55 protein-coding genes (1 of these 55 running past the window's edge) are annotated in these 56,900 nt (G+C 57.2%); 39 read left to right on the forward strand and 16 right to left on the reverse strand.

Annotation, left to right across the window (positions count from 1 at the left end):
- Positions 1–249 precede the first annotated feature (249 nt).
- Positions 250–1,545, forward strand: coding sequence for an MFS transporter (locus tag DBY73_RS05315; RefSeq protein ID WP_112010170.1), 1,296 nt, complete (start codon positions 250–252; stop codon positions 1,543–1,545).
- Here DBY73_RS05315 and DBY73_RS05320 read toward each other — a convergent pair.
- The 5 genes from DBY73_RS05320 to trxC all read right to left on the reverse strand — a co-directional run bounded on the left by DBY73_RS05320 (position 1,542) and on the right by trxC (position 7,262).
- Positions 1,542–1,865 carry a YfiM family lipoprotein gene (locus DBY73_RS05320; protein WP_112010171.1) on the reverse strand — a complete coding sequence of 108 codons (324 nt, stop codon included), beginning with the start codon at positions 1,863–1,865 and terminating at the stop codon, positions 1,542–1,544. The genes DBY73_RS05315 and DBY73_RS05320 overlap by 4 nt on opposite strands.
- Before the next feature lie 44 nt (positions 1,866–1,909).
- The gene (gene pssA, locus DBY73_RS05325) at positions 1,910–3,265 is read right to left on the reverse strand and encodes a CDP-diacylglycerol--serine O-phosphatidyltransferase (RefSeq protein WP_112010172.1); all 1,356 of its coding nucleotides are present in this window, start codon (positions 3,263–3,265) and stop codon (positions 1,910–1,912) included.
- Between the two features lie 110 nt (positions 3,266–3,375).
- A complete protein-coding gene (gene pat, locus DBY73_RS05330; RefSeq protein WP_112010173.1) occupies positions 3,376–6,039 on the reverse strand; it encodes a protein lysine acetyltransferase in 2,664 nt (887 codons plus the stop codon).
- Positions 6,040–6,074: 35 nt separating this feature from the next.
- Positions 6,075–6,773: a tRNA-uridine aminocarboxypropyltransferase gene (tapT, locus tag DBY73_RS05335; RefSeq protein WP_112010174.1), complete on the reverse strand. Its 699-nt coding sequence runs from the start codon at positions 6,771–6,773 to the stop codon at positions 6,075–6,077.
- Between the two features lie 69 nt (positions 6,774–6,842).
- Positions 6,843–7,262 carry a thioredoxin TrxC gene (gene trxC / locus DBY73_RS05340; RefSeq protein ID WP_112010175.1) on the reverse strand — a complete coding sequence of 140 codons (420 nt, stop codon included), beginning with the start codon at positions 7,260–7,262 and terminating at the stop codon, positions 6,843–6,845.
- A 204-nt stretch (positions 7,263–7,466) separates the two neighbouring features.
- Here trxC and DBY73_RS05350 point away from each other — a divergent pair, with 204 nt between their 5' ends.
- A complete protein-coding gene (locus DBY73_RS05350; protein ID WP_112010176.1) occupies positions 7,467–8,552 on the forward strand; it encodes a tRNA/rRNA methyltransferase in 1,086 nt (361 codons plus the stop codon).
- 48 nt (positions 8,553–8,600) lie between these two features.
- Here DBY73_RS05350 and ung read toward each other — a convergent pair whose 3' ends face one another.
- On the reverse strand, positions 8,601–9,290 hold the full coding sequence (gene ung / locus DBY73_RS05355; protein WP_112010177.1) for a uracil-DNA glycosylase: 690 nt from the start codon (positions 9,288–9,290) through the stop codon (positions 8,601–8,603).
- Between the two features lie 316 nt (positions 9,291–9,606).
- Between ung and grcA the strand changes: the two genes are divergently transcribed.
- Positions 9,607–9,990: an autonomous glycyl radical cofactor GrcA gene (gene grcA / locus DBY73_RS05360; protein WP_112010178.1), complete on the forward strand. Its 384-nt coding sequence runs from the start codon at positions 9,607–9,609 to the stop codon at positions 9,988–9,990.
- Between the two features lie 53 nt (positions 9,991–10,043).
- Here the strand turns inward: grcA and srmB are convergent, their stop codons facing one another.
- On the reverse strand, positions 10,044–11,375 hold the full coding sequence (gene srmB / locus DBY73_RS05365; protein ID WP_112010179.1) for an ATP-dependent RNA helicase SrmB: 1,332 nt from the start codon (positions 11,373–11,375) through the stop codon (positions 10,044–10,046).
- 132 nt (positions 11,376–11,507) lie between these two features.
- Between srmB and DBY73_RS05370 the strand changes: the two genes are divergently transcribed.
- Entirely contained in the window at positions 11,508–12,245 is a 738-nt protein-coding gene (locus tag DBY73_RS05370) for a tRNA1(Val) (adenine(37)-N6)-methyltransferase (RefSeq protein ID WP_112010180.1), read from the forward strand.
- Here DBY73_RS05370 and nadB read toward each other — a convergent pair.
- A complete protein-coding gene (gene nadB, locus DBY73_RS05375) occupies positions 12,230–13,849 on the reverse strand; it encodes an L-aspartate oxidase (RefSeq protein WP_112010181.1) in 1,620 nt (539 codons plus the stop codon). The genes DBY73_RS05370 and nadB overlap by 16 nt on opposite strands.
- Positions 13,850–14,275: 426 nt before the next feature.
- On the opposite strand from nadB, the gene rpoE reads away from it, so the two are divergent.
- The 11 genes from rpoE to acpS all read left to right on the forward strand — a co-directional run bounded on the left by rpoE (position 14,276) and on the right by acpS (position 23,772).
- Complete coding sequence (rpoE, locus tag DBY73_RS05380; protein ID WP_112010182.1) at positions 14,276–14,851, forward strand: RNA polymerase sigma factor RpoE; 576 nt, start codon at positions 14,276–14,278, stop codon at positions 14,849–14,851.
- Between the two features lie 31 nt (positions 14,852–14,882).
- Positions 14,883–15,533, forward strand: a complete 651-nt coding sequence (rseA, locus tag DBY73_RS05385; protein WP_112010183.1) for an anti-sigma-E factor RseA — start codon at positions 14,883–14,885, stop codon at positions 15,531–15,533.
- Positions 15,533–16,486, forward strand: a complete 954-nt coding sequence (gene rseB / locus DBY73_RS05390) for a sigma-E factor regulatory protein RseB (RefSeq protein ID WP_112010184.1) — start codon at positions 15,533–15,535, stop codon at positions 16,484–16,486. The genes rseA and rseB overlap by 1 nt, the downstream gene beginning before the upstream one ends.
- On the forward strand, positions 16,483–16,959 hold the full coding sequence (gene rseC / locus DBY73_RS05395; RefSeq protein WP_112010185.1) for a SoxR-reducing system protein RseC: 477 nt from the start codon (positions 16,483–16,485) through the stop codon (positions 16,957–16,959). The genes rseB and rseC overlap by 4 nt, the downstream gene beginning before the upstream one ends.
- A gap of 185 nt (positions 16,960–17,144) precedes the next feature.
- On the forward strand, positions 17,145–18,944 hold the full coding sequence (lepA, locus tag DBY73_RS05400; RefSeq protein ID WP_112010186.1) for a translation elongation factor 4: 1,800 nt from the start codon (positions 17,145–17,147) through the stop codon (positions 18,942–18,944).
- Positions 18,945–18,960: 16 nt separating this feature from the next.
- Entirely contained in the window at positions 18,961–19,935 is a 975-nt protein-coding gene (lepB, locus tag DBY73_RS05405) for a signal peptidase I (protein WP_112010187.1), read from the forward strand.
- A gap of 227 nt (positions 19,936–20,162) precedes the next feature.
- Positions 20,163–20,843: a ribonuclease III gene (rnc, locus tag DBY73_RS05415; RefSeq protein ID WP_112010188.1), complete on the forward strand. Its 681-nt coding sequence runs from the start codon at positions 20,163–20,165 to the stop codon at positions 20,841–20,843.
- Positions 20,840–21,745 (forward strand): GTPase Era, encoded by a 906-nt coding sequence (gene era, locus DBY73_RS05420; protein ID WP_112010189.1) that lies wholly within the window; start codon positions 20,840–20,842, stop codon positions 21,743–21,745. The genes rnc and era overlap by 4 nt, the downstream gene beginning before the upstream one ends.
- Positions 21,746–21,876: 131 nt before the next feature.
- Positions 21,877–22,584: a DNA repair protein RecO gene (gene recO, locus DBY73_RS05425; protein ID WP_112010414.1), complete on the forward strand. Its 708-nt coding sequence runs from the start codon at positions 21,877–21,879 to the stop codon at positions 22,582–22,584.
- Positions 22,585–22,660: 76 nt separating this feature from the next.
- Positions 22,661–23,392, forward strand: coding sequence for a pyridoxine 5'-phosphate synthase (gene pdxJ / locus DBY73_RS05430; RefSeq protein WP_112010190.1), 732 nt, complete (start codon positions 22,661–22,663; stop codon positions 23,390–23,392).
- A complete protein-coding gene (acpS, locus tag DBY73_RS05435) occupies positions 23,392–23,772 on the forward strand; it encodes a holo-ACP synthase (protein WP_112010191.1) in 381 nt (126 codons plus the stop codon). The genes pdxJ and acpS overlap by 1 nt, the downstream gene beginning before the upstream one ends.
- On the opposite strand, the gene DBY73_RS05440 is transcribed toward acpS, so the two are convergent.
- Both DBY73_RS05440 and DBY73_RS05445 read right to left on the reverse strand, forming a co-directional pair.
- Positions 23,769–24,029, reverse strand: a complete 261-nt coding sequence (locus DBY73_RS05440; protein ID WP_014071370.1) for a YfhL family 4Fe-4S dicluster ferredoxin — start codon at positions 24,027–24,029, stop codon at positions 23,769–23,771. The genes acpS and DBY73_RS05440 overlap by 4 nt on opposite strands.
- Positions 24,030–24,085: 56 nt before the next feature.
- Positions 24,086–24,934, reverse strand: coding sequence for a MurR/RpiR family transcriptional regulator (locus DBY73_RS05445; RefSeq protein WP_112010192.1), 849 nt, complete (start codon positions 24,932–24,934; stop codon positions 24,086–24,088).
- A gap of 118 nt (positions 24,935–25,052) precedes the next feature.
- On the opposite strand from DBY73_RS05445, the gene murQ reads away from it, so the two are divergent.
- Genes murQ through tadA form a run of 4 tightly spaced genes read left to right on the forward strand, consistent with a single transcriptional unit; the run spans position 25,053 to position 28,524 of the window.
- Positions 25,053–25,946 carry an N-acetylmuramic acid 6-phosphate etherase gene (murQ, locus tag DBY73_RS05450; protein ID WP_112010193.1) on the forward strand — a complete coding sequence of 298 codons (894 nt, stop codon included), beginning with the start codon at positions 25,053–25,055 and terminating at the stop codon, positions 25,944–25,946.
- 11 nt (positions 25,947–25,957) lie between these two features.
- Entirely contained in the window at positions 25,958–27,322 is a 1,365-nt protein-coding gene (locus tag DBY73_RS05455) for a PTS transporter subunit EIIC (RefSeq protein ID WP_112010194.1), read from the forward strand.
- Positions 27,323–27,325: 3 nt separating this feature from the next.
- A complete protein-coding gene (yfhb, locus tag DBY73_RS05460) occupies positions 27,326–27,961 on the forward strand; it encodes a phosphatidylglycerophosphatase C (protein ID WP_112010195.1) in 636 nt (211 codons plus the stop codon).
- Between the two features lie 56 nt (positions 27,962–28,017).
- Positions 28,018–28,524 (forward strand): tRNA adenosine(34) deaminase TadA, encoded by a 507-nt coding sequence (tadA, locus tag DBY73_RS05465; RefSeq protein ID WP_112010196.1) that lies wholly within the window; start codon positions 28,018–28,020, stop codon positions 28,522–28,524.
- Here tadA and mltF read toward each other — a convergent pair.
- On the reverse strand, positions 28,412–29,962 hold the full coding sequence (gene mltF, locus DBY73_RS05470) for a membrane-bound lytic murein transglycosylase MltF (RefSeq protein WP_112010197.1): 1,551 nt from the start codon (positions 29,960–29,962) through the stop codon (positions 28,412–28,414). The genes tadA and mltF overlap by 113 nt on opposite strands.
- A gap of 268 nt (positions 29,963–30,230) precedes the next feature.
- Between mltF and purL the strand changes: the two genes are divergently transcribed.
- The 5 genes from purL to glnB all read left to right on the forward strand — a co-directional run bounded on the left by purL (position 30,231) and on the right by glnB (position 38,593).
- A complete protein-coding gene (gene purL / locus DBY73_RS05480; protein WP_112010199.1) occupies positions 30,231–34,118 on the forward strand; it encodes a phosphoribosylformylglycinamidine synthase in 3,888 nt (1,295 codons plus the stop codon).
- Between the two features lie 531 nt (positions 34,119–34,649).
- Positions 34,650–36,083, forward strand: coding sequence for a two component system sensor histidine kinase QseE/GlrK (qseE, locus tag DBY73_RS05485; RefSeq protein ID WP_112010200.1), 1,434 nt, complete (start codon positions 34,650–34,652; stop codon positions 36,081–36,083).
- Positions 36,080–36,841, forward strand: a complete 762-nt coding sequence (qseG, locus tag DBY73_RS05490; protein ID WP_112010201.1) for a two-component system QseEF-associated lipoprotein QseG — start codon at positions 36,080–36,082, stop codon at positions 36,839–36,841. Before qseE ends, qseG begins: the two co-directional genes overlap by 4 nt.
- Positions 36,838–38,175, forward strand: a complete 1,338-nt coding sequence (gene glrR / locus DBY73_RS05495) for a two-component system response regulator GlrR (protein ID WP_112010202.1) — start codon at positions 36,838–36,840, stop codon at positions 38,173–38,175. Before qseG ends, glrR begins: the two co-directional genes overlap by 4 nt.
- Before the next feature lie 79 nt (positions 38,176–38,254).
- Positions 38,255–38,593: a nitrogen regulatory protein P-II gene (gene glnB, locus DBY73_RS05500; RefSeq protein WP_003860685.1), complete on the forward strand. Its 339-nt coding sequence runs from the start codon at positions 38,255–38,257 to the stop codon at positions 38,591–38,593.
- 84 nt (positions 38,594–38,677) lie between these two features.
- Here the strand turns inward: glnB and hmpA are convergent, their stop codons facing one another.
- Entirely contained in the window at positions 38,678–39,868 is a 1,191-nt protein-coding gene (gene hmpA / locus DBY73_RS05505) for an NO-inducible flavohemoprotein (protein ID WP_112010203.1), read from the reverse strand.
- Positions 39,869–40,171: 303 nt separating this feature from the next.
- Between hmpA and glyA the strand changes: the two genes are divergently transcribed.
- Positions 40,172–41,425: a serine hydroxymethyltransferase gene (gene glyA, locus DBY73_RS05515; protein ID WP_112010204.1), complete on the forward strand. Its 1,254-nt coding sequence runs from the start codon at positions 40,172–40,174 to the stop codon at positions 41,423–41,425.
- 53 nt (positions 41,426–41,478) lie between these two features.
- Here glyA and DBY73_RS05520 read toward each other — a convergent pair whose 3' ends face one another.
- On the reverse strand, positions 41,479–41,901 hold the full coding sequence (locus DBY73_RS05520; RefSeq protein ID WP_112010205.1) for a DoxX family protein: 423 nt from the start codon (positions 41,899–41,901) through the stop codon (positions 41,479–41,481).
- 230 nt (positions 41,902–42,131) lie between these two features.
- Here DBY73_RS05520 and DBY73_RS05525 point away from each other — a divergent pair, with 230 nt between their 5' ends.
- Entirely contained in the window at positions 42,132–43,271 is a 1,140-nt protein-coding gene (locus tag DBY73_RS05525) for a 3-phenylpropionate MFS transporter (RefSeq protein WP_112010206.1), read from the forward strand.
- Here the strand turns inward: DBY73_RS05525 and csiE are convergent, their stop codons facing one another.
- Positions 43,272–44,549 (reverse strand): stationary phase inducible protein CsiE, encoded by a 1,278-nt coding sequence (csiE, locus tag DBY73_RS05530; protein ID WP_112010207.1) that lies wholly within the window; start codon positions 44,547–44,549, stop codon positions 43,272–43,274.
- Positions 44,550–44,674: 125 nt separating this feature from the next.
- Here csiE and DBY73_RS05535 point away from each other — a divergent pair, with 125 nt between their 5' ends.
- Positions 44,675–45,313 carry a DUF1007 family protein gene (locus tag DBY73_RS05535; RefSeq protein ID WP_112010208.1) on the forward strand — a complete coding sequence of 213 codons (639 nt, stop codon included), beginning with the start codon at positions 44,675–44,677 and terminating at the stop codon, positions 45,311–45,313.
- Positions 45,304–46,284: a nickel/cobalt transporter gene (locus DBY73_RS05540; protein WP_112010209.1), complete on the forward strand. Its 981-nt coding sequence runs from the start codon at positions 45,304–45,306 to the stop codon at positions 46,282–46,284. Before DBY73_RS05535 ends, DBY73_RS05540 begins: the two co-directional genes overlap by 10 nt.
- Positions 46,285–46,323: 39 nt before the next feature.
- Here the strand turns inward: DBY73_RS05540 and suhB are convergent, their stop codons facing one another.
- A complete protein-coding gene (gene suhB / locus DBY73_RS05545; protein WP_003860668.1) occupies positions 46,324–47,127 on the reverse strand; it encodes an inositol-1-monophosphatase in 804 nt (267 codons plus the stop codon).
- Positions 47,128–47,258: 131 nt separating this feature from the next.
- Between suhB and trmJ the strand changes: the two genes are divergently transcribed.
- The 11 genes from trmJ to sseB all read left to right on the forward strand — a co-directional run bounded on the left by trmJ (position 47,259) and on the right by sseB (position 56,127).
- On the forward strand, positions 47,259–47,984 hold the full coding sequence (gene trmJ / locus DBY73_RS05550; protein ID WP_008502159.1) for a tRNA (cytosine(32)/uridine(32)-2'-O)-methyltransferase TrmJ: 726 nt from the start codon (positions 47,259–47,261) through the stop codon (positions 47,982–47,984).
- Between the two features lie 219 nt (positions 47,985–48,203).
- Complete coding sequence (gene iscR / locus DBY73_RS05555) at positions 48,204–48,695, forward strand: Fe-S cluster assembly transcriptional regulator IscR (protein ID WP_006176693.1); 492 nt, start codon at positions 48,204–48,206, stop codon at positions 48,693–48,695.
- Positions 48,696–48,935: 240 nt separating this feature from the next.
- Positions 48,936–50,150 (forward strand): cysteine desulfurase, encoded by a 1,215-nt coding sequence (iscS, locus tag DBY73_RS05560; protein ID WP_003860663.1) that lies wholly within the window; start codon positions 48,936–48,938, stop codon positions 50,148–50,150.
- A 23-nt stretch (positions 50,151–50,173) separates the two neighbouring features.
- Positions 50,174–50,560 carry a Fe-S cluster assembly scaffold IscU gene (iscU, locus tag DBY73_RS05565; protein ID WP_015703172.1) on the forward strand — a complete coding sequence of 129 codons (387 nt, stop codon included), beginning with the start codon at positions 50,174–50,176 and terminating at the stop codon, positions 50,558–50,560.
- A gap of 13 nt (positions 50,561–50,573) precedes the next feature.
- Positions 50,574–50,897, forward strand: a complete 324-nt coding sequence (iscA, locus tag DBY73_RS05570) for an iron-sulfur cluster assembly protein IscA (protein WP_003860659.1) — start codon at positions 50,574–50,576, stop codon at positions 50,895–50,897.
- A gap of 79 nt (positions 50,898–50,976) precedes the next feature.
- Positions 50,977–51,492: a co-chaperone HscB gene (gene hscB / locus DBY73_RS05575; RefSeq protein WP_112010210.1), complete on the forward strand. Its 516-nt coding sequence runs from the start codon at positions 50,977–50,979 to the stop codon at positions 51,490–51,492.
- A 15-nt stretch (positions 51,493–51,507) separates the two neighbouring features.
- Entirely contained in the window at positions 51,508–53,358 is a 1,851-nt protein-coding gene (hscA, locus tag DBY73_RS05580; protein WP_112010211.1) for a Fe-S protein assembly chaperone HscA, read from the forward strand.
- Position 53,359: 1 nt separating this feature from the next.
- Positions 53,360–53,695 (forward strand): ISC system 2Fe-2S type ferredoxin, encoded by a 336-nt coding sequence (gene fdx, locus DBY73_RS05585; protein ID WP_003860652.1) that lies wholly within the window; start codon positions 53,360–53,362, stop codon positions 53,693–53,695.
- Between the two features lies 1 nt (position 53,696).
- Positions 53,697–53,897: a Fe-S cluster assembly protein IscX gene (gene iscX, locus DBY73_RS05590; RefSeq protein ID WP_003860650.1), complete on the forward strand. Its 201-nt coding sequence runs from the start codon at positions 53,697–53,699 to the stop codon at positions 53,895–53,897.
- A 53-nt stretch (positions 53,898–53,950) separates the two neighbouring features.
- Positions 53,951–55,237: an aminopeptidase PepB gene (gene pepB / locus DBY73_RS05595; protein WP_112010212.1), complete on the forward strand. Its 1,287-nt coding sequence runs from the start codon at positions 53,951–53,953 to the stop codon at positions 55,235–55,237.
- Between the two features lie 113 nt (positions 55,238–55,350).
- Positions 55,351–56,127 (forward strand): enhanced serine sensitivity protein SseB, encoded by a 777-nt coding sequence (gene sseB / locus DBY73_RS05600; RefSeq protein ID WP_112010213.1) that lies wholly within the window; start codon positions 55,351–55,353, stop codon positions 56,125–56,127.
- A 34-nt stretch (positions 56,128–56,161) separates the two neighbouring features.
- Here the strand turns inward: sseB and sseA are convergent, their stop codons facing one another.
- On the reverse strand, positions 56,162–56,900 hold the 3' portion of the coding sequence (gene sseA / locus DBY73_RS05605) for a 3-mercaptopyruvate sulfurtransferase (RefSeq protein ID WP_112010214.1). 104 nt of this gene lie beyond the right edge of the window; only the last 739 of its 843 coding nucleotides appear in the window; the start codon falls outside the window, past its right edge; the stop codon is at positions 56,162–56,164.

Below are 56,900 nucleotides of genomic sequence, written 5' to 3' on the forward strand. Positions count from 1 at the left end.
GGGTCTCCCCATGTGAGAGTAGGGAACTGCCAGGCATCAATTAAGAAGAACCCCGTACCGTAAGGTGCGGGGTTTTTTGCTTTGCGCTAAGAATCCCACTTAGCCTTTCTCTTAATCACTTATCCTGCTAATGAAATGTGTGATCGTGGTCTCAATGTATAATATAACAAAATTATAACATTTAATTTACGAAGCAATTGAGCCCTGTGGAGTCTACACGCGGCTGTTTATGGCAGGAGCATAGTCACAATGACAGACAGTATTACATCGAACGGGGCGCTGGATCACAGCGACACCCGGAGAAGGGTATGGGCAATCGTCAGTGCCTCTTCAGGAAATCTGGTCGAATGGTTCGACTTTTATGTCTACTCGTTTTGTTCACTCTACTTCGCACACATCTTTTTTCCCTCTGGAAACTCGACGACTCAGCTACTTCAGACTGCCGGCGTTTTTGCCGCTGGATTTTTAATGCGTCCGATTGGTGGCTGGCTGTTTGGCCGTATTGCCGATCGACGCGGACGTAAAACATCCATGCTGATCTCGGTATGCATGATGTGCTTTGGTTCGCTGGTTATTGCTTGCCTACCCGGCTATGCCACTATTGGAACCTGGGCACCGGCCCTGCTACTGCTCGCCCGTTTATTCCAGGGGCTGTCCGTCGGCGGAGAATACGGAACAAGTGCGACCTATATGAGTGAAATTGCCGTTGAGGGCCGTAAAGGATTTTACGCCTCTTTCCAGTACGTCACGCTCATTGGGGGTCAACTATTGGCAATCCTCGTGGTGGTGATCCTACAGCAGATCCTGACAGACGAGCAGCTTCATAGCTGGGGTTGGCGCATTCCGTTTGCGATGGGGGCCGTGCTCGCCATTGTGGCGCTATGGCTGCGTCGCCAGCTGGATGAAACGTCGAAAAAAGACGTTATGGCGCTGAAGGAGGCCGGGACATTCAAAGGTCTATGGCGCAACCGCAAAGCGTTTTTGATGGTCCTGGGATTCACTGCGGGGGGATCGCTCAGCTTTTATACCTTCACCACCTATATGCAAAAGTATCTGGTCAATACCACCGGAATGCATGCGAATGTCGCCAGCATTGTTATGACCGTTGCACTGTTTGTTTTCATGCTGATACAACCGGTCATTGGCGCACTTTCAGATAAGATTGGCCGACGCACCTCAATGCTGATTTTTGGCGGTCTATCTGCGCTCTGTACGGTACCGATTCTGTCCGCGCTTCAGCATGTGTCCTCCCCCTATGCAGCGTTTGCGCTGGTGATGCTCGCAATGGTTATTGTGAGTTTCTATACCTCAATCAGCGGAATATTGAAGGCCGAAATGTTTCCTGCGCAGGTACGCGCGCTGGGCGTTGGGCTTTCTTATGCGGTGGCAAACGCGCTATTCGGTGGTTCTGCTGAATATGTTGCGCTGACGCTCAAATCATGGGGGAGCGAAACCACCTTCTTCTGGTACGTCACCGTGATGGGGGCATTGGCATTTATCGTGTCGCTGATGCTGCATCGCAAAGGAAAAGGGATTCGTCTTTAGCGTTGCGCCATCTGCCAAACGGCGTAGCCGGTTGTCGCTCCGGCTACGTCCCAGGCGAAATCTTTCCAGCTCCAGCCGCTCCCGGAAGGGCGGCTATCCCACAATTCTTTCGATGCACCAAGGCTCACCGAAAACATAAAACCAATCGCCGCGCTGCGGTCCTGACTATAGCCCTGATGCTGAGCAACCTCATTACCGGCTGCGGACAGCATTGCTGATGCGAGAAAGTGTTGCGCTTTATCCTGACCGGACCAGCTATCGTTCGCCATATGGCTGCATCCGGTGAGTAAAAGAGTCGTAAGAAGGAGAGGGATACGCATCAGCAGGCTCCATAAAAAAGCCCTGTCGATGCAGGGCCAGAGAATTACAGAATACGGCTGATAAGCCGGTCGATACGGATACGGCGTAAACGACGAATAAGCTTGCGGACTTTTACCGGGTAATCGGCAATGCTTTGCAGATCTCGGTAGTGACGAACCACGGTAGTATGCGTGCGAATAAGCTCAAGTTCGCGTTCACGCTTAGCCGCAAGCTCGTGCTTCGGATCGTGGATCAGAATGGCATTTTCCAGATCCAGGCGCCAGGCGCGCGGGTTCAGGTTGTTGCCCGTCAGCAGCATCCACTCGTCATCTACCCACATCCCTTTCAGATGGTAGCTGTTGTCTTCATCTTTCCAGAGCCGCACAACCAACTGATCCGTGTTGACGTAGTACTGCAAACGACTCAGGAAACGGCGCAGGTTAATTTCATAAAGATACGGCAGCGCGCCGATGATCTTAAACGGCTGATCTTCTGGAATAAAGAAATCATTCGCCGTTTTGTCGCCAACGATAATTTCGACTTTCTTACCGTCGCGCAGCAGCTGAATAATGTTGCGAACCAGAATGGCTGGAAGGTTGAAATATGGCGTGCAGATGGTGAGCTTATGCTCTGCGCACGGCATCAGGTGGAAAATCGTTTTATTCAGCAGGCTCGATTTACCTAAACCGACCAGCGGAGTAACGGATAACTCTTCGTTATTGGCATCGCCCTGGAAGTGGTAAACCGCGTCACGCAGCTCCTGGCGGAAAGAACGAATATCGTTTTTAATTTCCGGGCTTTTAGGACGCTGAGGATCGTCAAGTCGATTCACACCACGACCGTGCACCAGGTTTTTATCAACCCAGTTAAACATGATATCGGCCATCTGCGGATTGCGAATCAGGTGGTAACGGTCGTAGCGGTATTTATCGAGCTGATGCAGGTAAACGTCATTCAGGCTTGCGCCGCTATAAAGCACGCTGTCATCAATAATGAAGCCTTTGAAATGGAGAACGCCAAGCGCTTCTCGCGTATTAACAGGTACACCGTATACCGGAACATCAACGCCCGGGTTTTCCTGTGCCGTGCGGCAATACCAGTCTGCATTGGTGTTCGACGCGGCAGCGCCGATGCGTCCGCGCTGGCCGCGATGCCAGTCAACCAGCACGCGTACATCCAGTTCAGGACGATGGCGTTTAGCTTCATAGAGCGCGTTCAGGATCGCACGCCCACCTTCATCCTGTTCAAGATACAGCGCCACAATGCAGATGCGTCGCGTCGCGCTGGCAATCTTTTCCAGAAGCGTCTCCCGAAAATGAGCGGGAGCGTAAAAGAACTCTACATCATCAACTGACTGAGAAATCTTCGGTAGTTGAGCAAGGTGTTGTTGATGTTTATTGCGCTTAAATTTTGACAACATCACAGTGCGTTTCTTCTCTGTTCATTGAAGGGTTGTCTGTACCATGCAAACAACATAAGCGGACAATGATACCACCAGTGCCGACCAAAGTGGTTAACATTTCCAGTAGCTTACTCGCGTTTATCGAAAGCGTTCAGCCGCAGAGTCAGGGAAACAATGCCTTCATCCAGCTGAATATCAACGTCAAATCCGAGTTTTCGCGCAAGGGTTACCATACCGCGGTTGTTTGGCATCGTAATGCCGTTCAGGCGTCGCAATCCGTGATCGCGCGTATAACTGATGAGTTTTTCGAGTAGCCGTCTGCCCAGCCCCAATCCTTTAAGATCGGAACGCACCAGCACCGCAAATTCGGCATCAACGTTATCCGGGTCAGAAATCGCCCGGGTCACGCCGAGGATCTCATCTCCCCGATTGGAACGACGAACGGCCACAAACGCCATTTCTCGATCGTAGTCGATCTGGGTCATGTTGGCTAAATCATCATGGGTAAACTCGTTGATTTCGCTAAAGTAGCGATAATAAAGATCTTCTTTGGTGACTTTTGAAATAAACGTTCTCAGCTGCGGTTCATCCTCCGGAAGGATGGGGCGAAACAGCGCGCGTTCTCCGTTCTTCATCTCTACCCACTCTTCAAGCTGCAGCGGGTAGGGGCGAATCGCCAGCCGGCTTTCGCGGTCGCCTTCGAATGGGGCAATATCAAGCGTCACGTCCAGCGCGGTAAATTCACTGCCGGAGGCGAGAAGGGGGTGAATATCCAGCCGCTGGATCTCCGCGCAATCGACGACCAGGTTAGACACCTGTACCAGAAACTGGCTCAGGCCTGCGATATCTAGCGGGCGTAGCGCGCTGCGGCCGCGGATCTTTTTACTTTTTATTGCCTGAATGATCAGGTATCGCGCCAGGTTCATGTTAAGCGGCGGAAGCGCCACGACGGCCTGCTCCTCAGGTCGCCACTCTATGCCGCCTTCGCCCAGCATGATTAGCGGGCCAAACACCGGGTCATGCTCCACCACCACCCGCAGCTCCTGAGCGCCCGCACGATTAGCCATGCTTTGCACCAGCAGCCCGTGAACCCTTGCCTGCGGCCATGCCATCTTCACGCGATCGATAATAGCATTGGCCGCCTGCTGAACTTCCGCCGCGGTACGCAAGTAAAGCATGACGCCCTGGACATCTGATTTATGTGGAATATCCGGCGAGCGAAGCTTAAGGGCGACCGGATAGCCGATTTGTTCAGCAATATGAACAGCCTCCGCGCTGTCGCTGGCAATCCAGGTTGGCAGCGTCTGCATGCCGTAGCTGCCCAGAATGGACTGAACCTCATGGGTGTCCAGCGAGGTTGCCCCCTCATCAAGCGCCTGCTGTAAAAGGCGGTGGGCGTCGAGCGTGTTGGCCGTGAGATTTCCGGGCAGGGCGGGCGTTTCGCGCAGCTGTTTCTGATTGCGGCGGTATTCCACCATATGCATAAAGGCGGTGATGGTACCTTCCGGTGTGCGATAAGTCGGTAACCCCGCCTCGCTGAATAGGCGTCGGGCCTCCTGCGAAGAAAACTCGCCGCACCAGTTCGTTAAGAGCGTGACGTATTTCCCGCGCGGATGGTTTTTTACCGCCTCAATGAGCGCCCGCGCGCTTTCGCTACCGGGCGCAACGGCGCTGGGTGAGTGGATAATAAGCAGCGCGTCAAAATCCTGGCTGTCGAGCAAGATGGATATCGCCTTAACGTAGCGCTCGCTGCTGGCATCATCGCGCAGGTCCAGCGGATTGCCGGGGGAAACGCTTGCAGGCAGCGCCTCTTGCAGATGCTGGAGCGTTTCTTCACCCAGCGCGGCGAGTTTCCCGTTGCGTAGCCACAGCTCGTCCAGCGCAAGCGCGGCAGGCGCAGCGCCGTTGCTGACGATCATCAGCTTCTCTCCGCGCAGCGGGCGCATATGGCTTAGCGTCTCTACGGCTGAAAAAAGCTCATGCGTATCCTGAACGCGCAGCAGGCCAGCGCGCTGTATCGCCGCGTCCCAGGCCGGGTCCATGCCGGAGTGAGAATGGAGAAGGCGCTGCGCCGCCGGGCTGCGCCCGCTTTTGATGACCAGGATCGGTTTATTTCGGGAGGCGCTGCGCGAGGCGGAAACGAAGCGGCGCGCATCGCCAAGGTGTTCTAAATAGAGAAGAATGGCGCTGGTTTTGCCGTCTCGGGCCAGAAAATCGAGCAGCTCGTCGACGTCAATGTCCAGGCTATCGCCGAGGGCGATGAAGTAAGAGAAGCCCATTTCCCGCTGCTGGGCCCAGTCGAGAATAGTGTTCGATACGGCAGCGGACTGGGAGATAAAAGCCAGCTTGCCTTTGCGAATCGGTACGGGGGAAAAGCTGGCGTTTAACCCCTGCCACGGCGCCAGCAGGCCCAGACTGTTAGGGCCTAAAATTCGCATCTGGTACAGCCTGGCACACGCCAGCAGCTCGGCCTGCTGTTCAGGGGGCGACGAAAGAATGATGCAGGTTTTACAGCCTTTCTGCCCGAGTGATTCCAGCAGTTCCAGATTCCGCTTTGCGTGCGTACAGAGGATGGCTAAATCGGGCTCGAAGGGCAGGCTTTGTACGTCCGGCCAGGCAAGCACGCCCTGAACCGCCTTGTAAGCGGGCGTGACGGGCATCACGGGGCCATTGAATCCACCGGCCAAAAGGTTACGCATCATCAGATAACCGGCGCGATCCGGCTTCATTGATGCGGCAATAACGGCTATGGATTTCGGACGTAGTAGCGCTTCTAACCCTCGCTGGCTCATGCAGATCTCCTGTTAATGCAAGCGACCTGATGATTTTAAACGCTTTCTGCCTCGCTTGCTGTGACGTTGCCCTTATGAACGGTTTTTCCCGCCAGATAGCGTTCGCGGAAGCAGGTAAAATGGTTGCCCAGCGCGGCGGCGGCCTGCGTGTCACCTGCCAGGTCGAGAAGCGCGATCGCCACTTCTGCGGTGCAATATTGTCCGTCGGCATGCGCTTCGCGCAGGCGGTAGGCCGAGACGCGAGACAAATCGACGGAAATGACCGGCAGTGCGTCAAGGTACGGACTTTTACGAAACATCTTGCGCGCTTCCGTCCAGGTGCCGTCAAGCATAATAAACAGCGGCGGCTTACCGGAAGGGGGGGCGGAGAATACCTGACGATGCTCTCCCGCGTAGGAGGCCGGGAAAACGACCATTGGCTGGTAGGCCTCGGTTCTGACCAGGTCGAGCAGCCCCTGTGGAGGCTCGGTTCGTGACCACTGAAACGCGGCGGTATCGGGGAGGATATCGGCAATTAAGCGTCCCGTATTGCTCGGCTTCATTGGCTCGGTATCGAACATCACCAGGCAAAAACGGCTCTCTGCACTGCTCGGCGCAAGCGTTTCACACAGGCAAACCTTATGCGGCAGCAGGCAGCGCTGACACCGGCGGATGCGGTTACCGCGGGCGAGAAAAGGACGAGTCGCGCGGGCAAGGCGTTCGGCGCGGAGTTGAAGAACGGCATTATCAGTCATGGGCGGAATGCGGGAAAAAGCCTATTTTCGCAGAGGTGAGAACGGGGCACAAGATGTGCCCCGTGATTGTTACACGGACTCGTTAAGCCAGCTCTCGAACGGGGCCTTAGGCACCGCGCCGTTGAGCATGTCGATAACCTCACCATTTTTGAAAATCATGATGGTCGGGATGCTGCGAATGCGATAGCGGGCGCTGAGCTCGCGCTCCGCTTCGGTGTTCACTTTCACAAAGCGCATTTTGCCGCTGCGCTCTTCGGCCACATCCTCAAAAATAGGCGCGAAGCTGCGGCAGGGGCCACACCACGGCGCCCAGAAATCAACAACCACCGGGAGATCGTCCTTGAGGAGTTTGTCCAGCGTAGCACCGGTAGCGTTAATGACGTCACCATCAAACAGCTCATGGCCACAACGCCCGCATTTCGCACCATCGTCAATCCGATCTTCCGGAATGCGATTAAGAGCCTGACAGTTGGCACATACGGTATTCATAACTAACCTCTGATAAAGCCGTGGGACAGCGGCAGAATGCCGATAATGTTTCTGATATGTTACATATTATCAATGAGGCTGTTTAAAACGACAATGCGTTTTATTCAATGAGAACAATAGTCACAGGCTTTTGTACGAAATTATGGCTATGCGCTGGCACATCGGGTAATCTGCGCGCTTCGCGCAGCGCTGGTGGAGAAAAGCATGAACGACGAAATGAAAAACAAAAGCGGCAAGGTCAAAGTGATGTATGTCCGCAGTGATGATGACTCTGATAAACGCACCCAAAATCCGCGTACCGGAAAAGGTGGCGGGCGTCCGGCGTCCTCTCGTGCAGACGGTGGCCGTCGCCCCGCCCGCGATGACAGAAATACCCGTGGTGATGACCGCAAACGTGATGACCGTAAGCGTGACGATCGCAAACGCGACGACTTCTCGCGCGAGGCGTCATCTCCGTGGCGCACCGTTTCCCGCGCCCCTGGCGATGACGCGCCGGAAAAAGCCGATCACGGCGGCATTAGTGGTAAAAGCTTTATCGATCCGGAAGTTCTGCGCCGCCAGCGTGCAGAAGAGACCCGCGTGTACGGTGAAAATGCCTGCCAGGCCCTGTTCCAGAGCCGTCCAGAGTGTATCGTTCGCGCCTGGTTTATCCAGAGCGTTACGCCACGCTTTAAAGAAGCGCTTCGCTGGATGGCGGCAAACCGCAAAGCGTACCACGTGGTTGACGATGCCGAGCTGACCAAAGCGTCCGGCACCGAGCACCACGGCGGCGTTTGCTTCCTGATCAAAAAGCGTAACGGCACCACCGTTCAGCAGTGGGTCAGCCAGGCGGAAGCCGATGATTGCGTGCTGGCGCTGGAGGATGTGGGCAACCCGCATAACCTGGGTGCAATGATGCGCAGCTGCGCGCACTTCGGCGTGAAGGGCGTTCTGCTGCAGGATGCGGCTCTGCTTGAGTCTGGTGCGGCTATCCGTACCGCAGAAGGCGGTGCCGAGCACGTTCAGCCGATCACTGGTGATAGCGTTCTGGACGCGATCGAGCAGTTCCGCAAAGCGGGCTATTCCATTGTGACCACGTCAAGCCACGCCGGCACGCCGCTGTTCAAAGCAACGCTGCCGCGCAAGATGGTGCTGGTGCTGGGTCAGGAACGTGATGGTCTGTCAGATGCCGCGCTGTCCAGCGCCGATCTGAGCGTCTCTATTGACGGGACGGGCAATGTAGAAAGCCTCAACGTTTCCGTTGCAACCGGCGTCCTGCTGGCTGAATGGTGGCGTCAGAACAAAGCATAAGCCTTTATGCTTTGTGTATGCCCGGCAAGCCGGGCATACATACTCAATTTATTCACTCTCTGCCGGTATCACGGGCATCCAGTCAATCGGCTTTTCGCCACGCTTTTCCAGCCACTCATTTGCCAGAACAAAATGGTTACTGCCGAAGAAGCCGCGATGCGCGGAGAGCGGTGATGGGTGCGGCGCTTTCAGTACGTGATGGCGCTGGCGGTCGATAATCGCCCCTTTTTTCTGCGCATGTGATCCCCACAGTAAAAACACAACCCCTTCGCGATGCTCGTTGATAAGGCTAATTACCTTGTCAGTAAAGGTTTCCCATCCCAGGCTAGCGTGGGAATGCGCCTGACCTGCACGCACGGTCAGCACGGTGTTTAACAACAGCACCCCCTGATGCGCCCAGCTTTCAAGATAGCCGTGTTTGGGACGAACAAAGCCTGGTATCGTGCCTTCAAGCTCTTTATACATATTTAACAAAGAGGGCGGAATGGCGATCCCTGGACGTACGGAAAAGGCAAGGCCGTGCGCCTGCCCCGGCCCGTGATAAGGATCCTGGCCGAGGATAACGACCTTAACATCGCTCAGTTCGGTATAGCGAAACGCGTTGAAAACATCCTTCTGCGGGGGATAGATCGTCTGGCCGGCCTGACGTTCTGCCGCAACGGTGCTCAGCGTGTTAATGAAGTAGGGCTGCTGCTTTTCATCTGCCAGCACGTCATGCCATGTCAACGGTGTGCTCATCTCGCTCTCCTGCGAATTTCAAAACTGCGCCTAGCTTACCCGTTAACGCGTGATGAGCAAAACGTGACGACAAGATTCGTCTCTAAGTCCTTAAATTTTATTTTAAAAAGTGTGTAATGATTTGAATTGGTAAGGAGTTTAAATTGATTTAAAACAATAAATTCAGACCGCACTCTTTATGTGGTTGGTGTTTTTGTTGATTTAAATCAACAAATCACCCGAGCCTGGGTGATATATATACACACAAGCAACAATGGTTTTACCAATTGGCCGCGAGCGGCCGAATCCAGATAATGTAGCCTAAGGGAGGCAACACATGATTACGGGTATCCAGATCACTAAAGCGGCAAACGACGACCTGATGAACTCTTTCTGGCTGCTGGACAGCGAGAAAGGCGAAGCGCGCTGCGTTGTAGCAAAAGCGGGTTTTGCGGAAGATGAAATCGTACCGGTCAGCAAGCTGGGCGAAATCGAATATCGTGAAATTCCAATGGAAGTGAAGCCGGAAGTTCGCGTTGAAGGCGGTCAGCACCTGAACGTTAACGTTCTGCGTCGCGAAACGCTGATGGATGCCGTTGAGCACCCGGAAAAATACCCACAGCTGACCATTCGCGTGTCCGGCTATGCGGTACGCTTCAACTCTTTGACCCCAGAACAGCAGCGTGACGTCATCGCTCGTACCTTTACTGAAAGCCTGTAAGGTTTTTAGCCACGGGGGTGGAATAAAAAAGCCGGGATAATCCCGGCTTTTTTTTACTCTTCGCTTTTAGATTCTGGCGCAGCAGCAGCGCTTGGCTTACGGCGCTTGCCCTTGTTCTTGGTGTCGCGGTGGCGCAGCTTCACGCGCGGCTTCTCTTTTTCTTTCTCTTTTCTTTCTGCGCGTTTTGCCAGCGCTTTCTTGGACGGCTTGCCCGTCATCTTTTCGCTAGGGGCGCGGGTCGTCGGGCGAAGCTCATTGATCACGCGGGCCTTCAAAGGCTCATCGACATAGCGGCCAATTTTTTGCAGCAGCAGGTAGTCGTGCGCCTCGACCAGAGAGATCGCAACACCCTTGCGGCCAGCGCGACCGGTACGGCCAATGCGGTGCAGGTAGGTATCCCCGCTGCGCGGCATATCGAAGTTGATCACGTGACTTACGTCAGGAATATCGATCCCGCGTGCGGCAACGTCGGTGGCGACCAGAACATTCACGCGGCCATCGGTCAAACGCTTGATGCCTTCGGTACGCTTCACCTGCGCCATCTCGCCTTCAAGGTAGCAGTTGTTGATCCCGGCATTGCGCAACATTTCCGCCAGCTCGTGCACGCGCTCGCGCTTACGTACGAAGACGATGGTGCGGGTCGCATCTTCCTGCTTCAGCAGGTGCTTAAGCAGCTCAACCTTGTGCTCAAGGTTATCCGCACGGTAGTACCACTGGTGAATTTTTTTACGTTCGCGGGTTGACGGCGTAGCGGACACCTCCGCGGGATCTTCCAGCAGACGCTCTGCGAAGTCTTTAATCGCTTCCCCTTCAAGGGTGGCAGAGAACAGCATCGTTTGGTTGCGCCAGCGCGTTTCACCCGCGATATGTTCGATATCCTGTGCAAAGCCCATGTCCAGCATGCGGTCCGCTTCGTCGAGGATCAGCGTTTCAACCGCGCGGCAGTCAAAGTTCTCTTCTTTGATGTACTGCAGCAGTCGGCCCGTCGTCGCCACGACGATGTCCTGGTTTTCACTAAACACTTCGGCGTGGTTCATGTACGCAACGCCGCCGGTGATCGTGGCGATATCCAGGTGAGTATTTGCCGCAAGTTCGCGCGCGTGTTCGGCAACCTGCATTGCCAGCTCGCGCGTTGGCGTTAAGATCAAAATGCGCGGCGGGCCAGATTTTTTACGTGGGAAATCGAGCAGATGCTGCAAGACAGGCAGCAAGTAGGCTGCTGTTTTCCCCGTGCCGGTTGGCGCAGAACCGAGCACATCGCGTCCTTCCAGCGCAGGCGGAATGGCCGCGGCCTGAATGGCGGTCGGGCGTGTGAAGCCTTTGCTCTCAAGTGCATTGAGCAGGCTTTCATCGAGTTCAAGTTCGGAAAAAGTCGTTACAGTCATGTTCTACCTCTGTGTGGGGCGCTGATTATAGACGTTACGGCTGTAATCTTCATCTGTTTGTATGGATATCGCTTTTCGACCACTTCGCTTTCCCCTATGCTACCCCGGTTTCGTTTAGAAGGTTGCCCCGTCATGTCTCAACTCAAAGCGCAATTGCGCCGCGATGGTTTCACATTCAAACAGTTCTTTATTGCTCACGATCGCTGTGCGATGAAAGTAGGTACAGACGGTATCTTACTGGGCGCGTGGGCACCTGTCGCAGGTGCAAAACGCATTCTTGATATTGGCACCGGCAGCGGGCTGCTGGCGTTAATGCTGGCGCAACGCACGGACGAACATGTCACCATCGATGCCGTGGAACTGGATGCCGGGGCGGCGCGGCAGGCGGCCGAAAATGCGTCCGAATCCCCCTGGGCGAACCGCGTAAAAGTGGAATGTGCCGATGTGCTGGCCTGGGCACCAGAGCAAACGGCGCGTTACGATCTTATCGTCAGCAATCCACCTTATTATGCGCCGGGCGTAGAGTGTGCGACGCCGGCGCGCGAGCAGGCGCGCTATACCGGATCGCTCGATCACCGTGCGCTATTAACCAGTGCGGCAGAGCTCATCACGGAAGAGGGGTTTTTCTGCGTGGTGTTACCGGAAAGTACAGGCAATACCTTTATAGCGATCGCGCAGGAGATCGGCTGGAACTTGCGCTTGCGCACCGATATTGCCGATACCGAAAGCCGTTTGCCGCACCGCGTGCTGCTGGCGCTCTCACCCAAAGAGGGGGAGTGCTTTAATGACAGGATGGTGATCCGCGGGCCAGACCAGCGATATTCCGAAGACTACACTGCTCTGACCCAGGCGTTCTATCTGTTTATGTGAACGTGCGGGGACAGTACCGACGGGCCGGATTCTGCCAGCGCGTCGGGAAAGTCCAGGGTGTAGTGCAGGCCGCGGCTCTCTTTACGCATCATCGCGCAGCGAACGATCAGCTCAGCGACCTGCACCAGATTGCGCAGCTCCAGCAGATTGTTGGACACGCGGAAGTTTGCGTAATACTCATCAATCTCCTGCTGCAGCATCGTAATCCGACGCAGGGCGCGCTCGAGACGTTTCGTGGTACGCACAATCCCAACGTAATCCCACATCAAGAGCCTCAGCTCATGCCAGTTATGCTGGATAACGACCCGCTCATCCGGATTGTCCACGCGGCTTTCATCCCATTCTGGCAAATGTTCCGCCAGGCGGGCGTAGGGCATGCGTTTGGTAATATCTTCAGCGGCTGACCAGCCGTAAACCAGACACTCCAGCAGCGAGTTGGACGCCATTCGATTTGCGCCGTGCAGGCCGGTGTAGCTCACCTCACCGATGGCATACAGCCCATCTACGTCGGTACGCCCGTGCTCGTCAACCATCACGCCGCCGCAGGTATAATGGGCGGCGGGCACAATCGGCACCGGGTCGCGGGTCAGATCGATGCCCAGGCTCAGCAGCTTTTCGTAAATCATTGGAAAGTGCTGGCGAATAAATCCGGCGGGCTTATGGCTAATATCCAGATACATGCAATCCACGCCCAGGCGCTTCATCTCGTGGTCAATGGCGCGGGCCACGATATCGCGCGGCGCGAGCTCGCCCCTGTCGTCAAAATCAGGCATAAATCGAGAGCCGTCCGGGCGCTTGAGATAAGCTCCTTCGCCGCGGAGGGCTTCCGTGAGCAGAAAGTTTCGCGCCTGAGGATGGAACAGGGCGGTGGGGTGGAACTGGTTAAACTCGAGGTTAGCCACGCGGCAGCCTGCGCGCCAGGCCATCGCAATGCCGTCGCCAGAGGAAATATCCGGGTTGGTCGTATATTGATAAACCTTTGACGCACCGCCTGTGGCCAGCACCACGGCCTTCGCGCGGCAGGTTTCCACCGCTTCTTTATTACGATTCCATACCCAGGCTCCAACAACGCGGCGCGTGCCGGGCAGGCCAATCTTGTCGGAGACGATCAGGTCGACCGCATTGCTGCGCTCCAGAACCTGTATGTTGGGATGTCCCAGCGCCTTGCCGACCAGCGTGGTCTCCACCGCTTTCCCGGTGGCGTCTGCGGCGTGCAGAATGCGACGATGGCTGTGTCCGCCTTCACGCGTCAGGTGATAGCTCTCTTCACCGTTTGGCTGAACGTGGGTATCAAACAAAACCCCCTGATCGATAAGCCACTGAACGCAGTGTCGGGCATTGCTGGCGACAAACTCTGCGGCGCGTGCGTCCACGATGCCGGCTCCGGCAACCAGCGTGTCTTCAACGTGTGAGGCGATACTGTCCGTTTCATCAAACACGGCGGCAATGCCGCCCTGCGCGTAAAAGGTTGAGCCTTCGCTTATTGGCCCTTTACTCAGCACAATAACCTTTTGATGCTCGGCCAGCCGGAGTGCCAGCGAAAGTCCAGCAGCGCCGCTGCCGATGATAAGGACATCACAATGCAGTTCGGATGATGTAGTCATGATGATTTTGTTTAATTTACTAAACAGTGTTTGGTCAGAGTAGCACTCTAACGGGATATATCGCACGTTTTTTTTGCTTCCCGTTGTGGAGGCTAAACAAGGGCTGGTGCGTTGAAAAGCGATAAATAGGCGAAATTATTTTGCGAAGCAGATCGTTAGCTTCAGATTTTGTAGTGAAATAAACCCGGTGTTGCGTTACTCTTCTGGCGGGAAATGTATTGTTTCTTGTGAGAAAGTGGGTACGTATCGTGAACAGACTTATAATGAGAGAAAATGAACGGTCTGCGACGCGATCAACAAAAACAAAGGCGTGACGGAACTTATTGAAGAACAGACTCTCTAATTCGGTGCTTGCTCAAAGTACGATGTTTTAGAGTGGCGTTTCGATAACGCGTGGAATTTAGGTTTGGGGAGACATTACCTCGGATGAGCGAGCAGTTAACGGACCAGGTCCTGGTTGAACGGGTCCAGAAGGGAGATCAGAAAGCCTTTAACTTACTGGTGGTGCGCTACCAGCATAAGATGGCGAGTCTGGTTTCCCGCTATGTACCATCGGGTGATGTGCCTGATGTCGTACAAGAGTCTTTTATTAAGGCCTATCGTGCGCTGGATTCTTTCCGGGGAGATAGTGCTTTTTATACCTGGCTGTATCGTATTGCTGTCAATACAGCTAAAAACTACCTGGTCGCTCAGGGCCGACGTCCACCATCAACCGACGTGGACGCCATTGACGCCGAAAACTTCGAAAGTGGCGGCGCATTGAAAGAAATTTCGAACCCTGAGAACTTAATGTTGTCAGAAGAACTGAGACAAATAGTTTTTCGTACGATTGAGTCGCTCCCGGAAGATTTACGCATGGCAATTACGTTGCGGGAGCTGGATGGACTTAGCTATGAAGAGATAGCCGCCATCATGGATTGCCCGGTCGGTACGGTTCGCTCACGTATTTTCCGTGCGCGAGAAGCTATTGATAATAAAGTTCAACCGCTTATCAGGCGTTGACGATAGCGGGATACTGGAAAAGGTATTAGGCATGCAGAAAGAAAAACTTTCCGCTTTAATGGATGGGGAAACGCTGGATAGTGAGCTGCTCAACGAGCTGTCTCATTCTCCCGAAATGCAAGAGACCTGGCAGAGCTATCACCTCATCCGCGATACGATGCGCGGTGATACCGGCGACGTTCTCCATTTCGATATCTCAGCACGCGTCATGGCGGCTATCGAAAATGAGCCTGTTCATAAAACCACTCCGCTGATCCCTGAAGCGCAACCGGCTCCTCACCAGTGGCAGAAAATGCCGTTTTGGCAGAAGGTGCGTCCGTGGGCCAGCCAGCTCACGCAAATGGGTGTGGCTGCATGCGTATCGCTTGCAGTTATCGTTGGCGTCCAGCACTATAATACGCAGTCTGAAGCCAGCCAGCAGCCTGAAGCGCCTGTGTTTAACACCATGCCGATGATGGGCAAAGCCAGCCCGGTCAGTCTGGGCGTTCCGGCTGATGCCTCCGCAAGCGGCGGACAGCAACAGCAGGTTCAAGAGCAGCGCCGTCGCATTAATGCGATGCTCCAGGATTATGAGCTGCAGCGTCGTCTGCACTCTGAGCAGCTTCAGTTTGAGCAGGCCCAAACGCAGCAGGCCGCTGTGCAGGTGCCAGGAAACCAAACTCTAGGAACGCAATCGCAGTAATGAAGCAACTTTGGTTCGCCATGTCTTTGGTGGCAGGTGGCCTGTTCTTCTCAGCTAACGCCTCGGCTGATGTTTCATCCGGGGCGTTGTTGCAGCAGATGAACGTGGCCAGCCAGTCACTCAACTACGAGTTGGCATTTATCAGCATCAACAAGCAGGGCGTTGAGTCATTACGCTATCGCCATGCCCGCCTTGATAATCAGCCGCTTGCCCAGCTTTTACAGATGGATGGCCCGCGTCGTGAGGTGGTTCAGCGTGGTAGCGAAATTAGCTATTTCGAACCCGGTCTCGAGCCGTTCACGCTCAATGGCGACTATATCGTTGATTCACTGCCGTCACTCATCTACACCGATTTCAAGCGGCTTGCCCCTTATTACGATTTCATATCGGTAGGGCGAACGCGCATTGCGGATCGGCTTTGTGAAGTGATCCGCGTGGTAGCGCGTGATGGTACGCGCTACAGCTACATCGTCTGGATTGACGCGGAAACCAAGCTTCCCATGCGGGTCGACCTGCTCGATCGCGACGGAGAAACGCTGGAACAGTTCCGCGTAATCTCCTTTAGCGTCAATAATCAGGTTGGGACCAACATGCAGAATCTGGCTAAGGCCAGCCTGCCGCCGCTGCTTTCCGTTCCCCCAGGAGATTCTGTGAACTTCAACTGGGTGCCTTCGTGGATCCCTCAGGGGTTTAGTGAAATTTCCAGCAGCCGTCGCCAGCTTCCAACCATCGAAACGCCGGTTGAATCGCGCCTTTATTCAGATGGTTTGTTTAGCTTCTCTGTGAACATCAACCGTGCCTCGGCAAACAGCTCTGAGCAAATGCTCCGTACCGGACGCCGGACGGTGAGCACTACGGTGCGCGATAACGCAGAGATCACCGTGGTGGGCGAATTGCCGCCGCAAACCGCGAAGCGCATTTCTGACAGCATCAAATTCAGGGCCGCACAATGATCAAAGAGTGGGCTACGGTCGTTTCGTGGAATAACGGAATCGCGCTGGTGAGCTGTGATGTAAAAGCCTCATGCAACAGCTGCGCATCACGAGCCGGGTGCGGAAGCCGCGTACTGAATAAGCTGGGGCCGCAAACCTCGCATACGATTTCAGTACCCAGCGAGCAGCCGCTGGTGAAAGGGCAGAAGGTTGAGCTGGGAATTGCAGAAGGCAGTTTGCTGACTTCCGCGATGCTGGTTTATCTCTCTCCGCTGGTGGGGCTGTTTGTCATGGGCGGTATCTTCCAGATGCTGTTTGGCACCGATTTGTCTGCCATGTTTGGCGCCGCGCTCGGTGGCGTCGGCGGATTTCTGCTTGCCAGGGGCTTGTCGCCTAAGCTTGCAGCCCGCGAGGCGTGGCAGCCCGTGATTCTTAGCGTCGCGCTGGCACCAGACCAGCTTCGCGTTGAGACACTTTCTACTGAAGCCCGGTAATTCACCGGGCTTTATCATTATTTACATCTCAAAAAAGAAAACGCCGTTTCTTCCGGCTATGCTTGGCTCTAAGTGCATTTCCAGGTAACGGAGATGTAGTGTAGAATGCTGCGTTTTCGCACTGAAAAACGTCAGGCTAAGAACAGCGGCCTCCAGGAATTCGTAAGGCATAATTATTTAACTATATGAAGAACATACGTAACTTTTCGATCATTGCTCACATTGACCACGGTAAGTCGACGCTGTCTGACCGTATTATCCAGATTTGCGGTGGCCTGTCTGATCGTGAAATGGCAGCCCAGGTACTGGACTCCATGGACCTGGAACGCGAACGCGGGATCACCATTAAAGCGCAGAGCGTTACGCTCGACTACAAAGCGACTGATGGTGAAACCTATCAGCTGAACTTTATCGACACCCCGGGCCACGTTGACTTCTCCTATGAAGTATCGCGCTCGCTGGCGGCCTGTGAAGGCGCGCTGCTGGTGGTCGATGCCGGGCAGGGCGTAGAAGCTCAAACCCTGGCGAACTGCTATACCGCGATGGAAATGGACCTCGAGGTTGTGCCGGTTCTGAACAAAATCGACCTGCCAGCGGCCGATCCTGAACGCGTGGCGGAAGAGATTGAAGATATCGTCGGTATTGATGCGACCGATGCGGTGCGCTGCTCGGCCAAAACCGGCGTCGGCGTTCCGGACGTGCTCGAACGTCTGGTGCGTGATATTCCGCCGCCGGAAGGCGATCCGGATGCCCCGCTGCAGGCGCTGATCATCGATTCCTGGTTTGATAACTACCTGGGCGTTGTCTCGCTGGTGCGTATTAAAAACGGCACCATGCGTAAAGGTGACAAAATCAAGGTGATGAGCACCGGTCAGGTCTACAACGCTGACCGCCTCGGGATCTTCACCCCTAAACAGGTTGACCGTACCGAGCTGAAATGCGGCGAAGTTGGCTGGCTGGTCTGCGCGATTAAAGACATTCTCGGCGCGCCGGTAGGGGATACCCTCACGCTGGCCCGTAACCCGGCGGAAAAAGCGCTGCCGGGCTTCAAAAAAGTGAAGCCGCAGGTCTACGCAGGTCTTTTCCCGGTCAGCTCTGATGACTATGAGAACTTCCGCGATGCGCTTGGCAAGCTAAGCCTCAACGATGCCTCCCTGTTCTACGAGCCAGAAAGCTCAACGGCGCTGGGCTTCGGCTTCCGCTGTGGCTTCCTCGGCCTGCTGCATATGGAGATCATCCAGGAGCGTCTGGAACGTGAATACGATCTGGATCTGATCACCACGGCGCCGACCGTAGTGTATGAAGTCGAAACCACGTCGAAAGAGATTATCTACGTCGATAGCCCGTCCAAGCTTCCGCCGCTGAATAACATTCAGGAGCTGCGCGAGCCTATCGCAGAGTGTCACATGCTGCTGCCGCAGGAGTTCCTGGGCAACGTGATCACCCTGTGTATCGAAAAGCGCGGCGTACAGACCAACATGGTTTACCACGGTAACCAGGTGGCGCTGACCTACGAAATTCCGATGGCGGAAGTGGTGCTCGACTTCTTCGACCGTCTGAAGTCTACCTCTCGCGGCTACGCGTCGCTGGATTACAACTTCAAACGATTCCAGGCTTCCAACATGGTGCGCGTAGACGTGCTGATCAACGGCGAGCGTGTGGATGCGCTGGCGCTGATCACCCATAACGACAACGCCCCGTACCGCGGCCGCGAGCTGGTTGAAAAGATGAAGGAGCTGATCCCGCGTCAGCAGTTCGACATCGCGATTCAGGCGGCGATTGGCAACCATATCATCGCCCGCTCGACCGTGAAGCAGCTGCGTAAAAACGTTCTGGCGAAATGCTACGGCGGTGACGTTAGCCGTAAGAAAAAGCTGCTGCAGAAGCAGAAAGACGGTAAGAAGCGCATGAAGCAGGTCGGTAACGTTGAGCTGCCGCAGGAAGCATTCCTTGCCATCCTTCATGTTGGCAAAGACGGCAAATAACCCTTAAGGAGTTGGCATGGCGAACATGTTTGCCCTGATCCTGGTCATCGCAACCCTGGTAACAGGGCTGTTGTGGTGCCTGGATAAGTTTATTTTCGCGCCTAAGCGCCGTGAACGTCAGGCTGCCGCGCAGGCGGCCACCGGCGACGGGCTGGACGCGAAAACCCTTAAAAAGGTGGGCCCGAAACCGGGCTGGCTGGAGACGGGCGCATCGGTGTTCCCGGTTCTGGCGATTGTTCTGATCGTCCGTTCGTTTATTTACGAACCGTTCCAGATCCCATCTGGATCGATGATGCCAACGCTGCTGATCGGCGATTTTATTCTGGTGGAGAAGTTTGCCTACGGCATTAAAGATCCTATCTACCAAAAAACGCTGATCGAAACCGGCCATCCGAAACGCGGTGACATCGTGGTCTTTAAATATCCGGAAGATCCGCGTCTGGACTACATCAAGCGTGCGGTGGGTCTGCCGGGTGACAAAGTCACCTACGATCCGGTTGCGAAAGAAGTGACCGTACAGCCGGGCTGCAGCTCCGGTACCGCGTGCGAAAATGCGCTGCCAATCACTTACTCAAACGTTGAGCCAAGCGATTTCGTGCAGACCTTCGCTCGCCGCAACGGCGGCGAAGCGACCAGCGGTTTCTTCCAGGTGCCGAAAGACGAATCCAAAGAGAACGGTATTCGTCTGGTTGAGCGCAAAGAGACGCTGGGCGACGTCACCCACCGTATTCTGACCGTGCCAATCGCGCAGGACCAGGTGGGAATGTACTACCGGCAGCCGGGGCAACAGCTGGCGACCTGGATTGTGCCACCGGGGCACTACTTCATGATGGGTGATAACCGCGACAACTCTGCGGACAGCCGTTACTGGGGCTTTGTGCCGGAAGCGAATCTGGTAGGTAAAGCGACAGCGATCTGGATGAGTTTTGAGAAGCAGGAAGGCGAATGGCCGACCGGCGTTCGCCTGAATCGTATCGGCGGAATCCATTAATTCTCAATAATTGAACGCGTAGCCGCAGTTATTTGCGGCTACGCGAATTATTTCAGCGATAAATCTGTTTGAACTAACGACATCCCCTGTCGTTGTGTATAGAATATTCCCCCGAAGTTTAAGGTTGGCACTGAACAGAAAAGGTGCCACGGCACACGAAACCGCGTTGGTTTTCTCAGGTCGGTTTCGTGTGCTGCATTTTTGACGCATTCATTTATTGGTATCGCATGAACCCCATCGTAATTAATCGGCTTCAACGGAAGCTGGGCTACACTTTTATTCATCAGGAGTTGTTGCAACAGGCATTAACCCACCGCAGTGCCAGCAGCAAACACAATGAACGCCTCGAGTTTTTAGGTGATTCAATTTTAAGTTTTGTTATTGCCAATGCGCTTTATCACCGTTTCCCACGCGTGGACGAAGGTGATATGAGCCGTATGCGCGCAACGCTGGTTCGGGGAAACACGCTGGCGGAAATCGCGCGTGAATTTGAGCTGGGTGAATGTCTGCGTCTTGGACCGGGCGAGCTGAAAAGCGGTGGATTCCGCCGTGAATCCATTCTTGCCGATACGGTCGAAGCATTAATCGGTGGCGTGTTCCTGGACAGCGATATTCAGACCGTAGAAAAACTGATCCTCAACTGGTATCAGACCCGCCTGGACGAAATTAGCCCGGGCGATAAGCAAAAAGATCCAAAAACGCGTTTGCAGGAATACCTGCAGGGCCGTCACCTGCCGCTGCCGTCCTATCTGGTGGTGCAGGTGCGTGGCGAAGCGCACGATCAGGAATTTACCATCCATTGCCAGGTCAGTGGCCTGAGTGAACCGGTGGTGGGCACAGGTTCAAGCCGTCGCAAGGCTGAACAGGCTGCCGCCGAACAGGCGTTAAAAATGCTGGAGCTGGAATGAGCGAAGAAAAAACCTATTGCGGATTTATTGCCATCGTCGGACGTCCGAACGTTGGCAAATCTACCCTGTTGAATAATCTGCTTGGGCAGAAGATCTCCATCACCTCACGCAAGGCGCAGACCACGCGCCACCGCATCGTCGGTATCCATACTGAAGGCGCGTATCAGGCGATTTACGTCGACACCCCCGGCCTGCACATGGAAGAGAAGCGCGCGATCAACCGCCTGATGAACAAAGCGGCGAGCAGCTCAATCGGTGACGTAGAGCTGGTGATTTTCGTTGTCGAAGGCACCCGCTGGACGCCGGATGACGAAATGGTGCTGAACAAGCTGCGCGATGGCAAAACGCCGGTGATCCTCGCGGTCAATAAAGTGGACAACGTACAGGAAAAAGCCGACCTGCTGCCCCACCTGCAGTGGCTGGGTAGCCAGATGAACTTTCTCGACATCGTGCCGCTGTCCGCAGAGACCGGTTTGAACGTCGATACCATCGCGGGCATCGTGCGTAAGCATCTGCCGGAAGCGATTCATCACTTCCCTGAAGATTACATCACCGATCGCTCCCAGCGCTTTATGGCGTCTGAAATCATCCGTGAAAAGCTGATGCGTTTCCTGGGCGCTGAACTGCCGTACTCTGTGACCGTTGAAATCGAACGTTTTCAGACCAACGAGCGCGGCGGCTATGACATCAACGGCCTGATCCTCGTTGAGCGTGAAGGTCAGAAGAAGATGGTAATTGGTAACAAAGGTTCCAAAATCAAAACCATCGGCATTGAAGCCCGTAAGGACATGCAGGACATGTTTGAAGCTCCGGTCCACCTTGAGCTGTGGGTGAAGGTGAAATCTGGCTGGGCCGACGATGAGCGCGCGCTGCGCAGCCTCGGTTACGGCGAAGACCAGTAGTTCTCATACGCTATGGCTTTCGAGGTGCAGGAAGGCGGCAAGGCCGCGAATCCCCGGGAGCTTACCCCAGTAAGTGACTGGGGGGAACGGGCGCAGCCAACGCGCCTGCAGCTTGAAAGACGACGCGTATGATGGAAGGATGGCAGCGCGCCTTCGTCCTGCACAGTCGTCCCTGGAGCGAAACCAGCCTGATGCTGGACGTCTTCACGGAAGAGTCGGGTCGCGTGCGCCTGGTTGCGAAAGGCGCACGTTCCAAACGTTCTAATCTGAAAGGCGCACTGCAGCCTTTCACGCCGCTGCTGGTGCGCTTTGGTGGGCGAGGGGAAGTCAAAACCCTGCGCAGCGCCGAAGCCGTCTCTCTGGCGCTCCCCCTTTCCGGCATCACGCTCTATAGCGGCCTTTACGTGAACGAGCTTATCTCCCGCGTGCTTGAACATGAGACGCGCTTCTCTGAACTTTTCTTCGATTATCTTCACTGTATACAGTCGCTGGCTGGCGCTGCGGGCACGCCTGAACCCGCGCTGCGCCGGTTTGAGCTGGCGCTGCTCGGTCACCTGGGCTACGGCGTAGACTTTCTACACTGCGCGGGGAGCGGAGAAGAAGTTGAGGACACCATGACCTATCGCTATCGCGAAGAGAAAGGCTTTATCGCCAGCGTCGTGGTAGATAACAGCACCTTTACCGGGCGCCATCTGCGGGCGTTGTATGAGCGGGAGTTTCCCGACGCCGACACCCTGCGCGCGGCAAAGCGCTTTACCCGGATCGCCCTCAAGCCTTATCTTGGCGGCAAGCCGTTAAAGAGCCGCGAATTATTCAGGCAGTTTATGCCGAAACGTTAACGTTTTACCCCTCACCCCAGCCCTCTCCCGGAGGGAGAGGGGGGAAGGGAAATGAACCAAAATACCGAGGATTGTCATGGCTGAATTACTGTTAGGCGTCAACATCGACCACATCGCCACTCTGCGTAACGCGCGCGGCACGGCGTATCCCGATCCGGTACAGGCGGCGTTCATTGCCGAGCAGGCTGGCGCAGACGGCATTACCGTTCACCTTCGCGAAGACCGTCGCCACATCACCGATCGTGACGTGCGCATTTTGCGCCAGACGCTGGATACGCGCATGAATCTGGAGATGGCGGTTACGGAAGATATGCTGACGATCGCCTGCGAAACGAAGCCGCACTTCTGCTGCCTGGTGCCGGAGAAGCGTCAGGAAGTGACCACCGAAGGCGGGCTGGACGTGGCGGGCCAACGTGACAAAATGCGCGACGCCTGCAAACGCCTGGCCGATGCCGGTATTCTGGTGTCACTGTTTATTGATGCGGATGCGGAGCAAATCAAAGCCGCAGCGGAAGTGGGCGCACCCTACATTGAAATTCACACCGGCTGCTATGCTGACGCCAAAACCGAAGCAGAGCAGGCGAAAGAGCTGGAGCGTATTGCCAAAGCCGCGACCTATGCCGCAGGCCTGGGGCTGAAGGTTAACGCCGGGCACGGCCTGACCTATCACAACGTGCAGGCGATTGCCGCGCTGCCGGAGATGCACGAGCTGAACATCGGCCACGCCATTATTGGCCGCGCGGTGATGAGCGGTCTGAAAGAGGCGGTCTCGGAAATGAAGCGCCTGATGCTGGAAGCGCGTCGGTAATGGCCATTCTGGGTTTAGGCACGGACATTGTTGAAATCGCCCGCATCGAAGCGGTGATCGCCCGCAGCGGCGATCGCCTTGCGCGACGCGTGCTGAGCGACGGCGAATGGGCCGTCTGGGAAACGCATCAGCAGCCGGTGCGTTTTCTGGCAAAGCGTTTTGCCGTAAAAGAGGCGGCGGCAAAAGCTTTCGGCACGGGGATTCGCAACGGTCTGGCGTTTAACCAGTTTGAGGTATTTAACGATGAGCTGGGAAAACCAAGCCTGCGCTTATGGGGTGAGGCGCAAAAGCTGGCCGAGAAGCTGGGCGTGAATCACATTCATGTGACGATCGCGGATGAGCGCCACTACGCCAGCGCGACGGTGATTATCGAAAGTTAGAGTTTGTCCGCGTGGTGCATCAGGACAAACTTATCCCACAGCTGCTCTTCGCTCTCGACGTGCGCCGGATCTTTCAAAATGGTATTGGGGATCGGGCACACTTTCTGGCAGGTCGGCGTTTCATAGTGGCCAATGCATTCGGTGCAGCGGTCGCTGTTAATCTCATAAATGCTGTCACCCATCGAAATCGCCTCGTTCGGGCATTCGGGTTCGCACATATCGCAATTGATGCATTTTTTGGTGATTAACAGCGCCATCAGGAAATTCTCAGAAACAACACAAACAGGGCGGGCATTATACGCTCATTCGTTGTTCAAACCAGTTTTTTTACCAGCTCTTCACTGTGGCGAATACGCTCCGGCGCGTGCTCCAGGTCCTGTTGCACCAGCGCCATAAACAGCAGATCCGTCAGCATCATTTGCGCGCTCGTTGATGAAATTGCCGCGCTGCGCGTGGCCTGCTCTTCGGCGATGGTATACAGGCAGCGCGTGGCCCGCTGCTGCAGCGCATTGGGCGTAAAGCCGGTTATCGCCAGAATTTTGCCACCCACGCGCAGGGCCTCATCGGTGGCCATATTGATTTCACGCCGTTCCCCGGAGTAGGAGATGGGCAGCAGCAGATCGTCAGGTTCCATCGCCTGAACGGTGGCGAGCAGGGCGTGCATATCGTGTTCAACAATGGCGTTGTAGCCGATTTTCGTCAGCTTCCAGCCAAAATTGCGCGCCACGAGCCCGGATGCGCCTATCCCGGTCAACACGATACGCCGCGCCGCGCGCAGCATCGCCACGCTTTCCAGTAATTTCTCTTCGCTGTTAACGTCCAGCGTGGCGTGCATCGCCGCCACGTTCTCTTTGATCAGCTTTTCTCCGACGAGGCGCATAGGATCATCGCCGCGGATCTGATTATGTACCGGCATCGACTGCGGATTCGGGTTGCTGACCAGCGCCTCGCTGATGGCCAGCTTGAGGGCCGGAAAGCCCTTAAAACCGATCTTCTGAGCGAACTTCACCACGCTCGACTGGCTCACGCCGGCCTCGCTCGCCAGCTGCTGTGAGCTAAGGTGGCGCGCGCGATCGGGCTGCGAAAGAAGGTAATCCGCCAGCTTTTTGTCGCTTTGGGCAAAACCCGGATAACGCTGGCGAATGCGAATTAAACAGTTCATACGGTCTCCTGGCGAAAATGTGATTGCCTGCGCAAATACGGATTTTGCTCGCCTGAATGAATTTTATATTCCATTATAGTGTGATTATTATGAATTAAAAATTCTTGAGGTAAAAAAGATGAATCTAGGCTCCCTTGTTTCCGAAACGCGTAATCCACAAACCATGGATCTGGACGCGCTCTCCACGCTCGAACTGGTAAACCGTTTTAATCAACAGGATACGCTGGTCGCGCAGGCAGTAAAAGAGACATTACCTGAGGTGGCGAAGGCTGTCGATGCCGCGGCAAAAGCGCTGAACGCGGGCGGGCGCATCATTTACATGGGCGCGGGCACCAGCGGGCGTCTCGGCGTGCTGGATGCGTCCGAATGTCCGCCAACGTTCGGCGTGCCGCACGGGCTGGTGGTTGGCCTCATTGCCGGTGGTCCTGGCGCGCTGCTGAAAGCGGTTGAAGGCGCAGAAGACAACAGGCAGCTCGGCGAAGACGACCTGAAGGCGCTGGACCTGAAAGCGGAAGATCTGGTTGTGGGGCTTGCCGCATCCGGGCGTACGCCGTACGTCATCGGCGGCCTTGAGTATGCCAACCAAACCGGCTGCACCACGGTGGCCATTTCCTGTAATCCGGGCTCGCCGATTGCGCAGGTGGCCGCGATTGCAATCTCACCGGTTGTTGGGCCGGAAGCGCTGACCGGCTCCACGCGCCTGAAATCCGGTACGGCGCAAAAGCTGGTGCTCAACATGATTTCCACCGGGGCGATGGTGAAATTCGGCAAGGTCTACCAGAACCTGATGGTGGACATGCAGGCCACTAACGTCAAGCTGGTGGACAGGGCCTGCCGTATGGTGGTTGAAGCCACGGGGGCGAGCCGTGACGAGGCAGAAGCGACCCTTAAACTCACCGATAACGACGTAAAACCGGCGATTCTGATGATTTTAAGCGGGCTGGACGCAGAGGCCGCGCGGGCCAAGCTTGCTGCGCATGATGGATTCTTAAGAGCGGCACTAGAAAACTAACAGAGGCGTTTATGGAAAAGACAGCAGCCCTCGCCAGCGACATCCTTCAGGGAATCGGTGGAGAAAAAAATATTCAGCGTCTGGAAAACTGCATGACGCGCGTGCGCGTTGAGGTGCACGACGACGAACGCCTCGATCTGGCTCGCCTGAAAAAGCTCTCCGGCGTCAGCGGATACGTCAAGCAGGGCCAGCAGCACCAGCTGATTGTGGGGCCGGGCAAGGCGGCGCAGGTCGTTGACGCGATGCGAGCGCTGATGACGGGCGGCGAAGCAGCGACGCCACCTAACGATGCCGACCGCGTTAAAGCGCAGGCAAAGGCGAAATATAAAGCGCCGATGAGCGATGCGCTGCGCCAGCTGGCAAACGTCTTTATTCCGCTTATTCCGGCGTTTATCGCCTCCGGCCTGATCACCGGGATTATCAATATTCTCAAGCGCCCGGATATCGTCGGCGACTTCGCCACGCAGTATCCAAACCTGCTCGGCATACTGGGAATTTTCGGCAGCGCCGTGTTTGCCATTATGAACATTCTGGTGGGGGTTAACGCCGCGAAGGTGTTTGGCGGTTCTCTGGCGATGGGCGGCGTGATGGCCGGTATTCTTTCCAGCCCGCAGCTCGCGCAGATCACGCTGTTCGGCGAGGCGCTTCAGCCTGGGCGAGGCGGCGTCATTGCGGTGCTGCTCGTGGTTATTCTGATGTGTTGGATCGAGAAAAAGCTGCGCGCCGTGCTGCCCGGCTCGATTGAGCTTATTCTCAATCCGCTGCTGACGACGCTGATCACCGGCAGCGTGGCGATTGTGGCGCTGCAGCCTCTGGGCGGCTGGATTTCTGAGGCTATCGCCCACGGCGCGTCTTTAGCTATCGATCGCGGCGGCCTGCTCGTGGGTGCCGTCCTTTCAGGCACCTTCCTGCCGCTGGTGTTGACCGGCCTGCACCAGGGGCTGGTGCCCATTCACGTCGAGCTGGTACAGGCTCACGGCTACAACGCGCTGCTGCCTATTCTGTCGATGGCGGGCGTAGGGCAGGTGGGTGCGGCCATAGCGGTGCTGATGAAAACCCGCAACGCGCGGCTGAAAAAGGTGATCAAAGGCGCGCTGCCGGTCGGATTACTCGGAATTGGCGAGCCGCTCATTTTCGGCGTTACGCTGCCGCTGGGTAAACCGTTCCTCGCCGCCTGTATCGGCGGCGCGGTAGGCGGCGCGCTGATCAGCTACTGGAAGGTAGCGACCGTTATTACCTTTGGCATCTCCGGTTTACCGCTGGCATTAACCATCGTCACCGGAAAAGTTATGCTCTATCTGCTAGGCTATTTGGCTGCGGTAATCGCCGGGTTCTTCTTTACCTGGCTAATAGGGTTCAACGATCCAGAGGAGTAAGGTTTGAATAATAACGAGCGTCGCGTTGTCTTTTTTGACCTGGACGGTACGCTGCATCAGCAGGATATGTTTGGCACGTTCATACGCTATCTGCTGCGGCGTCAGCCCCTCAACGCGCTGCTCGTGTTGCCTCTCTTACCCATCATTGGTGCTGGGCTGCTGATTCAGGGCCGCGCCGCGCGCTGGCCGATGAGCCTATTACTGTGGGGCTGCACCTTTGGCCACAGCGAAGCCCGGCTCAAGCAGCTTGAGCACGATTTTGTCCAGTGGTTTCGCGGTCATGTGACCGCGTTTCCCGTGGTGCAGCAGCGGCTTACTGACTATCTGAATGCGAACGATGCGGACATCTGGCTAATCACCGGCTCGCCGCAGCCGCTGGTGGATCGTGTCTATTTTGATACCCCGTGGCTGCCGCGCGTAAATCTCATCGCCACCCAGATTTCCCGCGCCTACGGCGGCTGGGTGTTGACCCTGCGCTGTCTGGGCCATGAGAAAGTGGTTCAGCTTGAGAAGCGCATCGGCGCGCCTTTGAACCTCTACAGCGGCTACAGCGACAGCAAACAGGACAACCCGCTGCTCAACTTTTGCCAGCACCGCTGGCGCGTCACGCCGATGGGCGATCTTCAGCAGCTCGAATAGTCTTATCCAGAACGGGTGTGTATAATGCCGCCCGCTTTTAACTGGAGTAACAGCCCTTGTCCACCTCTGAATACGATCATGAATACTGGATGCGCCACGCGCTTGCGCTGGCTCAGCGCGCCTGGGAAGAGGGTGAAGTGCCCGTCGGCGCGGTGCTGGTTCATAACAACCAGGTGATTGGCGAAGGCTGGAACCGTCCGATTGGGCGTCACGATCCCACGGCGCATGCCGAAATCATGGCGCTACGTCAGGGCGGGCTGGTGCTGCAAAACTATCGCCTGCTTGATACCACGCTGTACGTCACGCTTGAACCTTGCGTCATGTGCTCCGGTGCGATGGTGCACAGCCGCATCGGTACGCTGGTCTTCGGCGCGCGGGATGAAAAAACCGGCGCGGCCGGCTCGCTGATGGACGTGCTCGGTCACCCGGGGATGAACCACCAGGTGAAGACTATCGGTGGGGTGCTTGCACCAGAGTGTTCGGGGCTATTAAGTGATTTCTTCCGTATGCGTCGGCAGCAGAAAAAGCAACAAAAGGCAGAATTGAAGCGGAAGGACGATTAACCTCGTCCGGCGAGACCACCGGGTAGCTCTGCGCGATCTGCTGCGCCTCGGTGGCCTCTTTTTCCTTCTCGAGCAGATAACCCACCAGGCTAATCTGGTATTTTCGAATATTCTCAACGTAGGCGTAGGCTTCATGCCCGCGCGCGTATCCGTACGTCAGCTTGTTGTACCACGGCTTTTGGCTAAGCAGCGGCAGGCGCTGCTTGACGTCTGACCAGCTATCGGGGTTACCTTTCGTTTTCGCCGTGAGCGCGCGCGCGTCCAGCATGTGCGCGTAGCCCATGTTATAGGCCGCCAGCGCGAACCAGATGCGCTCCTCTTCCGGCACCGTTTCCGGCACTTTTGCCATCATATCCTGCAAATATTGAGCGCCGCCGCTGATGCTCTGTTCCGCATCGGTCCTGTCAATGACGCCGAGGCTCTGCGCGGTGTTTTTGGTCAGCATCATTAGCCCGCGCACGCCGGTTGGGGAGGTGGCCTGGGTATCCCAGTGCGATTCCTGATAGGAGATTGCCGCCAAAAGCCGCCAGTCAATTTTCTCGGCGTACTTCTCGAACAGCGGCTGCAGGTCCGGCAGCACGCTGTCCACCGCGCGCAGGAAGCTGCGGGTATCCACGTAGTCAAAGTCATCCCCGTGGCCGAGGTATTTCTCTTCCAGCCGCGCCAGCGTACCGTCTTCATTGATGGTGTTGAAGAAGTCAAGCATGGCGGCGGAGAGGGTCTGATCGTCGTCCAGCTGGCTAAACCAGGTCACCGGCTGCTCATCGGTCACGTCCAGCGCCACGGCAATTTCCGGGTGAACGCGCTGGAACAGGCTGATCGCCACCGAATCGGCAATCGTGTAGGCCAGCTTCTTGTCTTTCACCTGTTCAAGCAGCTCGTTGGTGCCCAGCTTCGGATCAACCTTCCAGCTCAGATCGGGATATTTCTTTTCCTTGAGGCTGCGCAGATCGTCAATCACTACGTGCCCCGGCGCGATCGTCAGCTGCTGCTCCGTGAGTCCTTCCAGCGAGCGTGGACGCTGGTTGCCAACGCGGTAAACCAGCTGCTGGGAAACGGAATAGTAGGTCGGGCCCGGCTGATAGTTCTTGCTGCGCTCGGAGTTATAGACCAGCCCCGCCGCGAGAACGTCCGCTTTGTTGTTGTCCAAATCGTCAAACAGCTGATTAATATTCTGGCGAACGGTGATGTCGAGCTTAACGCCGAGATAGTCAGCGAACTGCTGGGCCAGCTCATAGTCGAGGCCAATCGTTTTGCCGTTAATGTCGCTATAGATGAGTGGAGAGGAGAGGGTACTGACGCGAAGCACTCCCCGCTCCTGAATGGCGGCGATGCGGTTTTCGGGTTTACCGAACCAGGGGATAGAAGGCCAGAGGGCCACTGCCAGCAGCAACGTAACAATGCCGATGAGCAGATAATTAATCTTTAATTTTTTCAATTAGTTAATTCTCTGCGACGTCAATTGCCTCAGTGTGCTGTAGTCATGTGAAAAGTTAGGTTTGCCATTGAATGAGCGGCATTTTGCGTAAACTTGCGCCACTTGGCAACCAATTAGAGAGACAGGTCACATCTATTGCTAAAGGTCTGCGCGGATTTTATTTCGACGCAAACGGTTTCGTCGGCGCTCAGGATTCTCTATAATGACGCCCGTTTTCCCCCCCTTGCGCACACTGTAAGCGCCCCGGCGCTTCGAAGACGAGAGACTTATGATGGAAATTCTGCGTGGTTCGCCTGCACTGTCTGCCTTCCGTATTAACAAACTGCTGGCACGTTTTCAGGCAGCCGACCTTCCGGTAAGCACTATTTACGCTGAGTATGTCCATTTTGCTGACCTGAATGCTCCCCTGAACGCAGAGGAGCGCGTACAGCTGGAGCGTCTGCTCAAATACGGTCCTAGCCTGAGCAGCCACTCGCCAACCGGTAAACTGATCCTTGCGACGCCGCGTCCCGGCACCATCTCCCCCTGGTCTTCTAAAGCGACCGATATCGCACACAACTGCGGCCTGAGCCAGATTAATCGCCTTGAGCGCGGCGTGGCGTACTACGTCGAAGCATCCACCCTGACCGACGCGCAGTGGCAGGCCGTTGCCGCCGAGCTGCACGACCGCATGATGGAGAGCGTGTTTATCTCTCTTGAAGAGGCGCAGCAGCTGTTCTCTCATCACCAGCCCGCGCCGGTGCAAAGCGTGGACCTGCTCGGGCAGGGCCGCCAGGCGCTGATTGACGCCAACCTGCGTCTCGGCCTGGCGCTGGCAGACGACGAGATTGACTACCTGCAGGACGCGTTCGTTAAGCTGAACCGCAATCCGAACGACATCGAACTCTATATGTTTGCGCAGGCGAACTCCGAGCACTGCCGCCATAAAATTTTCAACGCCGACTGGGTTATCGACGGTGAGAAACAGCCTAAATCGCTGTTCAAAATGATCAAAAACACCATGGAGCAAACGCCCGTTCACGTGCTGTCAGCCTATAAGGACAACGCCGCGGTAATGGAAGGCTCCGAAGTGGGACGCTATTTTGCCGACCACGCCACCGGCCGCTACGACTTCCATCAGGAGCCTGCCCACATCCTGATGAAGGTGGAAACCCACAACCACCCGACGGCGATCTCCCCGTGGCCGGGCGCGGCGACCGGTTCTGGCGGTGAAATTCGTGACGAAGGCGCCACCGGACGCGGTGCTAAACCGAAAGCGGGCCTGGTGGGTTTCTCCGTCTCTAACCTGCGCATCCCGGGCTTCGAACAGCCGTGGGAAGAAGACTTCGGCAAGCCGGAGCGCATCGTGACCGCGCTGGACATCATGACCGATGGCCCGCTGGGCGGCGCGGCGTTTAACAACGAATTTGGCCGTCCGGCGCTGAACGGCTACTTCCGTACCTACGAAGAGAAAGTGGACAGCCACAACGGCGAAGAGCTGCGCGGCTACCACAAGCCGATCATGCTGGCGGGCGGGATCGGCAACATCCGTGCCGATCACGTGCAGAAAGGCGAGATCGTCGTCGGCGCGAAGCTGATCGTGCTGGGCGGCCCGGCGATGAACATCGGCCTGGGCGGCGGCGCGGCATCCTCTATGGCGTCCGGCCAGTCTGATGCGGATCTTGATTTTGCCTCCGTGCAGCGCGACAACCCGGAAATGGAGCGTCGCTGTCAGGAAGTGATCGACCGCTGCTGGCAGCTGGGCGATGCCAACCCGATCCTCTTCATCCACGACGTGGGTGCGGGCGGTCTGTCCAACGCCATGCCGGAGCTGGTCAGCGACGGCGGCCGCGGCGGCCGCTTCAACCTGCGCGACATTCTCAGCGATGAGCCGGGCATGAGCCCGCTGGAAATCTGGTGTAACGAATCTCAGGAGCGCTACGTGCTGGCGGTTGCCGCCGACCAGCTGCCGCTGTTTGACGAGCTGTGCCGCCGCGAGCGCGCGCCGTACGCCGTCATTGGCGAAGCGACCGAAGAGCAACACCTCTCCCTAAGCGACACCCATTTCGACAACCAGCCGATCGATCTGCCGCTGGACGTTCTGCTCGGCAAAACGCCGAAAATGACCCGCGACGTGGAAACCCGTCAGGCGGCGGGCAAGGCGCTGGATCGTCAGGGCATCACCGTTGCCGACGCGGTCAACCGCGTGCTGCACCTGCCTGCGGTTGCGGAGAAAACCTTCCTCGTGACCATCGGCGACCGCACCGTGACCGGCATGGTGTCGCGCGACCAGATGGTCGGCCCGTGGCAGGTCCCGGTGGCGAACTGCGCGGTCACCACCGCCAGCCTCGACAGCTACTACGGCGAAGCAATGGCGCTGGGCGAACGTTCGCCGGTGGCGCTGCTGGACTTCGCGGCCTCCGCCCGCCTGGCCGTGGGGGAAGCGCTGACCAACATCGCCGCCACGCAGATTGGCGATATCAAACGCATCAAGCTCTCCGCGAACTGGATGGCCGCAGCCGGCCACCCTGGCGAAGATGCGGGCCTGTATGAGGCGGTGAAAGCCGTCGGTGAAGAGCTCTGCCCCGCGCTCGGCCTGACCATTCCGGTGGGTAAAGACTCGATGTCGATGAAAACCCGCTGGCAGGAAGGCAGCGAGCAGCGCGAGATGACCTCTCCGCTGTCGCTGGTGATTACCGCGTTTGCCCGCGTGGAGGACGTGCGCGGTACCGTCACGCCGCAGCTTTCCACTGAAGATAACGCCCTGCTGCTGATTGACCTGGGCAAAGGCCAAAACGCGCTGGGGGCCACCGCGCTGGCGCAGGTTTACCGTCAGCTTGGCGATAAGCCAGCCGACGTGCGCGACGTGGCGCAGCTGAAGGGCTTCTACGACGCCATTCAGGCGCTGGTCGCCCAGCGCAGGCTGCTGGCCTACCACGACCGTTCCGACGGCGGCCTGCTGGTCACCCTGGCTGAAATGGCCTTTACCGGCCACTGCGGCGTGGAAGCCAACGTTGCCACGCTTGGCGAAGACCGTCTGGCGGCGCTGTTTAATGAAGAGCTGGGCGCGGTGATTCAGGTGCGCGCGGCGGATCGCGAAGCCGTCGAGGCGCTGCTGGCACAGCACGGCCTGGCGGACTGCGTGCACTATCTCGGGAAAGCGGTGCAGGGCGATCGCTTCGTGATTGAAGCCGATGGCCACGCGGTGTTCAGCGAAAGCCGCACCACCCTTCGCATGTGGTGGGCGGAAACCACCTGGCAGATGCAGCGCCTGCGCGATAACCCGGAATGCGCGGATCAGGAACACGACGCCAGGGCGAACGACAACGATCCGGGCCTGAACGTGAAGCTCTCCTTCGACATCAATGAAGACATCGCCGCGCCGTACATTGCGACCGGCGCGCGTCCGAAAGTGGCCGTGCTGCGCGAGCAGGGCGTTAACTCCCACGTTGAGATGGCGGCCGCCTTCCACCGCGCGGGCTTTGACGCTATCGACGTCCACATGAGCGACCTGCTGGCAGGGCGCACCGGGCTGGAAGATTTCCAGGCGCTGGTGGCCTGCGGCGGCTTCTCCTACGGCGACGTGCTGGGCGCGGGCGAAGGCTGGGCGAAGTCCATTCTGTTCAACAGCCGCGTGCGCGACGAGTTCGAAACCTTCTTCCACCGTCCGCAAACGCTGGCGCTGGGCGTCTGTAACGGCTGCCAGATGATGTCTAACCTGCGCGAGCTGATCCCGGGCAGCGAGGCCTGGCCGCGCTTCGTGCGCAACCGGTCTGACCGCTTCGAAGCGCGCTTTAGCCTGGTGGAAGTGACGCAAAGCCCGTCCCTGCTGCTGCAGGGCATGGTGGGTTCGCAGATGCCAATCGCCGTTTCTCACGGAGAAGGGCAGGTCGAGGTCCGCGACGCTGCGCATCTGGCTACGCTTGAAAGCAAAGGCCTGGTGGCGCTGCGCTTTGTCGATAACTTCGGCAAGGTTACCGAAACCTACCCGGCAAACCCGAACGGTTCGGCGAACGGCATTACGGCGGTGACCAGCGAAAGCGGCCGTGCGACGATCATGATGCCGCACCCGGAGCGCGTGTTCCGCACCGTGAGCAACTCCTGGCACCCGGAAAACTGGGGCGAGGACGGCCCGTGGATGCGTATTTTCCGCAACGCGCGTAAGCAGCTGGGCTAAGTTTTAGCGCATTCCGCGTAGGCCCGGTAGGCACGATCGCTACCGGGCTTTTTTATCTCTGTCGCAAAATCGCGACAAATCATATTAGCGCTGTCTCTAAAAGGAGACACATAACAGATTGATTTTTATAGGGTAGGAACGGTTCCCGTTAAGGTGTTGCTTAATAGCGACACTTAGCCTGGAAATCATTCAACCGATAATGAATCGAGAAAATATATAAATTTTATAAATATCAGTAATTTAATCTTTTATTTTGCATTTTGGCACGGGTGTTGCATAATAATAACCAGTGGCTCATTCACCTTCTTATGTCAGCCCCTTCGGGACGTGCTACATAAACTTCGAATGACGCACAACAAGGTGCCTGCCGTCCAACTACTGATCATAGCGTTGCTTTATCAGGCCAGGGCGAAACGTCGAGTTAGGCACCGCCTCATTCCACAACAAAGCCGGGTTTTTACCCGGCTTTGTTGTATCTGAAGGGCAGTCTCAGTTAGGCTCTCATAACACCCACATTAAGAGAGTAACGTGTTGAAACGCTGGCCTGCTTTTCCCCGCTCCCTTCGACAGCTCGTCATGATGGCTTTTCTGCTTATCCTTCTGCCATTGCTGGTGCTGGCCTGGCAGGCGTGGCAAAGCCTGAATGCGCTGAGCGCCCAGGCGGCGTTGACCAACCGGACAACGCTCATCGACGCGCGGCGCAGCGAGGCCATGACCAACGCGGCGCTGGAGATGGAGCGCAGCTACCGCCAGTACTGCGTGCTGGACGACCGGACGCTGGAAAAGGTGTATCAAAATCAACGCAAGCGCTACAGCGACATGCTGGACGCGCACGCGGGCGTGCTGCCGGACGACAAGCTTTATCAGGCGCTGCGACAGGACCTCAACGCGCTGGCCCGTCTGCAGTGTAAAAACAGCGGGCCGGACGCCGCCGCCGCCGCGAGCCTGGAGGCTTTCGCCGCGGCAAATACCGAGATGGTGCAGACCACGCGCACCGTTATTTTTTCCCGCGGGCAGCAGCTCCAGCAGGAGATCGCCGAGCGCGGCCAGTTCTTCGGCTGGCAGGCGCTGGTGCTGTTCCTGGTGAGCCTGGCGCTGGTGCTGCTGTTTACCCGCATGATCATCGGCCCGGTGAAGGGTATCCAGCGAATGATCAATCGCCTGGGGGAAGGTAAATCGCTCGGCGATACGGTCGCGTTTACCGGCCCGCGCGAGCTGCGCTCCGTCGGGCAGCGCATCATCTGGCTCTCTGAGCGTCTGGCGTGGCTCGAATCACAGCGCCATCAGTTTTTACGCCATATCTCCCACGAGCTTAAAACCCCGCTTGCCAGCATGCGCGAAGGCACCGAGCTGCTGGCGGATGAAGTGGCGGGCCCGCTGACGGCGGAACAAAAAGAGATTGTTGATATCCTCGACGACAGCAGCCGTAATCTGCAAAAGCTGATTGAGCAGCTGCTGGACTACAACCGCAGGCTGGCGGACGGTGCCGTGGTGCTGGAAGCGGTCGAAATTGAACCGCTGGTAGAAAGGGTGATCTCCGCCCATAGCTTGCCGGCACGGGCTAAAATGATGCATACCGAGGTTGATCTCACGGCGCAGGTCTGTCGGGCCGAGCCGATGCTGCTCATGAGCGTTCTGGATAATCTTTATTCCAATGCGGTGCACTATGGTACTGAATCCGGTACCATTTATCTTCGAAGCTATGTGAAGGATTCCCGGGTGCTTATCGACGTCGCCAATACCGGCACCCCCATTCCTGATGACGAACAAAAGATGATTTTTGAACCCTTTTACCAGGGAAGCCATCAGCGGAAAGGCGCAGTAAAAGGAAGCGGTCTGGGGCTTAGCATTGCCCGGGACTGCATACAACGCATGCAGGGCGAACTCAGCATCGTTAGCGACGAACGCGCAGACGTCTGTTTTCGCATTGAACTGCCTCTTGAGCCGGAAAAAACAATGAAATGAATCTCTATCTGGTGAATATGTCACACGTCTTTAGCCGCGCGCTGCGCGCGGTATTTTCCAGTAAAAAAATGCGCGCGGGCGTCTCCTGCCTGCTGCTTGCGGGATGCGTATCCCATGCGCCGAAAAGCGCGATTAGCGATAAGCAAGACGACAAATGGCCGGAGAATCAGCTCGCGGATTTCCTGACGACCCGCTGCGACGATCTCTGGAACCTCTCCGGGCATGACGTCGAGTCAAACCCGCTGTACTGGCTGCGCGGTATCGATTGTTCCCAGCGCCTGTCTCCCGCCACCGCCCGCGCGCAGGCGGCGCTGTGGGGCAATGAAACCTGGCAGGAAAACTTCAGGCGCGCCATTTTGCTGGCCGACGCTAAAATCACCCCCGTTGAGCGCCGCGCTAATACCGCGCGCCTGGATGCCGTGAGTGCGAATATCCCTGCGCAGGTGCGCCCGGTATATCAGCTCTGGCGCGACGGGCAGGTGCTGCAGCTGCAGCTGTCAGAGGAGCGCTCGCGCTACAGCAGGCTTCAGCAGTCGTCCGATTCCGAGCTTGACACGCTCCGCCAGCAGCAGCAATTTTTACGCGCGCAGCTCGATACCACGACGCGCAAGCTTGAAAACCTGACCGATATCGAAAGGCAGCTCTCAACGCGCAAGCCGGCGGGCAACTATCTGCCGGACAGTTCAAAGAGCGCGCCCGCCTCCGACGAGCCGGAGCGAGACGGCGATACGCAGAAACAAGAGGATGTTAAGCCATGACAAGCCGCAAACCTGCCCACCTGCTGCTGGTGGATGACGATCCCGGGCTGCTGAAGCTGCTTGGGATGCGCCTCGTCAGCGAAGGCTACAGCGTGGTCACCGCCGAAAGCGGACAGGAGGGGCTGAAGGTCCTTTCCCGCGAGAAAATCGATCTGGTGATAAGCGATCTGCGCATGGACGAGATGGACGGCATGCAGCTGTTCACGGAGATCCAGAAGCAGCAGCCGGGGATGCCGGTCATTATCCTTACCGCCCACGGCTCGATTCCGGATGCCGTGGCCGCTACCCAGCAGGGCGTCTTCAGCTTCCTGACCAAGCCGGTGGACAAGGACGCGCTCTACAAAGCCATCGACAGCGCCCTTGAGCACACGGCGTCGTCAGGCGACGACGCGTGGCGTGAATCGATTGTGACGCGCAGCCCGCTGATGCTGCGCCTGCTGGAGCAGGCGAGAATGGTGGCGCAGTCTGACGTCAGCGTGCTGATTAACGGCCAGAGCGGCACCGGGAAAGAGATCCTCGCGCAGGCTATCCATAACGCCAGCCCGCGCAGTAAAAACGCGTTTATTGCCATCAACTGCGGCGCGCTGCCGGAGCAGCTGCTGGAGTCAGAGCTGTTCGGTCACGCCCGCGGCGCGTTTACCGGCGCGGTGAGCAGCCGGGAAGGGCTGTTCCAGGCGGCGGAAGGCGGCACGCTTTTCCTCGATGAAATTGGCGACATGCCCGCGCCGCTGCAGGTGAAGCTGCTGCGCGTGCTGCAGGAGCGCAAGGTACGCCCGCTTGGCAGCAACCGCGATATCGACATTAACGTGCGCATTATTTCTGCCACCCACCGGGACTTGCCGAAGGTGATGGCGCGCAACGAGTTCCGCGAAGATCTCTACTACCGCCTGAACGTGGTCAACCTCAAGCTTCCGGCGCTGGCCGAGCGTGCGGAAGACATTCCGCTGCTGGCAAACCACCTGCTGCGCCAGTCCGCCGACCGGCACAAGCCGTTCGTGCGCGCGTTTTCTACGGATGCGATGAAGCGCCTGATGACGGCGAGCTGGCCGGGGAACGTGCGCCAGCTGGTGAACGTAATTGAGCAGTGCGTCGCGCTGAGCTCGTCGCCGGTCATCGGCGACGCGCTGGTTGAGCAGGCGCTGGAAGGGGAAAACACCGCGCTGCCGACCTTTGCCGAAGCGCGCAACCAGTTCGAGCTGAACTATCTGCGCAAGCTCCTGCAGATCACCAAGGGCAACGTGACCCACGCGGCGCGCATGGCCGGACGCAACCGCACCGAGTTCTACAAGCTGCTGTCGCGCCACGAGCTGGAAGCGAACGATTTTAAAGAGTAGTACCGCAAAATTTGAATGAATATGATACTGTGAGCAATCGATTACGATCAGCTTACAGGCAAGCGTTTAAGGACCCACCATGAAAAAGATTGATGCGATTATTAAACCTTTCAAACTGGACGATGTGCGTGAAGCGCTCGCGGAAGTGGGCATCACCGGGATGACCGTGACGGAAGTGAAGGGTTTTGGTCGCCAGAAGGGCCACACCGAGCTTTATCGTGGCGCGGAGTACATGGTGGACTTTCTGCCGAAAGTGAAAATCGAAATTGTGGTCAGTGACGATATCGTCGATACCTGCGTGGATACCATTATCCGCACGGCGCAGACGGGAAAAATCGGCGACGGGAAAATCTTCGTCTTCGACGTGGCGCGCGTGATCCGTATCCGTACCGGCGAAGAAGACGACGCGGCGATTTAACATTGCCAACGGTTATGTAGGCCGGGTAAGGCTCAGCCGCCACCCGGCGAAAAAAAAAGCCCCTCGAACGAGGGGCTTTTTGCATTACAACACCTTGTGCGGGCCGAAGCATTCGTAATGAATGTTGTCTTTATTCACGCCCAGCTCAACCAGCTGCTTCGCGGCAAACTGCATAAACGCCACCGGCCCGCAGACGTAGAACTGCATCTCCGGCGCGCTGAACGCCCCTTCATGCTGGCGTAAATCCATCAGCCCTTCGCTGTCGAAGCGCGCCGCGGCGCGGTCGGCCTCTGTCGGCAGGCGATACCATGTATGCGCGCTAAAGCGCGGCAGAGCCGCCGCCAGCGTTTTCACTTCATCAGCGAAGGCATGCACGTCGCCATTCTCGGCGGCGTGGAACCAGTTTACCTGCGCGCTATGGTTTGCTTTCGCCAGGGTGTCCAGCATCGCCAGCATCGGCGTTTGGCCCACGCCCGCGGAGATCAGCGTGACCGGGGTATTGGCGTCCACGGTCATAAAGAAATCGCCGGCAGGCGCGGCCAGATGAACCACGTCGCCTACTTTCGCTTCGTTATGCAGCCAGCTTGATACCTGGCCACTCTCTTCGCGTTTCACCGCAATACGGTAGCCTTTACCGTTCGGCTTACGGGTAAGGGAGTACTGGCGAATTTCCTGATGCGGGAAGCCTTCCGGCTTGAGCCACACGCCCAGATACTGGCCGGGCTGATAGTCCGCCACCGGCTTGCCGTCTACCGGCTCAAACTCAAAGCTGGTAATCAGTGAGCTGCGCGGCGTTTTCTCTACGATGCGGAACGGACGCGTCCCTTCCCAGCCGCCGTTTTTGCTGGCGTTTTCGCTGTAGATCTGCGCTTCACGATTGATAAACACGCCTGCCAGCACGCCGTAGGCTTTACCCCATGCGTCCAGCACTTCCTGGCCCGGGCTGAACATTTCGTCCAGCGTCGCCAGCAGGTGCGCGCCAACGATGTTGTACTGCTCGGGTTGGATCTGGAAGCTGGTATGTTTCTGGGCGATTTTCTCTACCGCAGGCAGCAGGGCCGGCAGGTTTTCAATGTTGCTGGCGTAGGCGGCGATGGCGTTAAACAGCGCTTCACGCTGATCGCCGTTGCGCTGGTTGCTCATGTTAAAAATCTCTTTGAGCTCCGGATTGTGCGCGAACATGCGATCGTAAAAATGGGCGGTCAGCTTAGGACCGGTTTCAACCAGCAGGGGAATGGTAGCCTTAACGGTAGCGATGGTTTGAGCGTCTAACATAGCAACTTCCTTCATATGTTACTTTAATGATGTATTTTGAATGCATCTTATAAAAATAACCCTGTAATGTAAATGGTTCTTTGCATAGTGAAAAATATGCATCACAAAGCTGAAAAGAATTCCGCTGAAACGGACGACCGCTTTATTGCTCAAACCCTTGCGTGGAGCGAAGGGAAACGTTTGCGTAAAATCATTTGTCAAGACCTGTTATCGAAGAACTATTCGGTTATACTGTTGCGCGTTGTCCAACTGGACTGCCTTTTCAGGCCAAAATTTACTTGTTAGCTGAGTCAGGAGATGCGGATGTTAAAGCGTGAAATGAACATTGCCGATTATGATGCCGAACTGTGGCAGGCTATGGAGCAGGAAAAAGTACGTCAGGAAGAGCACATCGAACTGATCGCCTCCGAGAACTACACCAGCCCGCGCGTCATGCAGGCGCAGGGTTCTCAGCTGACCAACAAATACGCTGAAGGTTACCCGGGCAAGCGCTACTACGGCGGTTGCGAGTACGTTGATATCGTTGAGCAGCTGGCGATTGACCGTGCGAAAGAACTCTTTGGCGCAGACTATGCTAACGTGCAGCCGCACTCTGGCTCTCAGGCTAACTTTGCCGTTTACACCGCGCTGCTGCAGCCGGGCGACACCGTTCTCGGTATGAACCTGGCGCAGGGCGGCCACCTGACTCACGGCTCCCCGGTTAACTTCTCCGGCAAACTGTACAACATCATTCCTTACGGCATTGATGAGTCCGGTAAAATTGACTACGAAGACATGGCGAAGCAGGCCAAAGAGCACAAGCCGAAGATGATTATCGGCGGCTTCTCCGCCTACTCCGGCATCGTTGACTGGGCAAAAATGCGTGAAATCGCAGACAGCATCGGCGCGTACCTGTTCGTCGATATGGCGCACGTGGCGGGCCTGATTGCCGCAGGCGTTTACCCTAACCCGGTTCCTCACGCCCACGTTGTCACCACCACCACCCACAAAACCCTGGCGGGTCCGCGCGGCGGCCTGATCCTGGCGAAGGGCGGTGACGAAGAGCTGTATAAGAAACTGAACTCTGCCGTGTTCCCAAGCGCGCAGGGCGGCCCGCTGATGCACGTCATCGCGGCGAAAGCCGTTGCGCTGAAGGAAGCGATGGAGCCAGAGTTTAAGGTTTACCAGCAGCAGGTTGCCAAAAACGCGAAAGCGATGGTGGACGTGTTCCTGAACCGCGGCTACAAAGTGGTCTCCGGCGGCACTGAAAACCACCTGTTCCTGCTGGATCTGGTTGATAAAAACCTGACCGGTAAAGAAGCTGACGCTGCCCTGGGCCGCGCCAACATCACCGTCAACAAAAACAGCGTGCCAAACGATCCGAAGAGCCCGTTCGTGACGTCCGGTATCCGTATCGGTTCTCCGGCGATTACGCGTCGCGGCTTCAAAGAAGCGGAAGCGAAAGAGCTGGCGGGCTGGATGTGTGACGTTCTGGACAATATCAATGACGAAGCGGTAATCGAGCGCGTTAAGGGTAAAGTTCTGGATATCTGCGCGCGCTTCCCAGTGTACGCATAATTCGTCTGCTTCGCAGAAACAAAAAGGCCGCGTACGCGGCCTTTTTTTATGCGTTAACGGCGGTCAAGGGATATCGCCCCCGGACCAACAATCGCCAGCAGCAGGAACGCCCCGGCGATACTGACGTTCTTGTAGAAGTTAATCATGTTAGGCAGCACCGCATCTCCGCTCATGTTCCAGTAGTGGTGGCCAATCACCGCCGTCCCCAGCGTATAGAAGACAAACAGCACGGCGAGAGGGCGGGTGAAAAAGCCGAGCACGATAAGGATCGCGAAAGGGACTTCCATCACCACGGCGATAATGGCGGCCAGCATTGGCATAGGTGCGCCAAGGGAGGTCATGTATTGTATCGTGCCGCTAAATCCCGTCAGCTTCGGAAAGCCAAAGATAATAAACAGCACAACAATGGCGATGCGGGCAATCAGCAGCAGGAAATGACGCGACTGGCCAAAATCGAAATAACGGAGAGTGTTCATAGGTGGCTCGTTTTTGTGGGGATCCCGTTTTAAAACTAATACACAAATCAACACTCTGCCATTCAGCTTTTCTTCATAAATCAGCCTGTAGCATGAGAGCAAACGCGGCGGGGAATCATATTTATGCTGGATGAAACCCTGCAAAGCATAAGTGTTATTTACTTGTTAATCGTTGCTTGCGCTGGCCCCGGTTTAACGCCAGACTATCGCCTCCAATTCGGGAGGGATTCATGGTTTTGCATTCCACGCGCTGGCTGGCGCTCAGCTATTTTACCTACTTCTTTAGCTACGGTATTTTTCTGCCTTTCTGGAGCGTCTGGCTTAAGGGCATTGGGCTTACCCCTGAAACCATTGGCGTTCTGCTCGGCGCCGGGCTGGTGGCGCGTTTTCTGGGCAGCCTGCTGATTGCCCCGCGCGTCAGCGATCCCTCACTGCTGATTAAATCCCTGCGTATTCTCGCGCTGCTCACGCTGGTCTTTTTGGCCTGCTTCTGGGTAAGCCACCAGTTTGCCTGGCTGATGGTGGTGATGGTGGGCTTTAACCTCTTTTTCTCACCGCTGGTGCCGCTTACGGACGCGCTGGCGAACACCTGGCAAAAACAGATCACGATGGACTACGGGCGCGTGCGCCTGTGGGGGTCAATTGCCTTTGTGATTGGCTCAGCGCTGGTGGGAAAACTGGTCAGCCTTTACGATTACCGGGCGATTCTGGCGCTGCTGAGCGCCGGTATCGCCTCGATGCTGCTGGGCATGCTGCTGCGTCCGTCGGTGATGCCGCAGGGCGAAAGCCGCCACCAGGAGCGCGCGGGCTGGCCGGCATGGCGCGCTCTGGTGGCGCAAAGCTGGCGCTTTCTGGCGTGCGTGTGCCTGCTTCAGGGGGCGCATGCGGCCTATTATGGCTTTAGCGCCATTTACTGGCAGGGGGCAGGCTACTCCGCTTCCGCGGTCGGATATCTGTGGTCGCTCGGCGTGGTGGCGGAAGTGATTGTTTTTGCGCTCAGTAAAAAGCTCTTCCGCCGCTTTGGCGCGCGCGATCTGCTGCTGCTTTCCGCCGTTTGCGGCGTGGCGCGCTGGGGGATCATGGGCTGGACGACCGAACTGCCGTGGCTGATCGTGGCGCAGATCCTGCATTGCGGCACATTCACCGTGTGTCATCTTGCGGCGATGCGTTACATAGCGGCGCGAGAGGGCGGGGACGTGATCAGGCTTCAGGCGGTTTACTCTGCGGTGGCGATGGGCGGCAGCATTGCGGTGATGACGGTTTTTGCCGGATTCCTGTATCAACACCTGGGCCACGGCGTGTTCTGGGTAATGGCGCTGGTTGCGCTGCCGGCGATGGTGGTGCGCCCGAAAGTGGTGGCGCGCGCGTAGCTACGCTTCCAGCATGGCGCGGATGTGTTCCTGCTGCTGGGCGTTCAGCGCTTCCACGGCGTGGATCAGCGGCGGTGAGAATAGCGGCAGGGCGGTGGCGTAAGGGGTAATGACCAGCGCCGCCTCGCGCGGAGCCCCCTCTTTCTGAAACGCCTGGAGCGTCAGGTAGCGAATATTGAGCGGCAGCAGGGTAAGCTCGCGCAGCTGCTGCTCGATGACCTCTTCGCAGGCTTTGTCTTCACCCGTCAGCAGGACCACCTGCTTTTCATGCAGGTCGGTTTCCTGCATCAGCCAGGCGCCAAAAATCACCGCCACCAGGCTCATCTCCTCATCGGAAAAACGCAGCCCAAACTCCGCTTCAAGCTCAAACAGGGCGGCTTTGGTGGTGCGCAGCAGGCGCGGGTAAAGGCGGTGGATCTCCTCCGGCAGGCTGTTATCAATACCGATCTCAAACAGCGAGCGATCCAGCGCCTGAGCAAGATGAACATACAGCTGATCGGTCAGCCCCTGCTCGTCGCTGAACTTCATCCCCGTCTGCGTGCGGAACCGCGCCACCATCCGCACAATCGCCCGACGCAGGCGCTGGTCCTGCTGGTGTTTATCCATCGCCGGATCGGGCGTGCGCAGCATCATAAACAGCAGCGCCAGAAATAGCTGCTCGTCGCGGTGGGCGCCCTGCGGGACGCGACGCTTCCAGTGGCGCACGATCTCCTGCGCCGTAAAGTATTCACCTCTCGACTGCGTCCAGCTGCGCTGAACGGGCGAAAACTGCGGAGTATTACCTAGCTGGTGTTGGATAAGGCAATACTGCAGATAGAGCTGTAAAAACTGGACGTCGCGGCAGTCAAACTGGCGCTGAAGCTTGCGGGCACAAAAGCCGATCAGCGCCCGCAGGTTGGCATCGTCATAAAGCGGCCGGGCAATGCCCTGCTGTTTAAGCGCGGTTTTTAACGCCGGGGTAAACTGGTGCGAGACAAACTGTGGGCACAGCCGGAGCGCGCGGCGCAGCCAGTGCAGCAGGCACAGGCGCTGATTGAGGGCCGAGCCTTCAATCCGGTAGCTTCCGTCATGGTGTGTAACAATGTCCAGCCGGTGATAGCGCTGGATTTCATCGCGCGTCTCGGCTATATCTTGCCGTGCCAAGGCGTCATCGACCCCGTTGGCAAGGATAATGCTCTGCGCAGTGACGGCAGCATCGGGCAGGTAAAGCATTAAAAGCACCTGGCAGCGGCGCTGCGAACTGGAAAGCACAGATGGAATTTCAAGCGTCGGCATCATCTGTCGGGTATCCAGTGTGAATGTTAGATAAGAATAGCTAAAGGATGCGCGCTGAAAAGCGCACCGGCGGGCCTTTCACTCAGGATTGCTGGCGAACATCACAGAATTTTTGACGTGAGGAATTGATGCAAATAGTTAAACACAGCGCGATGGCGGTATTTTTGGCGGTTTTCACCTCTGCCGTCAGCGCGCATCCTCATAGTTTCATTAGCCTGAAAACGGAGATCGTCTCGGACGGCAAACAGCTGAACGGCCTTAAAATGCGCTGGACGATGGATGAAATCACCTCGGCGGACCTGCTCTACGATGCGGGAAACGCGAAGCCGGGCGATGAGATCTGGAAAAAACTGGCGGCGGAAGTGATGGCCAACGTGCTTGGTCAGCACTACTTCACCGAGTTCTGGCATAGCGGGCAAAAGGTTAAATTTCTCAATCGTCCAACGGAATACGGTATGACGCGCGAAGGCCACCGGGCGGTGCTGTCGTTCGTGCTCCCGCTGGCGCATCCCCAGCCGCTGGCCGGGCAGACGTATACCTTTTCCACCTTCGACCCGACCTACTACGTCGATATGAGCTACGCCGAGGACGGCGACGTGCAGCTTCCCGCATCGTTACAAAAGGTCTGCAAACTTGCCGTCCATACGCCGAAGCCCAGCGACGAAACGCTGAACTTTGCACTCTCTCTCGATAAAGCCGATGCGCCGCCGGAGGATATGGAGTTGGGTAAACAGTTTGCGCAGGAGGTGACGCTGCAATGTCAGTAATTGCCTCTTCAGCCCGGAAAACGCGCCGCTGGGTGCACTTCTGGCCGCTGGCGCTGTTTATGCTGCTGGCCGCGGGCGGCCTGCTGTGGCTGTGGCATGCCTGGCCGCAGGTGATGATGAAAAGCATCGTCTGGCAGCGCGAGGTTAACCTGCAGATGAGCGGACTATTGAAGGCGGTGGCGGAAAACCCCGCGAAAGCGGGCGGCTCGCTGCTGGCGTTCAGCTTTATCTACGGCGTGCTGCACGCCCTGGGGCCGGGGCACGGCAAAATCGTTATCACCACCTGGCTTGCCACCCATCCTTCTAAGCTGCGATCGAGCATCGGCCTGACGCTGGCGTCATCTTTGCTTCAGGGCGGCGTGGCGATTGCGCTGGTCGTGGTGGTGCTTTCGCTTTTACAGCTTCCCGCGCGTCAGCTTCACATGAGCAGCTTCTGGCTGGAGAAGGGGAGTTATGCGCTGGTCGGCGTGCTCGGGCTGATCCTCTGCTGGCGGGCGGTGAAAAAGCTGCGCGCGCTGCTGCAAAAGCCCAAATTCAAAGCGTTCACTCCTCATCATGTGCATGACGCCCACTGCGGCTGCGGGCATCAGCATCTGCCGACGCAGGAGCAGCTTCAAAGCGGAGACGACTGGCGCGCCCGTACGATGATTGTGCTGTCCATGGGCATGCGCCCGTGCTCGGGGGCGATCATGGTGCTGCTGTTCAGCAAGGTGATTGGCGTGTTCGGCTGGGGCATGCTGTCGGCGCTGGCGATGGCGGCGGGAACATCGCTGACCATTTCATCTCTGGCCGTGCTGGTACACAGCTTCCGTCAGTTGGCGGTAAAGCTCAGCGGCACGAAAACGCCGGTACTGTGGCGACAGGTTGGGTGGATAACGCTCGCACTGGCGGGCGGGGTAATTCTGCTGGTGGCGGCGGTGACGATGTGGATAAGCGCGGTGCCGGTGGGAAGGGGATTGCGGCCATTTTAGCTATAATTCCCTCTCCCACAGGGAGAGGGAATACCGGGATTAACGCTTCAGCGCGTCGCTCAGCTCGTCACGCATGTTTGCCAGCATGGCTTTCACCACGCGTGGGTTACCCGCAACGATGTTGCCGGTAGACATATAGTTATGGCCGCCGGTGAAATCGCACACGATGGCGCCTGCTTCACGCGCGATCAGCTCGCCCGCAGCAAAGTCCCACGGCTTGAGAGACAGCTCGAAGTAACCGTCAACGCGACCGGTCGCCACGTAGGCCAGATCCAGCGCGGCGGAGCCGGTGCGGCGGAAGTCCGCGCACTCGGTGAACAGCTTGCCGAGGATATTCATGTAAGTGGTTGCGTGCTGCTTCGCCTTGAACGGGAAGCCGGTCGCCAGAATGGTGCCGTCCAGATCGCGCGCGTTGCTGCAGCGCAGACGGTAGCCGTTCAGCTGTGCGCCCTGACCGCGAGTCGCGGTAAACAGTTCGTTACGCATTGGATCGTAAACCACGGCGACTTCAGTACGGCCTTTAATGCGTACGGCGATAGACACGGAGAAGTGTGGCAGGCGTTTTACAAAGTTGGTAGTGCCATCCAGCGGATCGATAACCCATTGAACATCCTGATCGGTACCTTCATGTTCACCGCTTTCTTCGGTGATGATGGTGTGCTGCGGGTAAGATTTGCGGATCGTTTCGATAATAATCGCTTCTGCGGCTTTATCGACGTTGGTCACAAAATCATTGCTGCCTTTCTGGCTGGTTTCTACGGAGTCAGGTGTTTCGTAGTGTTTGGCAATTACATTACCCGCCTTGCGCGCTGCGCGCACGGCGATGGTCAGCATCGGATGCATCGGTCTCTCTCACTGGATGTTAAAGAACGGGAAAATCGGCGCAGAGTATAGCAGCGGGATCGGATTATGTCTCTCGTTTATGGTAATATGCCGGAATATTCTTCAGACACAGAATCCAGATACCTAAAACTATGCTGCAAAACATTCGAATCGTGCTGGTCGAAACATCGCACACCGGCAACATGGGCTCCGTGGCCCGCGCTATGAAAACCATGGGCTTAACGAACCTGTGGCTGGTTAACCCGCTGGTGAAACCCGACTCTCAGGCCATCGCGCTGGCCGCCGGTGCCAGCGACGTGATCGGCAACGCGCAAATTGTCGATACGCTGGATGAAGCCCTGGCCGGATGCAGCCTGGTTGTCGGCACCAGCGCGCGCTCCCGCACGCTGCCGTGGCCTATGCTGGATCCGCGCGAGTGCGGTCTGAAAAGCGTGTCGGAAGCCGAGCAGGCGCCGGTTGCGCTGGTGTTTGGCCGCGAGCGCGTTGGTCTGACTAACGACGAGCTGCAGAAGTGCCATTATCACGTCGCCATTGCCGCCAACCCGGAATACAGCTCGCTGAACCTGGCGATGGCGGTGCAGGTTATCGCCTACGAAGTGCGTATGGCGTGGCTGGCCACGCAGGAGAAAGAGGTAGAGCCTAAAGAAGAGACGGCCTATCCGCTGGTGGACGACCTGGAGCGCTTCTACGGCCACCTGGAGCAGACGCTGCTGTCCACCGGCTTTATCCGCGAAGGCCATCCGGGTCAGGTGATGAACAAGCTGCGCCGTCTGTTTACCCGCGCGCGCCCTGAAAGCCAGGAGCTGAACATCCTGCGCGGGATTCTGGCGTCGATTGAGCAGAAGAATAAGGAATAGTGTAGTGTGTTTTCCCCTCTCCCCGTGGGAGAGGGCCGGGGTGAGGGCATCAGGCCGCACCTTTGCTATGAAGGCACAGAAGGTTAAATACCTGACTAAAACAGTCAAGTAAATAGTTGACCATTTTAGTCAGGAATGTCAGACTTGGCCCTGCTATGCAATACCCCCATTTTACAATAAAAAACCCCGGGCAGGGGCGAGTTTGAGGTTAAGTAAGACATGAGACTGACATCTAAAGGGCGTTATGCCGTGACCGCGATGCTGGACGTTGCGCTCAACTCCGAAGCGGGCCCGGTTCCGTTGGCTGATATTTCTGAACGACAAGGGATCTCCCTCTCTTACCTGGAACAGCTGTTCTCCAGACTGCGTAAAAATGGGCTGGTTTCCAGCGTACGCGGCCCGGGCGGCGGTTATCTGCTCGGTAAAGACGCGGGCAGTATTGCGGTTGGCGAAGTGATCAGCGCGGTTGATGAATCCGTTGACGCGACCCGCTGCCAGGGTAAAGGCGGCTGCCAGGGCGGCGATAAGTGCCTGACCCACGCGCTGTGGCGCGACCTGAGCGACCGTCTGACCGGCTTCCTGAACAACATCACTCTCGGTGAACTGGTGAATAACCAGGAAGTTCTGGACGTCTCTGGCCGTCAGCACAGCCATGAATCACAGCGCAGCACCCGCGCGCAGGACGCAATCGACGTCAAATTACGCGCCTAATTTGCCCGTCATATTTCGTGCCGCAACTGCGTTGGCCGCACTTGCTCGCCCCAGTCACTTACTTGATGTAAGCTCCTGGGACTCTCAAGTTTGCCGCCTTGCTGCAACACGAACTATTTAGGGCAAAAAATTATAAGATTTCAGAATCAGGCCGGGGCTTGATGCCCCGCGAACTCGGTCGTACATCCAGCCGGTTGCCTGATTCCTTGCATTGAAGCGATGTACGGAGTTTATAGAGCAATGAAATTACCGATTTATCTCGATTACTCCGCAACCACGCCGGTGGACCCGCGTGTTGCCGAGAAAATGATGCAGTGTCTGACCCTGGACGGAAACTTTGGTAACCCAGCGTCCCGTTCACACCGTTTTGGCTGGCATGCGGAAGAGGCGGTCGATATCGCCCGTAATCAGATTGCTGACCTCGTCGGCGCCGACCCGCGTGAAATTGTTTTCACCTCCGGCGCGACCGAATCCGATAACCTGGCGATCAAAGGTGCAGCCAACTTTTATCAGAAAAAAGGCAAGCACATCATCACCAGCAAAACCGAACACAAAGCCGTGCTGGATACCTGCCGTCAGCTGGAGCGCGAAGGGTTTGAAGTGACCTACCTGGCGCCACAGAGCAACGGTATCATCGACCTGAAAGAGCTCGAAGCCGCCATGCGCGACGACACCATTCTGGTCTCCATCATGCACGTTAACAACGAAATCGGCGTGGTGCAGGACATCGCCACCATCGGCGAAATGTGCCGTGCGCGCGGTATCATCTACCACGTGGATGCGACCCAGAGCGTGGGCAAACTGCCTATCGACCTGAGCCAGCTGAAAGTGGACCTGATGTCCTTCTCCGGCCACAAAATCTATGGCCCGAAAGGCATCGGCGCGCTGTACGTTCGTCGTAAGCCACGTATCCGCATCGAAGCACAGATGCACGGCGGCGGTCACGAGCGCGGCATGCGTTCCGGCACCCTGCCTGTTCACCAGATCGTGGGCATGGGCGAAGCGTATCGCATCGCGAAAGAAGAGATGGAAACCGAGATGGCGCGCCTGCGCACGCTGCGTAACCGTCTGTGGGACGGCGTGAAGGATATGGAAGAAGTGTATCTGAACGGCGATCTCGAGCAGGGCGCACCGAACATCCTCAACGTCAGCTTCAACTACGTTGAAGGCGAATCGCTGATCATGGCGCTGAAAGACCTGGCCGTTTCTTCCGGTTCTGCCTGTACGTCTGCAAGCCTCGAGCCATCCTACGTGCTGCGCGCGCTGGGCATGACCGACGAGCTGGCACACAGCTCTATCCGTTTCTCTTTAGGTCGTTTCACTACCGAAGAAGAGATTGACTACACCATCAAGCTGGTACGCAACTCCATTGGCCGCCTGCGCGACCTTTCTCCACTGTGGGAAATGTTTAAGCAGGGCGTGGATCTGAACAGCATTGAATGGTCACATCACTAATCGGTACATAAGGAGAATTTAACATGGCATACAGCGAAAAAGTCATCGATCATTACGAGAACCCGCGCAACGTTGGCTCTTTTGACAACAGCGACGATAGCGTAGGCAGCGGCATGGTTGGCGCTCCGGCGTGTGGCGACGTGATGAAGCTGCAGATTAAGGTCAACAATGAAGGTATCATTGAGGACGCGCGCTTTAAAACCTACGGCTGCGGTTCTGCTATTGCATCCAGCTCCCTGGTCACCGAGTGGGTGAAGGGCAAGTCTCTGGACGAAGCACAGGCAATCAAGAACACCGATATTGCTGAAGAGCTCGAACTGCCGCCGGTGAAAATTCACTGCTCTATCCTGGCAGAAGACGCGATCAAAGCCGCCATTGCGGACTATAAAAGCAAACGTGAAGCAAAATAATTGAGGTTTGAGTATGTCGATTACCCTTAGCGACAGCGCTGCCGCGCGAGTAAGCTCTTTTCTGGCGAACCGTGGTAAAGGCTTTGGCCTGCGGCTGGGCGTACGTACCTCCGGCTGTTCCGGTATGGCTTACGTACTGGAGTTTGTTGATGAACCGGCGTCTGACGACACCGTGTTTGAAGACAAGGGCGTGAAGGTGGTGGTCGATGGCAAAAGCCTGCAGTTCCTCAACGGCACTCAGCTGGACTTCGTTAAAGAAGGCCTGAACGAAGGGTTCAAATTCACGAACCCGAACGTCAAAGACGAGTGTGGTTGCGGCGAAAGCTTCCACGTTTAACCGCGCGTCATCCGAAACCCCACCGTGGCTCTACCGCTGCGCGTGGGGTTTGTTCTAACTGGCTACCCCTGAGATTGTTATGGATTACTTCACTCTCTTCGGACTACCCGCGCAATATCCGATCGATCTCCAGGCGCTGACGATCCGTTTCCAGGATATGCAGCGTCAGTATCATCCGGATAAATTCGCCAGCGGCACGCAGGCTGAACAGCTGGCGGCGGTCTCACACTCTGCGACCATCAACCAGGCCTGGCAGACGCTGCGCCATCCGCTGACGCGCGCGGAATATCTGCTCTCGCTCCACGGTTTCGACCTGGCGAGCGAACAGCACACCGTGCGCGACACGGCGTTTCTGATGGAACAGCTGGAGCTGCGCGAAGAGCTGGATGAGATTGAACAGGCCAAAGACGAAGCGCGTCTGGAAACCTTTATCAAGCGCGTGAAGGGCATGTTCGATACTCGCCATCAGCAGATGGTGACGCAACTGAACGACGAGAGCTGGGATCTGGCGGCGGACACCGTGCGCAAGCTCCGTTTTCTCGATAAACTGCGAAGCAGCGCTGAACAACTCGAAGAAAAGCTGCTCGACTTTTAATTTCGGAAGCAAATTATGGCCTTATTACAAATTAGTGAGCCTGGCTTAAGTGCCGCACCGCACCAGCGTCGTCTGGCGGTCGGTATTGATCTTGGCACCACCAATTCCCTCGTGGCGACCGTGCGCAGCGGCCAGGCGGAAACGCTGGCTGACGAGCAGGGCCGCCATCTGCTGCCTTCCGTCGTCCACTACCAGCAGCAGGGGCACGCGGTAGGCTATGACGCCCGCGCGAACGCCGCGCGCGATCCGGCCAACACCATCAGCTCCGTTAAGCGCATGATGGGCCGCTCGCTGGCCGACATTCAGGCCCGCTACCCGCATCTGCCGTATCAGCTTCAGGCCAGTGAAAACGGCCTGCCGATGATCGCAACCGCGGCAGGTCTGCTGAACCCGATTCGCGTTTCCGCTGACATCCTCAAAGCGCTGGCGGCCCGCGCGACGGCGACGCTCGGCGGCGATCTGGACGGCGTGGTGATCACCGTTCCGGCCTACTTTGACGACGCGCAGCGCCAGGGCACCAAGGACGCCGCGCGTCTGGCGGGCCTGCACGTGCTGCGCCTGCTGAACGAGCCGACGGCGGCGGCGATTGCCTACGGCCTCGACTCCGGTCAGGAAGGGGTGATTGCGGTTTACGATCTCGGCGGCGGTACTTTTGATATCTCTATCCTGCGCCTGAGCCGCGGCGTGTTTGAAGTGCTGGCCACCGGCGGCGATTCCGCGCTGGGCGGCGATGACTTCGACCACCTTCTGGCGGACTACATCCGCGAGCAGGCAGGGGTTGCCGATCGCAGCGACAACCGCGTACAGCGTGAACTGCTTGATGCCGCGATTGCAGCGAAAATCGCGCTCAGCGATGCCGATTCTGTGACGGTTAACGTGGCGGGATGGCAGGGTGAAATCACCCGTGCAACCTTTAATGAACTCATTTCCCCGCTGGTTAAGCGTACCCTGCTGGCCTGCCGCCGCGCGTTGAAAGATGCGGGCGTTGAGGCCGACGAGGTGCTGGAAGTGGTTATGGTCGGCGGCTCGACGCGCGTGCCGCTGGTGCGCGAGCGCGTGGGCGACTTCTTTGGCCGCACGCCGCTGACCTCCATCGATCCGGACAAAGTGGTGGCCGTGGGTGCTGCTATCCAGGCCGATATTCTGGTTGGCAACAAGCCGGACAGCGAAATGCTGCTGCTGGACGTCATCCCGCTGTCTCTCGGTTTAGAAACCATGGGCGGCCTGGTGGAGAAAGTGATCCCGCGTAATACCACCATCCCGGTGGCGCGCGCGCAGGAGTTCACCACCTTTAAAGACGGCCAGACCGCAATGTCCATCCACGTGATGCAGGGCGAGCGCGAGCTGGTGCAGGACTGCCGCTCCCTGGCGCGCTTCGCGCTGCGCGGTATTCCGGCGCTGCCTGCGGGCGGGGCGCATATTCGCGTCACCTTCCAGGTGGACGCCGACGGCCTGCTGAGCGTCACGGCGATGGAAAAATCGACCGGCGTCGAATCGTCCATTCAGGTGAAGCCGTCCTATGGCCTGACCGATGGCGAAATCGCCTCCATGATTCAGGATTCAATGAGCTACGCCGAACAGGACGTGAAGGCGCGCATGCTGGCCGAACAGAAAGTCGAAGCCGCACGCGTGCTGGAGAGCTTGACCGGCGCGCTCACTGCCGATGCCGCGCTGTTAAGCGCCGCTGAGCGTCAGGTCATTGACCAGGCAGCCGCGCACTTAAGCCTGGTCGCCATGGGCAATGACGCTGACGCAATAGAAGAAGCCATTAAAAACGTTGATAAACAAACCCAGGACTTCGCCGCTCGCCGCATGGACAAATCCGTCCGCGTCGCGCTGAAAGGCCAGTCCGTGGACGAGGTTTAATATGCCAAAGATTGTTATTTTGCCTCATGCGGACCTGTGTCCGGATGGCGCTGTTCTGGAAGCGAAGACCGGTGAGACCATTCTCGATGTTGCCCTGCGCGCAGGTATCGAAGTGGAACACGCCTGCGAAAAATCCTGTGCCTGCACCACCTGCCACTGCATCGTGCGTGAAGGTTTTGACTCGCTGGCCGAGAGCACCGAAGACGAAGACGACATGCTGGATAAAGCATGGGGTCTGGAACCGGACAGCCGCTTAAGCTGCCAGGCGGCAGTCACCGATGAAGATCTGGTCGTTGAGTTCCCGCGCTACACCATCAACCACGCACGCGAGCATTGATATGGGACTGAAGTGGACAGACAGCCGTGAAATCGGCGAAGCGCTGTACGACGCTAACCCGGATCTCGATCCGAAAACCGTACGCTTCACCGATATGCACCAGTGGATTTGCGATCTGGAGGATTTTGACGACGATCCCAACGCATCCAATGAAAAAATTCTGGAGGCGATTCTGTTAGTCTGGTTAGATGAAGCAGAGTAAATCACTTAACGGGCTGCCTTCAGGCGGCCCGTTTGCTAATAAGGATAAATAAAATGACCGAAGCGATGAAGATTACGCTCTCTACGCAGCCAGCCGACGCGCGCTGGGGCGAGAAAGCCACCTACAGCATCAATAACGACGGCATTACCCTGCACCTGACGGGCAAAGACGATTTGGGCCTGATCCAGCGCGCCGCGCGCAAAATTGACGGCCTTGGCATTAAGCATGTCTCTCTGGAAGGCGAAGGCTGGGACACCGACCGCAGCTGGGCGTTCTGGGCGGGCTACAAAGGGCCAAAAGGCACCCGCAAAATTGAGTGGGCCAGCCTTGATGAAGCCGGTCAGAAAGAGCTGGAAAGCCGCCTAAAGATTATCGACTGGGTGCGTGACACCATCAACGCCCCGGCGGAAGATCTCGGTCCGGAGCAGCTGGCGCAGCGTGCCGTTGACCTGCTGTGCGGCGTGGCGGGCGATAAAATGTCCTACCGCATCACCAAAGGCGAAGACCTTCGCGAGCAGAATTACATGGGCCTCCACACCGTAGGCCGTGGCTCCGAGCGTCCGCCGGTGCTGCTGGCGCTAGACTTCAACCCAACCGGTGATAAAGAAGCGCCCGTATTTGCCTGCCTGGTCGGCAAAGGCATCACCTTTGATACCGGCGGCTACAGCCTGAAGCAGAGCGCGTTCATGGACTCCATGAAGTCCGATATGGGCGGCGCGGCAACCATTACCGGCGCGCTGGCGTTTGCCATCACCCGCGGTCTGAACAAGCGCGTGAAGCTGTACCTGTGCTGCGCGGACAACATGGTCAGCGGCAACGCCTTCAAGCTGGGCGACATCATTCGCTACCGCAACGGTAAAAATGTCGAAGTGATGAACACCGACGCCGAAGGCCGCCTGGTGCTGGCCGATGGCCTGATCGACGCTTCTGCCCAGAAGCCGGAGCTGATCATCGACATGGCGACCCTGACGGGCGCGGCGAAAACCGCGCTGGGCAATGACTACCACGCGCTGTTCAGCTTTGACGACAGGCTGGCCGCCCGCGTGCTGGCAAGCGCTGCCGAGGAGAACGAGCCGTTCTGGCGCCTGCCGCTGGCCGAGTTCCACCGCAGCCAGCTGCCGTCTAACTTTGCCGAGCTGAATAACACCGCAAGCGCCGCGTACTCGGCGGGGGCAAGCACCGCGGCGGGCTTCCTGTCACACTTCGTTGAGAACTATCACGAAGGCTGGCTGCACGTTGACTGCTCCGCAACCTACCGTAAAGCGGCGGTTGAGCAGTGGTCCGCAGGCGCGACCGGTCTTGGCGTGCGCACGATTGCGAACCTGCTGACGGCTGAGTAATTATTGCCCTCTCACCCCAGCCCTCTCCCCAAAAGGGAGAGGGCGTTCAAATTCCCTCTCCCCAAAGGGGAGAGGGTTAGGGTGAGGGGAGGAATGCACCATCTGGAATCATTATGTCAGAAACCAAAAACGAATTAGAAACCCTGCTGGAGCAGGCGGCGACCGAGCCCGCCCACCGTCCGGCATTTTTCCGCACGCTGCTGGAATCCACCGTCTGGGTGCCGGGAACGGCGGCCGAAGGGGATCAGGTTGTCGAAGACAGCGCCCTGGATCTGCTGCACTGGGAGAAAGACGACGGCGCGTCGGTGATCCCGTTCTTCACCTCGCTGGAGGCGCTGCAGAAGGCAGTGGAAGACGAACAGGCGTTCGTGGTGATGCCCGTTCGCACGCTGTTCGAAATGACGCTCGGCCAGACGCTGTTCCTGAACGCCAAACTGCCGACCGGCAAAGAGTTTACGCCGCGTGAAATCAGCCATCTGATTGGCGAAGAGGGTAACCCGCTTAGCACTCAGGAAGTGCTGGAAGGGGGCGAAACGCTGCTGCTGTCAGAGGTGGCTGAACCGCCCGCGCAGATGATCGACTCGCTGACCACGCTGTTTAAAACCCTCAAGCCGGTGAAGCGGGCGTTCCTGTGCTCCATCAAAGAAGGCGCGGACGAGCAGCCCGTGCTGCTGATTGGCATCGAAGCCGACGGGGATATCGAAGAGATTATTCAGGCGGCGGGAAGCGTGGCGACCGACACGCTGCCGGGCGACGAGCCCATTGATATCTGCCAGGTGAAGAAAGGCGAGAAGGGCATCAGCCACTTTATTACCGAGCACATCACGCCGTTCTACGAGCGTCGCTGGGGCGGCTTCCTGCGCGACCTGAAAACTAACCGTATTCTCTAAACACAGCGGGGTGAGTCTTCACCCCGCTGCGCTATCAGGCGGGTTCGACGGGCAGATCGCTGCGCGCGCCCCATTCGCTCCACGCCCCGTCGTACAGCGTCACGTCGTTTACGCCAAGCGTCGCCAGCGCCAGGATCGCTACGCAGGCCGTTACGCCGGAACCACAGCTGGCGACGATGGGACGCGTAAGATCAACGCCCTGACGCGCGAAAATCTCCCGCAGTTCGTCAGTGGTTTTCAATTCGCCTTCAAATACCAGGTCGCCCCACGGCACGTTCAGCGCGCCGGGAATATGGCCGCGCCTCAGGCCCGCTCGCGGCTCGTCGGCTTCGGCGTTAAAGCGCGGGGCGGGGCGGGCATCGACGATTTGCGCCGTTTTTTCATGGCTGATGACCAGCACGTCGGTCAGGCGTTTAACCACGTCCGGGTTAAACTCAGCGTCAAAATCGCCTTCCGGCAGCGCCACGTCGCCCTGCTGTAGCGGCAGATTGTCGCGCTTCCAGCCGGCCAGGCCGCCCGCCAGAATTGACACTTTCTCCACGCCAAAATTTTTCAGCATCCACCACGCGCGCGGCGCAGAGAAGAGATTGCCCTCATCGTATACCACCAGGTGCTTATCACGGCTAACGCCAAGCTCGCGCATCGCCACCGAAAACGCTTCCGGGCGCGGCAGCATGTGCGGCAGGGGGGAGGTATGATCGGAGAGCGCTTCGATATCAAAAAAGACCGCGCCAGGCAGGTGTCCGGCGCGATATTCCGCCGGGACGTCGCGA

The sequence above is a fragment of the Enterobacter sp. RIT418 genome, from assembly GCF_003057745.1.
Classification (GTDB): domain Bacteria; phylum Pseudomonadota; class Gammaproteobacteria; order Enterobacterales; family Enterobacteriaceae; genus Enterobacter.

Bases quoted from the DNA above. Each gene is read 5' to 3' on its own strand.
- DBY73_RS05540 (WP_112010209.1), top strand. From the start codon at position 45,304: ATGTCAGTAATTGCCTCTTCAGCCCGGAAAACGCGCCGCTGGGTGCAC.
- ung (WP_112010177.1), bottom strand. From the start codon at position 9,290: ATGAGCACACCGTTGACATGGCATGACGTGCTGGCAGATGAAAAGCAG.
- lepB (WP_112010187.1), top strand. From the start codon at position 18,961: ATGGCGAACATGTTTGCCCTGATCCTGGTCATCGCAACCCTGGTAACA.
- rseC (WP_112010185.1), top strand. From the start codon at position 16,483: ATGATCAAAGAGTGGGCTACGGTCGTTTCGTGGAATAACGGAATCGCG.
- iscX (WP_003860650.1), top strand. From the start codon at position 53,697: ATGGGACTGAAGTGGACAGACAGCCGTGAAATCGGCGAAGCGCTGTAC.
- sseB (WP_112010213.1), top strand. From the start codon at position 55,351: ATGTCAGAAACCAAAAACGAATTAGAAACCCTGCTGGAGCAGGCGGCG.
- iscR (WP_006176693.1), top strand. From the start codon at position 48,204: ATGAGACTGACATCTAAAGGGCGTTATGCCGTGACCGCGATGCTGGAC.
- glnB (WP_003860685.1), top strand. From the start codon at position 38,255: ATGAAAAAGATTGATGCGATTATTAAACCTTTCAAACTGGACGATGTG.
- pssA (WP_112010172.1), bottom strand. From the start codon at position 3,265: ATGTTGTCAAAATTTAAGCGCAATAAACATCAACAACACCTTGCTCAA.
- qseG (WP_112010201.1), top strand. From the start codon at position 36,080: ATGAATCTCTATCTGGTGAATATGTCACACGTCTTTAGCCGCGCGCTG.
- tapT (WP_112010174.1), bottom strand. From the start codon at position 6,773: ATGACTGATAATGCCGTTCTTCAACTCCGCGCCGAACGCCTTGCCCGC.
- DBY73_RS05320 (WP_112010171.1), bottom strand. From the start codon at position 1,865: ATGCGTATCCCTCTCCTTCTTACGACTCTTTTACTCACCGGATGCAGC.
- rnc (WP_112010188.1), top strand. From the start codon at position 20,163: ATGAACCCCATCGTAATTAATCGGCTTCAACGGAAGCTGGGCTACACT.
- fdx (WP_003860652.1), top strand. From the start codon at position 53,360: ATGCCAAAGATTGTTATTTTGCCTCATGCGGACCTGTGTCCGGATGGC.
- DBY73_RS05520 (WP_112010205.1), bottom strand. From the start codon at position 41,901: ATGAACACTCTCCGTTATTTCGATTTTGGCCAGTCGCGTCATTTCCTG.
- nadB (WP_112010181.1), bottom strand. From the start codon at position 13,849: ATGACTACATCATCCGAACTGCATTGTGATGTCCTTATCATCGGCAGC.
- hscB (WP_112010210.1), top strand. From the start codon at position 50,977: ATGGATTACTTCACTCTCTTCGGACTACCCGCGCAATATCCGATCGAT.
- recO (WP_112010414.1), top strand. From the start codon at position 21,877: ATGGAAGGATGGCAGCGCGCCTTCGTCCTGCACAGTCGTCCCTGGAGC.
- glrR (WP_112010202.1), top strand. From the start codon at position 36,838: ATGACAAGCCGCAAACCTGCCCACCTGCTGCTGGTGGATGACGATCCC.
- glyA (WP_112010204.1), top strand. From the start codon at position 40,172: ATGTTAAAGCGTGAAATGAACATTGCCGATTATGATGCCGAACTGTGG.
- iscU (WP_015703172.1), top strand. From the start codon at position 50,174: ATGGCATACAGCGAAAAAGTCATCGATCATTACGAGAACCCGCGCAAC.
- DBY73_RS05455 (WP_112010194.1), top strand. From the start codon at position 25,958: ATGGAAAAGACAGCAGCCCTCGCCAGCGACATCCTTCAGGGAATCGGT.
- DBY73_RS05445 (WP_112010192.1), bottom strand. From the start codon at position 24,934: ATGAACTGTTTAATTCGCATTCGCCAGCGTTATCCGGGTTTTGCCCAA.
- DBY73_RS05525 (WP_112010206.1), top strand. From the start codon at position 42,132: ATGGTTTTGCATTCCACGCGCTGGCTGGCGCTCAGCTATTTTACCTAC.
- rseB (WP_112010184.1), top strand. From the start codon at position 15,533: ATGAAGCAACTTTGGTTCGCCATGTCTTTGGTGGCAGGTGGCCTGTTC.
- rseA (WP_112010183.1), top strand. From the start codon at position 14,883: ATGCAGAAAGAAAAACTTTCCGCTTTAATGGATGGGGAAACGCTGGAT.
- trxC (WP_112010175.1), bottom strand. From the start codon at position 7,262: ATGAATACCGTATGTGCCAACTGTCAGGCTCTTAATCGCATTCCGGAA.
- iscA (WP_003860659.1), top strand. From the start codon at position 50,574: ATGTCGATTACCCTTAGCGACAGCGCTGCCGCGCGAGTAAGCTCTTTT.
- pat (WP_112010173.1), bottom strand. From the start codon at position 6,039: ATGAGCCAGCGAGGGTTAGAAGCGCTACTACGTCCGAAATCCATAGCC.
- pdxJ (WP_112010190.1), top strand. From the start codon at position 22,661: ATGGCTGAATTACTGTTAGGCGTCAACATCGACCACATCGCCACTCTG.
- trmJ (WP_008502159.1), top strand. From the start codon at position 47,259: ATGCTGCAAAACATTCGAATCGTGCTGGTCGAAACATCGCACACCGGC.
- lepA (WP_112010186.1), top strand. From the start codon at position 17,145: ATGAAGAACATACGTAACTTTTCGATCATTGCTCACATTGACCACGGT.
- DBY73_RS05370 (WP_112010180.1), top strand. From the start codon at position 11,508: ATGTCTCAACTCAAAGCGCAATTGCGCCGCGATGGTTTCACATTCAAA.
- pepB (WP_112010212.1), top strand. From the start codon at position 53,951: ATGACCGAAGCGATGAAGATTACGCTCTCTACGCAGCCAGCCGACGCG.
- DBY73_RS05440 (WP_014071370.1), bottom strand. From the start codon at position 24,029: ATGGCGCTGTTAATCACCAAAAAATGCATCAATTGCGATATGTGCGAA.
- murQ (WP_112010193.1), top strand. From the start codon at position 25,053: ATGAATCTAGGCTCCCTTGTTTCCGAAACGCGTAATCCACAAACCATG.
- purL (WP_112010199.1), top strand. From the start codon at position 30,231: ATGATGGAAATTCTGCGTGGTTCGCCTGCACTGTCTGCCTTCCGTATT.
- suhB (WP_003860668.1), bottom strand. From the start codon at position 47,127: ATGCATCCGATGCTGACCATCGCCGTGCGCGCAGCGCGCAAGGCGGGT.
- era (WP_112010189.1), top strand. From the start codon at position 20,840: ATGAGCGAAGAAAAAACCTATTGCGGATTTATTGCCATCGTCGGACGT.
- DBY73_RS05315 (WP_112010170.1), top strand. From the start codon at position 250: ATGACAGACAGTATTACATCGAACGGGGCGCTGGATCACAGCGACACC.
- srmB (WP_112010179.1), bottom strand. From the start codon at position 11,375: ATGACTGTAACGACTTTTTCCGAACTTGAACTCGATGAAAGCCTGCTC.
- acpS (WP_112010191.1), top strand. From the start codon at position 23,392: ATGGCCATTCTGGGTTTAGGCACGGACATTGTTGAAATCGCCCGCATC.
- iscS (WP_003860663.1), top strand. From the start codon at position 48,936: ATGAAATTACCGATTTATCTCGATTACTCCGCAACCACGCCGGTGGAC.
- csiE (WP_112010207.1), bottom strand. From the start codon at position 44,549: ATGATGCCGACGCTTGAAATTCCATCTGTGCTTTCCAGTTCGCAGCGC.
- hmpA (WP_112010203.1), bottom strand. From the start codon at position 39,868: ATGTTAGACGCTCAAACCATCGCTACCGTTAAGGCTACCATTCCCCTG.
- DBY73_RS05535 (WP_112010208.1), top strand. From the start codon at position 44,675: ATGCAAATAGTTAAACACAGCGCGATGGCGGTATTTTTGGCGGTTTTC.
- rpoE (WP_112010182.1), top strand. From the start codon at position 14,276: ATGAGCGAGCAGTTAACGGACCAGGTCCTGGTTGAACGGGTCCAGAAG.
- grcA (WP_112010178.1), top strand. From the start codon at position 9,607: ATGATTACGGGTATCCAGATCACTAAAGCGGCAAACGACGACCTGATG.
- DBY73_RS05350 (WP_112010176.1), top strand. From the start codon at position 7,467: ATGAACGACGAAATGAAAAACAAAAGCGGCAAGGTCAAAGTGATGTAT.
- hscA (WP_112010211.1), top strand. From the start codon at position 51,508: ATGGCCTTATTACAAATTAGTGAGCCTGGCTTAAGTGCCGCACCGCAC.